Consider the following 57,671-nt stretch of genomic DNA (forward strand, 5'->3'; position numbering starts at 1 on the left):
ATGGACGCTCCATCAAAAAACATTACCAAAATTACGAGCGCAGCGACAGATTGATTTGTTGCATAGTTCGAAGCGTTTATGGAAAAATGATATGGAGCGCTTAAAATTAAAATCTGTGGAGGAAGAGAAACTTGGTTTTTCTCGTATAGGAGATATTCCAGGCCATCTTGCACCAATTATTTATTTAGATGCTGTGAAAAGTGGCATACCTGACGCTCTTATGAAGGTGCTGCTTCATAATGAGTGGGATTTACTGTCCCTCATCACACTTTATAGTCATTCAACGCAATTATTGTTTGAAGAGGAGCATGAGGAATCAGCAAAAACCTTCACCAATATTGGGAAATGGTATGGCGATTTAAAAGAAAGCACACAAAGCGTAAGGGTTTTAGAAAAGGTGACAATGCAATTTGATGCACTAGAAGCGGGGAATGCTCAATATTATTTAGCGTTACAGCATAAAAAGGGAAAACGTTATAATGAAGCTATTGACTCATTTGTAGCCTCTCTCCATTTTGTTGAACCAAGGACAAAGTTACATGCCCTTGAGCAGTTAGCCATACTTTATGAGCATCAAATGAAAGACTATGACCAGGCCCTTTATTATACGCAAGAAGGCATACGTCTTATTCAAAATCATGAGCAATGGAGAATAGAACAAAAACAAAAATGGGAAATTTCGTGGGAAAAGCGATTACACAGATTAGGAAATAAGAAATAATTTCCTGGGGAAGCGCAAGAAACGACAAGTTTAGCCTTACAATTGGTGTTTTCAGACGATATAATGTGATGAAGTATGCTATAATGTATTCGTGTATGTAGTGTGAGGAAGGGCGATGTGAATGGACATTAAATTAACGTCAAAAATGATCCTTGAAAAGGAATTTAAAAAGAACTTTAAAGGCTACAATGTAGAAGAAGTAGATTCTTTTCTTGATGAAATTATTCAAGATTATGAAACGTTTGAAAAAGCGGTGGCCCAACTACGTGAAGAAAATAGACAGTTAAAAGAAGAAATTGATAGTACCCCAAAGAGACAACCAGTTGCATCAGCAGCTGCTGGTACAACTAATTTTGATATTTTAAAACGTCTTTCTAATTTGGAAAAGCATGTATTTGGCAGCAAGCTATACGAATAATTTTTTATTAATTATATTGTATTTAACATAAAACTCTAGTATAATCTTTCGTATCATCATGAAATTCTGGTAATCGCTGCGGCGCTAGACGTCGTAGAGGAAAGTCCATGCTCACACGGTTCTGAGATGTCCGTAGTGTTCGTGCTTACTGAAAAAATAAGGTAAGGCAGCTGTTCAAGCTGACGGCGGAAGGAAAACCTAAGTCCTAGGATATGGTTGACACTTCCTGAAAGTGCCACAGTGACGAAGCTTGCTTGGAAACATGCAAGGTGGAACGAGGTAAACCCCACGAGTGAGAAACCCAAATTATGGTAGGGGCACTCTCTTGAAGGAATTGAACGGATAGAGGGACAGAGTATGCTCTGTAGATAGATGGTTACCACCTGATCGTACGAGGCGCAAGCTGTTTGAGTACTCAGGAACAAAACATGGCTTATGGAATTTTTTGATGCTTATCTACGAAATATCAAACGCTCTCCAATTCGGTGGAGAGCTTTTATTTTGAGTTCATGAGGAAAAAGTAACCTTGTTAATCAAGTCTTGGTATGCGCGATACGTTTGAAAATGGCGAATATATCGCTACCGCTTCTAAGTCATAACATCTGAAAACGGCTATCGCATCCACGTGATGTATTGCTCTTGATGGCATATTTTATCGGGTGTCTAAACACCCGTTGATCAAGATAAAGCCTCTGGCGAATGGCGCAGATTTTAGTAATTTGCAGAACATGTAAGTTCGAAAATATCTGGACACAATTAGCTGAGGCGGAATGGATTACATACCGGTTAACCTGACATAAATGCCCTTTGAGGGGGAGTATAGAGAGATAGGATGGAGCGGAAACATGAACGGAGTAAACAATTGGGAAAGTATGGATAAACTAAAGCTAATTTCTAAATATCCGACTACCTTAATACTTAAAATCTTCGAAAATGTATCTGAAGGTATCATGATTACAGATGAATTCAAAAAGATAGTAATGGTCAATCCTGCCTTTGAATTTGTTACAGGCTATACACGTGATGAGGTGGTTGGAAAAACGCCAGCCGTATTACAATCAGGTGTACATGAGTTGCCATTCTATTTAGAGATGTGGGAACAGATACGACAAGAAGGCATTTGGCAAGGTGAGATATGGAATCGTCGTAAAACTGGAGACGTATATCCTGAATGGTTAACAATTGTTTGTGTAACCAACGATGAGGGTGAGGTTACAAATTACTGTGGTATTTTCACAGATTTGTCTGAAAGAAAAATAGTAGAAAACGAATTAGAAAAGCGTTTGCTTACGGATTCATTAACAGATGTATCCAATCGTTTTGCCTATATTGAAAGAATGGATAATCTCTTAGAATCGACTTCTGCTATTTCTCATTCAGTGCAGCATGCGATCTATTTCTTAGATTTGGATCGATTTAAGCAAATTAATGATACATTAGGCCATGCTGTTGGAGATTTAATTTTGAAAGAAGTAGCAAATCGTCTAAAACAGCTACTAAAAAACAAAGACATTATTGCTAGATATGGTGGCGATGAATTCGTCATTACTTTAACCAATGTGAAAAATGTGAAAGAGGCTGCAAAATTTGCTGATCAAATTATTAGTTGTATCGAACAACCAATGATGATTAACGGTCAGGAAGTTTTTATGTCGACAAGTGTGGGTATTAGTGTTTATCCAGTAGATGGTAAAAATACAGAACAACTCATCAATTGTGCAGATCGAGCAATGACCTATTCCAAAAAGAATGAATTAAACGGCTATTCCTTTTATTTTGATGAACTACAAACAGACGCACAGCGCGTTTTATTGCTAGATTCAGAGCTAAGAAAAGCTATAGAAAACCGTGAATTTGAGCTGCATTTTCAGCCGAAGATTTCGATGGAAGATGAGCAAATTCAAGGCTTAGAGGCACTGGCTCGCTGGAATAGCGAGAGGTTAGGCTTTGTGTCACCTGCGGAGTTTATTTCCTATGCGGAGGATACGGGTTTAATCATTCCGTTAAGTGAGCTTATTATTGAAAAAGCATGTGAGGCAGTTATTCAAATGCAGCAACAGGGTTGGAAAATACCTGTTGCCATTAATATATCGAGTATACACTTTAAACAGCAGAATTTTTTAGAATCGATACAAGCCATATTAGAGCGCTATAATATGCCAGCTAATAATTTTGAAATAGAAGTGACGGAGCGAACGGTGATGAACAGTGCGAACGAGACGGTTAGTAAATTGGTTCGTTTGAAACAATTAGGCTTTAAAATCTCAATCGACGATTTTGGGACAGGCTATTCATCCCTAAGCTATTTAGTTCGCTTTCCATTAGATTGTTTAAAAATTGATCGAAGCTTTATTCAGCATATTGGCTCACTCGATGAAAAACAGGCAGTTGTAGATGCGATTATTCAAATGTCCCATCGCCTAAAAATGAAAGTTGTTGCTGAGGGTGTAGAACAGGCACAACAAGTGGATATACTACGTAAAATGAACTGTGATATTATCCAGGGCTATTATTACAGCAAACCATTACCATTAAACGATCTCATTGAGTTTATGGAGTTTTGGGAAATTGAGCATCAAGGAAGGAAATAAGTTATGGCAAACTATCAATTAGTAGCTACGTCAGCAATGGGCTTAGAGTCTATTGTGGCCCAAGAAGTAAAAGCTCTTGGCTATGAAACAACTGTTGAAAATGGCAAAGTATATTTTGAGGGCGATGAAACGGCTATCGCACGCACCAATTTATGGTTGCGTGTAGCGGATCGTGTCAAGATAGTCGTTGGACAATTCCCAGCAAAATCTTTTGAGCAATTATTCGAAAGTGTCAAAGCATTACCATGGGAAAAGTATTTACCTGTGGATGCGGCTTTTCCGGTTTCAGGGAAATCTGTAAAATCGAAATTATTTAGTGTACCAGATTGCCAAGCAATTACCAAAAAAGCAATCGTTGAACGAATGAAACAGCATTATAAACGACTTGGCTTTTTAGATGAATCGGGTGCGACTTACAAAATTGAGGTTTCGATTTTAAAAGATGTGGCGACACTGACTATTGATACATCTGGCGCAGGCTTACATAAGCGTGGCTATCGTCAGGCACAAGGGGAGGCACCGTTAAAGGAAACGTTAGCGGCGGCACTTGTGCAAATTTCGAAGTGGAATCCAAATCGTCCGTTCGTTGACCCATTCTGTGGCTCTGGTACTATTACACTTGAAGCGGCAATGTTTGGACAAAATATTGCACCAGGGTATAACCGTGAATTTATTTCTGAGGATTGGCCTTGGATGAAAGCGGCCATCTGGGATCAAGTCCGTGATGAAGCGGAAAGTTTAGCCAATTATGATCAGCCATTAGAAATTATTGGTTCTGATATTGACCATCGTATGGTCAGCATTGCACAAGAAAACGCAATAGAAGCGGGCTTTGGTGAGTTAATCACGTTTAAGCAAATGCAAGCACGCGATTTTACAACACAGTTAACGGATGGTGTCATGATTGGGAACCCACCATATGGAGAACGTATTGGTGATGTAGAAGTCGTGGAGCAGGTAATCCGTGATGTCGGGAAAGTCATGAAAAACTATCCATCTTGGTCTGTGTATATGCTATCCTCCATGAAAAATTTTGAAGAATTATATGGACGCCAAGCGACGAAGAAACGAAAATTATTTAATGGTTTTATTGAAACAAATTATTATCAGTTCTGGGGTCAAAAGTCTAAAAGAGATTAACGAATAGTAACGGAAGATAAGATCTTTTCTTATCTTCCGTTTCGTCGCGTATAATAGCATCAGATAGTTAGAGGGGGAACATCAATTGCGTAAATCTTTACCATTTGCATTATCAAAGGACCGTTCATTTTTTGAATCATTAGGTGATTGGATGGGCGATGTCCTTTATGATGAATTACCTGAAAAAGGCTTTGAATGCCGTGATGAGCAAATTTTTATGGCTTATCAAATAGAGCAAGCACTGAAAGAAAAAAATATCCTCTTTGCAGAGGCAGGCGTAGGAACTGGGAAAACAATCGCTTATTTATTACCAGCCATCTCTTATGCACGCTACACAGGGAAGCCTGCGCTAATTGCTTGTGCAGATGAAACATTAATCGACCAACTCGTGAAAGAGGGGGGCGATATTTATAAACTCCAAAAAACGTTAGGGCTCGATATAGATGTTCGTCTTGCAAAATCGAGAGACCAATATTTATGCTTAAAACGCTTTGAGGAAGCAGAAAAAGTGGAGACTGATGAATGGATTGATGATATTGCCTTTTCCATCCCTGATGGTGTCTATGCACAAGGCTCTATGATTGCTTTACAGCCATATGGAGAACGTAGTGACTATCCAACGGTTAGTGATGAGGATTGGCAAAAAGTGAATTACAATGCCATTATGCAATGTTCTGTTTGTGAGCTGCGTAATCGCTGTGGGCAAACGTTGCATCGCTCCCATTATCGTAAATCAACAGATCTTGTCATTTGTTCTCAGGATTTTTTAATGGAGCATTTGGCTACAAAGGAATCTCGTGAGCGTGAAGGTCAGCTTGCTTTACTGCCAGAGGTATCGATGATTGTGTTAGATGAAGGGCATTTATTGGAATATGCTGCGCAAAAGGCAATGACATATAAAGTTCAGGCAACTACCATCGTACAATTATTAGAGCGATTGATGGTAGATGGCGTACGCGAGCGTACACTGTATGCGATGGAAAAATTACAGGATGATCATGAGCTATTTTTTGATCAGCTTCGTGATGATATCGTTGCTTCAAATGAGGATCGTAAACGTATAAACAAATCGAAAGCATTACTTGATTATGGGAAGCAGCTAATAAATGATGTGGAAGTTTTGATGGAAGAATTCGTCTTTGAATCAGAAATGTATATGATTCCTGAATATGAGTTAAATATGGCGGAAGAATACTTAGAACAATATGAGGCTTCCTTACGTATTTTCATAGCACAGGGAGATGCGGTGGATTGGTTAGAGGAAACAGATGGCGAGGAAACGCTTGTCATTATGCCTCGTTTAATCACAGAAGTTTTAGCAGAAAAATTATTCTCTAAAAAGCTTCCAATCGTCTTTTCTTCTGCCACATTATCGGTCAATAAAGACTTTTCTTACATTGCCTACAGTTTAGGTATTCGCGATTACCAATCATTTTCTGTGCCTTCTCCATTCGACTATGAAGAAGTGATGAAAATTTATTTACATGAGCTTACACAACGTGACAAAACAGCGCGTGTTCAGCAATTGCTGCGTGATGGCGAGCAAACATTGATTTTATTTAAATCAAAGCAAGCCATGCTAAACTTTAAGGCAGAATTGCCGATTATGGAGCGTATGTATGTAGCATTTGAAGGAGATCGAGAGCTATCCGCCATTGTTCGAGATTTCCAGCAGGGGACTATTAAAACATTATGCTCCTATCATTTATGGGAAGGCTTAGATTTACCTGAGGAAGCCTTAACACGTGTGATTATTTATGATTTACCATTTCCTCCACAGGATCCATTATTTGATGCGAAACGTATGTTTGCTGAAAATCCATTTGAAGAAGTGGAACTACCTTTCATGCAACTACGCTTGCAGCAAGGGATGGGTCGCTTAATCCGTACATCTAATGACCATGGAGATATTCATATTTTATTAAATGAAGAAGAACAAAAACAACGTGCAGCCTTTGAAAATATAGTAGCGGTTGTACCAGAAATAAAATAGAAAGAAGCGAGTTTGCCATAAAGGTAAGCTCGCTTTTTTAATATATTAAAATAACATTATGGGTATGGATATAATGTGGTGGTTTAAAAAACTGTTGAATATTTCTCTTTTAAGCTATATAGTTCTTTGTAATGCAACGAAATTTGGTGAAAGAAAATATTTTTTGTATTGAAAATAATTTCACAAAAGGTTTATAATAATGACAAGAATTTTTAAGAATAGTCAAATTGCTTGCTGACTATTCCTTGATAGGGGGCTTAAACCTGTCGAACATTCAATCATTGTGTAGAAAATATACAAATCTATCGGCAACGGATATTGACAAGTTAATAGAAATTGAAGCTACGCTAACGTATTATGCTGAGTTGACTGATTGTTATATGTTCATAGATTGCCTGCTGGAAAATTTACCGCATGCAATTGTTGTGGCAGAGGCATTCCCGAAAAAGGAAATTGGTTTATATGAAAAATCAGTTATCGGAAAATTCGTATTTGAAAGTTTTGAACCAGCTGTATTTGCTGCATTCAAACATCAAGAAAAATCTTCTATTTCCAGAGCGATTACGCAGGAAGGGATTACGGTAGAGCAAAATGTGATGCCTATTTTTAATGAGCAACAGCAAGTGATTGCTGTGTTGATTCAGGAAAAAATGGTGAAGATGCAAACGACACCGAAAGATGATTTTCAAAATATGCCTTTTGCTTTAATTGAGCATATTGTAGAACCGAATCCGCAACCGATACCCGTAGTTTCTGATTTACTTGTAGAGTCCATAATTCTCACCAATCATGAAAATAAAGTGATTTATAGCAATCCTGCTGGCTATCATTTTATTTCTGAGCTATCGGGATTAGAGAACTTTGACAATGTTGCATTGGATAAAATTTTACCTTTTTTACAAGAAGTCTATGATAAAGGCGATGATGTCTTTTTCTTAGAAATTACAATTGATCGTAAATCCTTTATTGTAAAGAAAATTCCGATTCGCAGTCAAAACGAGAAGGTCACTCTACTCATTATTCATGATCTAACAGAGCTTAAGCTGAAAGAAAATGAGTTAATGATGAAAACCTTTGCGATACGAGAAATTCACCACCGCGTGAAAAATAATCTTCAGACAGTGACAAGCTTATTACGCCTGCAAATGCGCAATGATCGGTCTGCTGCGAATGCAAGTGCTTTTCAAGAGGCATTAAATCGAATATATAGTATTTCATCTGTTTATGAGCTTATTTTAGAAAATGAAGATAACGCTGAAGAAAAAGTAGATGTTATCGCGTTAGCTAAAAAAATTGGTCATAAAATGATTGATACGTCCAATACAGCAACTATTCAACTAGCCTTTCAACATGATAATTTGCAGCTATTCTGTCATTCAAAAAAAGCGGTATCTCTCGCACTCATTATTTGCGAGCTCCTGCAAAATGCATTAAAGTATGCTTTTATCGGTCGTGATGAAGGAACCATTGATATTCAATTCATTCAGGAAGAGTCTACTATTTCACTCCATATTTCTGACAACGGCGTTGGAATGCAAGAGGTGAAGGCATCTTTTGGGATGGAGATTATCACAAGGCTTGTAGAGTATGATTTAGCTGGCTCATTTTCAATTATCCCTAGTGAAGAAGGTACACATACTCAAATTCAGTTTCCTGTAAGTGAGGAGGTATTTATCGTAAATGACTAGGAAAGTTATGATTGTCGAAGATGAATCACTGATTGCGATTGATTTGAAGTTTATGTTAGAAGACAATGGCTACGAAGTAGTAGCACAGGCGAGTAATGGGGAAACAGCCATTGAATTAGCCTTTTTACATAAACCGCAATTAATCTTAATGGACATTAAAATGCCTAAACTTGATGGGTTGAAGGCAAGTAAAATTATTGAACAACAGCTTGGTATACCCGTTCTTTTCATCTCGGCATACAGTGAAAAAGAATTGTTGCTATACATGAAGCAAGACAATATATTAGGCTATGTCATGAAACCGTTTTCTGAGAAAAATGTGTTGCCTGTGTTAGAGGTTGCTTTTCATCAAATTGATAAATTTAACCGACTCAATGGCGAGATCTTACATAAGCAAACACAATTGGAAAAACGAAAAATCATTGAACGAGCAAAGGGTTTGCTCATGCAGGCTGAAAACATTAGTGAGGACGAGGCTTACCGTAAGATTCGCAATGAAAGCATGCAAACACAACAGGAAATGGTACACATTGCACAGCAAATTATAAACACCTTACAAGTCAATAGTTGAAGCAAAGGCGCTTTAAAGAGATTTTTTCTTTAAAGTGCCTTTTTTTATATAAATTTAATAATGAAAAAGGGGTGATGAGTAAGATGGCAATGATAGGAACGATTATCGTTTATATTATTATGATTTGTGCTGTTTTAGGGGCAATCGGGGCTATCCGAGATGCTGAGTATGGGATTGGGAAAGAATTTATGAATGGGATTCATACCGTTGGGCATATTTTTGTTCCAGCAGCAGGGATCATGGCAGCTATACCTTACTTAACATGGTTTATTAGTCATTTTATTAGTCCGATTTTTGAGTTAATTGGTGCAGATCCTGCGATTGCAGCGACGACGATTTTAGCCTCGGACATGGGTGGTTACCAATTAGCCAATGCGTTAAAGGAGTCTTATGAGGGATGGGTAATGGCTCTTGTTGTTGGCTTTATGTCAGGTGCTACCATTGTATTCTCAATTCCAATGGGTCTTGCGATGTTAGATAAGCGTGATCATAAATATATGGCGCTAGGTATTATGGCTGGCGTATTAACAATTCCGATTGGTGCATTTATTTCGTCGATCATGATCGTGCTATTTAACACAGAAGTGCGTGAAGTTATTAGTACAACAGAGGCACCTACATATGTATTTGCCATTTCTGTTTTACAAATATTAATTAATTTACTACCGTTATTCATTTTCGTTATTTTAATCGCACTAGGCTTAAAGCTTATTCCGAACGGTATGATTGCAGGCTTCATGATATTCGGACGCGTGATGGATGCGGGGATTAAATTAGTGTTAGTGTTCTCGATTGTAGAGATTTTCACAGGTATTTTTACAAAGATATTTGGTGCGTGGGGCTTCGATCCAATCATGGCTGATGAAATCGACCAATTCCGGGCATTAGAAACAGCTGGTTATATTGGAATTATGCTAGCGGGTGCGTTCCCAATGGTGTATTTAATTCGAAAATATGCTTCCAAACCACTTGAAGCGGCTGGTAAAAAATTAGGTTTATCATCTGTAGGAAGTGCGGGGATTTTAGCAACAATTGCTAATATTTTGGCGATGTTTACACTGATTCGCCATATGCCACCGAAGGATAAAGTAATTAACATCGCGTTTGGTGTATGTTCGGCCTTTTTATTAGGCGATCACTTATCATTCACAGCTAACTTCCAGCCAACCATTATTTTACCTGTAATCGCTGGGAAGTTTTTAGCCGGTGTTATTGCGATTATTTTTGCTTATAAGCTTTCTGTACCAACTGCATTAAGGCTGGAAATTGAGGATCGCAAGGCAGGCATTATTAAAGAAGGCGAATATTTAACAGATCAAAAATCTTAATTGATTAAAAAGTGAGGTGATGACGTGTGAGTGAAGAGAAAAAAAGATTTATTCAGGAGTTTGTGCCGGGTAAACAGCTAACATTGAGTCACCTTATAGCCAATCCTGATCCCGATATGTTTCAAAAGCTGGGTATCCAAGAATCGGGCGCACTGGGCATTATGACGTGTACCCCAAGTGAAACGGTGATTATCGCAGGAGATTTAGCGACAAAGGCTGCCAATGTCAGACTAGGATTTTTAGATCGTTTTACAGGTAGTCTCGTTATTGTTGGTAGTGTATCAGAGGTGGAAATGGCGATGTTAGAAATTAATCGTTTTTTATCTGAGGTATTAGGTTATACACCATCAAAAATAACAAAATCATAGGATGTGTCATATGAAAAATCGAGTAATGATAATAGGCGGTGTGCAGGCAGGAAAGTCAACATTGATGAATACGTTGTTGGGTAAAGAAAGCAGTGCCAATAAAACACAAGCACTCGTTTATGATGACTGGATTGTTGATACACCAGGTGAATATGTTGAAAATCCAATGTATTACAGGAATATTATGGCAACATCATTGGAAGTAACCCATGTCATTTACTTGCAGGATGCCACCTCTGCAAGAAGTGTGTTCCCTCCGCAATTTAGCTTAGGGATTCCTAAAATACAGATTGGTGTTATTACCAAGATAGATGCCCCTAATGCCAATATGGAAAGGGCTATAGCCTTATTAAAAAATGTGATGACACATGGGCCCATCGTGAAAACCTCTTCCTGGCAAAAGTTAGGCATCGAGTTGATTGAACCATTGATTCAACTTACGACACAGGAAGAAATTCGTCAATTCGTCAAGGATCGCGATAGTCCGTATCTCATGTATTGCTCACAGTAGCGAGAGGGAGGTATAGGGTGAAAACTGAAAAAATATTTAGTGCAGGCATTGATATTGGGACAAGTACTACCAAAATGGTGGTCAGTAGTTTTCTGTTAAAGAATGTTGCTGGTGTGACACATGTGCCAAGGATTGAAATTATTGAGAAAACGGTGTTACATCAAAGTCCAATCATTAAAACACCTTTTATCAATCGAGACATCATCGATATGAAAAAAATTGAAGAATTTATTTTTCAGCAATATCAATTAGCACAAATCGCACCAACTGACATTTCAACAGGTGCCATTATTATTACAGGCGAATCGGCCACGAAGGAAAATGCAAGCGAGGTTGTCCATACCATTGCCGATGGTGCAGGTCATTTTTTAGTTGCTACCGCTGGTCCTGATTTAGAGGCCATCATTGCTGCTAAAGGGGCTGGTACCCTACAGCAATCAAAGAATTCAGCTAAGGTGATTGCCAATATTGATATTGGCGGAGGAACTGCCAATATTGCTGTGATGCAGTTTGGAGAAGTTATTGGTACATGTACCTTACATGTTGGTGGTAGATTGATTGAATTTAAGGATGGGAGGGTTCAATCAATTTCTCCGCCACTCATGCGACTAATGGAACAATGGGCTAATCCGTTAGCTGTCGGTGATGCGGCCGATGATGCTCGTGTTTCACAATGTATTGACGAAATGGTTGGAACACTTGCCATGATTCTTAGTGGACAGTGTACCGATGGAGAGCATCCATTATTACTAGGGCATTTACCGAACTGGCATAAACCAGTGGATGCCATCGTCTTTTCTGGTGGTGTAGCTTCCTGTATTTATGAAAATGAATGTACTCAGCGCCAATATGATGATATAGGCGAAAAATTAGCGAAAATGCTTATACAACATGAGCAACTACAATCGTTTTTATGGCTACGACCAGAAGAAACAGCACGTGCAACAGTCACTGGAGCGGGTACACAAACAACTGAAATTAGCGGGGCAACCATTCAGGTAGATGCCGAGGTGTTACCACTAAAAAATGTACCTGTTTTCAACTGCCATATGGAGTCAGCGAAAGATTTTAATACTACGGTGAAGACAGCCGTAGAGCGAGCAGATGATTTATTTTCCATCCAGGATAATCGTTCGCCTTTCGCACTCTATTTTAGCGAATTGCCGTATTTAAGCTTTCAGGATGTACATGCATTGTGCCAGGCTATTTTGCAACATTTGGCGACAAGATGCTCCAAGGACATACCAATTATCATAGTCATTCAATCAGATTACGCAAAGATTATTGGACAGACCATACAAGCCATTCATGCGACAGTACCAATTATTTGCATCGATCAAATTAAAGTGGAGACGGGCGATTATATCGACATTGGAGAGGCTCTGCCATCTGGCGTTGTTCCTGTTGTGGTGAAGACCCTTGCCTTCCACTCAAAGTAAGGAGGATGAATGTGAATCTATCGGTGATATTTGGTGGAGAAAAATATAATTTTAAATCATTAAAAGATGTAATGGCTAAGGCCAATGAAGAAAAATCAGGCGATCGGCTAGCTGGTATTGCAGCTGAGACGGTTCAACAACGAATCGCAGCTAAAGCTGTATTAAGTGAGCTTTTAGTCAAAGATATCCGAGAAAATCCATTAGTGCCGCAGGAAAATGATGAGGTTTCACGCATTATTGAGGGCGATATTAATGAGCAAATCTATGGAGAAATCAAAAACTGGAGCATCGAGCAGCTGCGTGAATATATTTTATCGAATGACACAGGGGATCGTGAATTAAAGCGATTAAGTAAAGGGATGAATTCAGAAATTATTGCTGCTGTCACAAAGCTCATGTCAAATCTAGATCTTGTTCATGCAGCCAATAAAGTAGAAATACTGTCAACGTGTAATATTACCATTGGGCAAAAAGGGACACTGTCCTCTCGCCTACAGCCAAACCATCCAACAGACAATATTGATGGCATCATCGCCTCACTAAAAGAAGGACTGTCTTATGGTATTGGAGATGCTGTTATCGGTATTAATCCTGTAGATGATTCAGTTGAAAGTGTCAAAAAGGTACTTACGGCTACAAAAGAATTTATCAATGATTGGTCCATCCCTACACAAAACTGTGTCCTAGCTCATATCACAACACAGATGAAAGCAATTAAGCAAGGCGCACCAGCAGATATGATTTTCCAAAGTATCGCTGGGACGGAAATTGCCAACCGTTCGTTCGGTATTTCTGCGGATTTAATAAGAGAAGCAGAGGAGCTCATTAAAAAGCAAGGAACGGGTACTGGCCCAAATTTATTCTACTTTGAAACGGGCCAAGGCTCAGAGCTATCGGCAGAGGCTCATATGGACATTGACCAAGTAACACTCGAATCTCGCAATTATGGATTTGCAAGACATTTTAATCCTTACATTGTGAACACAGTAGTGGGCTTTATCGGTCCAGAGTATTTATACAATAATAAACAGGTTATTCGAGCAGGTCTAGAAGATCATTTCATGGGCAAAATGCACGGTATTCCAATGGGTGTAGATATTTGTTATACCAACCATATTAAGGCGGACCAAAATGATGTTGAAGATTTAAGTGTGCTACTAACAGCAGCTGGCGTTAACTTTATTATTGCTGCGCCGATGGGTGATGATGTTATGCTCAACTATCAATCAATGAGCTTCCATGATGTGGCTACATTACTCCAAACATTTGGTAAAAAACCAGCACCAGAATATTTAGCATGGTTAGAGAAAATGGGCATTTATGAAAATGGTCGACTTTCAGCAAGAGCTGGCGATTTATCCATTTTTGAAAGGTAGGTGAGTCCAGTGAATGATCAATTAGTCTCTATGATTACACAGCTTGTTATGGAAAAGATGGAGAAAAGCACCGAGAGCCAAGTGCCTGAAACGGTAGCTACTCCAACAGAACAACCTCTTATTACGTTTTATGATACAGCAGCACATCAGGCAACAGAAACAACAACATCAAGAGCAACATCGCAGGAGCCATTAATTCAGCTGTATCAGCATGGAGCTCCACAGCAGGCGACGGTAGCTCCTACTGTTACTTTCGAACAACCCATCAATGTAGCTGTGCCGATTAAGCCTTTTCAGTTTGAGGCAGATACGTTAACGGATAGTGTACAAGCCGCTAAAAAACATACACCTGCTCGAATTGGCGTTGGAAGAGCGGGGACAAGACCAAAAACAAAAACTTGGTTAAAATTCCGACTCGATCATGCTGCTGCAGTGGATGCCGTGTATGGTGAAGTGTCCGAGGGTCTTTTACAAAAGCTTGATGTCTTTCAGGTCACAACGAAAGTCACGGATAAAGAGGAATACATTACAAGACCTGACTTAGGTCGTCGTCTATCAGACGAATCAAAAGCGTTAATTCAGCAAAAATGTAAGCCGCAACCAAAAGTACAGATTATTATTTCGAATGGCTTAAGTGCTAGTGCGATTGAGGAAAATGTGCAAGATGTGTACTTAGCCCTTCAGCAAAGTCTTAGCAATTTAAATATTGATATCGGCACAACTTTCTATATTGATAAAGGGCGTGTTGCTTTAATGGATGAAATTGGTGAGCTGCTACAGGCAGAAGTGATTGTTTATCTCATTGGTGAACGTCCAGGACTTGTATCTGCTGAATCGATGAGTGCGTATCTATGCTACAAGCCAAAAATCGGTACAGTGGAAGCGGAGCGTATGGTGATATCAAATATCCATAAAGGTGGTATCCCACCATTAGAAGCAGGTGCTTATCTAGGAACCATTGTAGAAAAAATCTTGCATTATCAGGCAAGTGGTGTAGAGCTTGTCGCAAAAGAAGGTTAGGGGGCTGAACCATGAATCCTCAAAAAATTATGGCGCAAATTTTAGCGATGCAAACCATTCCAAGAGTGAACAGTGAACTAGCAGAGCAGTTAGATTTGAAGCCATATCAACACAGCATTGGACTTGTCACACTGACAATCGACGATGTGGGTTATGTTGCCTTAGACGAGGCAACAAAAAAGGCAGATGTCGATGTTGTCTATGCGAAAAGTTTTTATGCGGGAGCGGCTCATGCATCTGGCCCATTGTCAGGTGAAGTAATTGGCATCATTGCGGGAAGCTCACCTGATGAAATTCGTAGTGGACTTGATGCCATTCAACAAAAAATTGAATTTGATACGTACTTTGAAGCTATTAATCATAATGACAATCACGCCCTGTTTGCCCATACCGTGGCAAGCTGTGGTACGTATCTTGCCGAGCTTGCAGATGTAAAGGTTGGCACACCACTTGCTTATTTAATCGCACCGCCATTAGAGGCAATGATTGGATTAGATGCAGCATTAAAAGCGGCAGATGTGGAGTTAAAGGTTTTCTTTGGTCCTCCGTCTGAAACCAATTTTGGTGGCGGCTTATTAAGTGGTAGTCAATCGTCATGTGAGGCTGCGGCGAATGCTTTCAGAGAAGCTATTGAAAATGTAGCTAGAAATCCAGTGATCTAGAAAGGAGGCGGCTTTATGGCCACATTAGACAAAGACTTATTAGCGATTCAGGAAATGAGAGATGCTGTAAAACATGCTAATACAGCACAGGCTGCCTACATGCAATTTTCACAGCAACAAGTAGACAACATTGTGAAGGCTGTTGCGGATGCTGCCTTTAAGGAAGCAGACCGTTTAGCAAAAATGGCGGTGCAAGAAACAGGGATGGGTATTCCCAACCATAAAAAGATGAAAAATGAAGTGGCTTCAAGAGATGTCTATGAGGATATCAAAGACTTAAAAACGGTTGGCATTGTGGGTTATGACCGCATGAAAAAAGTAGCCGAAATCGCTAGTCCTTTTGGCGTCATCGCAGGTATAGTGCCAACGACGAATCCAACCTCTACAGCCATCTTTAAAACACTTATTTCTTTAAAAACAAGAAATGGCTTAGTACTTAGTCCACATCCATATGCCGTGAAATGTACGAAAGAGGCTTTAGATATTTGTCGAGTAGCTGCTGAAAAAGCAGGTGCACCAGAAGGTTTACTACAATGTTTAACGATGTCTTCTATGGAGGCAACACAGCAGCTAATGAAGCATCCTGACATTCATTTAATTTTAGCGACTGGTGGCGGTGCATTGGTGAAGGCAGCGTATAGCTCTGGCAAACCTGCTTATGGTGTAGGGCCAGGGAATGTACCAGCTTACATCGAAAAATCGGCTAATCTTCAAAAATCTGTACGTCAATTAGTGCAAAGCAAATCGTTCGATAATGGCACAATCTGTGCAACAGAGCAAGCCATTATTGTGGATAAGGCAATTGCAGAGCAAGTGCAGACAGAATTAAAGAAAAATGGTGCTTATTTATTAAATGCTGAAGAAAAGGCCAAAATGGAGAAATTGATTTCGCCTGTTCCTGGAAAAGTAAATCCACAGATTGTTGGCAAATCAGCTACTTGCTTAGCAGATTCTGTTGGCATTACGGTACCAGACGATACAAAAGTACTCGTTGGATTGGAAACGATGATCGGTAAAAATATTCCGTTTTCTCTTGAAAAATTGTCACCAATCTTTGCCCTTTATGTAGTAGAAAACAGTACAGAAGCAAAGCAAGTCATGATTGACCTGTTAAATATTGGTGGACGCGGACACACATGCTCTATTCACACAGAAAATGCAGCATTAGCTGAGCAATTCTCCGTTGAATTGCCAGTATCACGCATTGTGGTCAATACATTATCATCTATCGGTGCAGTAGGTGGCACAACGGGGCTAGCCCCATCCTTTACATTAGGCTGCGGTACATTTGGCGGCAATATTACATCAGATAATATAACAGCAAGACATCTATTAAATATTAAACGTATGGCGTACGGTATTAAAGATGTTGAAGTGCCAAAACCAGAATTTGAAGTACTGTCCGTTGTCGAGTCGGTTGTAGCACAAGAACCTTCTTTAGATATGACAATGGTTCAGCAAATTGTCGATCAAGTATTAAAACAAATCACATTACAAAATAAATAATTTGGAGGAATGACAAATGAGTACAGCATTAGGAATGGTAGAAACAAAAGGTTTAGTAGGAGCAATTGAAGCAGCGGACGCAATGGTAAAGGCAGCAAGTGTTAATTTAGTAGGCAAAGTACATGTTGGTGGCGGTATCGTGACAGTTCTTGTACGCGGAGATGTGGGTGCGGTGAAAGCAGCAACAGATGCAGGTGCAGCAGCAGCACAACGTGTAGGAGAACTATTATCTGTGCATGTAATCCCACGTCCACACCATGAATTAGAAATGATTTTACCAAAAGCAGAAGCATAATTTACCTTCTTTCAGTAGGAGACGCTTATTGCTATAGATGGTGTGAGATAAATGCCAATATAGCTTCCATTTACAAAACACGTACTGGATAAGAAGCCATTATGCCAAGACGGAATGGATCAGCATGAGAGCTGACCTAACCGTAGGAAAGCTCTTATCTTGTCCAAGTCAAAACAATTTATGAAATATAGAGGTGGCTAACGTGACAACAGCGACAAAAACATTTCCAGTGGCCATTTCGGCTCGTCATATCCATCTTAGTGAAGCGGATTTACAAGCACTTTTTGGTCCAAACGCAACGTTAACAAAGGATTTTGACTTATCACAGCCAGGGCAATTTGCTGCCAAGGAGCGTGTCTCAATCGAAGGGCCAAAGGGCATTATTCATAATGTCCGTGTCCTTGGACCAGTAAGACCAGCAACCCAAGTGGAAGTCAGCCGCACAGATGCCATGAAGCTTGGGGTTACCCCTCCTTTAAGGCAATCAGGAAATATTGAAAACTCGGCAGGCATTAAAATACTTTATCAAGACAAAGTGTTGGAGATACAGCAGGGGGTCATTATTGCACAGGCACACATCCATATGACAGAACAAGATGCCAAAGAATTGGAAGTACACAATAATGAATTGGTTTCAGTGGAAGTCATCAGTGATCGACCTGTCACTTTCCGTGGTGTCGTTGTACGTGTTTCAAATGACTTTAGTTTAGAGATGCACATTGATACAGATGAAGCAAATGCAGGCTTTATCGAACAACAAGCACAAGGTAGATTAGTAAAAGTATCATCGTAAGGAGGAGGCAAGATGCAAGAAGATTTAGTGCAAAAAATTGTGGAAGAAGTTCTGCAACAAGTTTTAAAAAATCAATCTTCCTCTCCACATGACGGTAAAATTCCCGTTGGCGTATCCGCTCGCCATGTCCATCTTGCACAAGCAGAGGTGGAGCAACTTTTTGGTGAGAATTATGAGCTTACACCAAAGTTTGAGCTTTCACAGCCAGGACAATTTGCTGCGGAGGAAACCGTTGTCATCGCTGGTCCCAAAGGATCGATTGAGCGAGTTCGTATTCTGGGCCCAGCTCGCTCCTTGTCTCAAGTGGAAGTAAGCTGGACAGATGCAATGAAAATAGGATTGAAGCCCCCGTTAAGAGTATCGGGTGATATTCAAGGCTCTAGCCCTGTTACATTGATTGGTCCAAAGGGGAGTGTTGTGTTAAATGAAGGACTCATTGTAGCACAGGCACATATCCATATGTCCCCTGCAGATAGTGCGAGATTCAATGTAGTAGATGGACAGTCTGTACAAATCAAGGTAGGGGGTATTCGCCCCATTATTTTATCGAATGTGATCGTCCGCGTATCAGAGCGTTATCGATTAGAAATGCATATTGATACAGATGAAGCAAATGCAGGGTTCATTCAACAAGGAACGTTTGCTGAAATGGTCCATCATCAAGTAAGCGAGCCAGCCATACCTGAGAAAGAACAGTCACCAGCTATACAGAAAGTAGCGCAACCATCTGTCTATCATTATGACAAAAAGCTACTTTCACAAATAGAAGTGCTAGATATCGATGCACAAGAAATTGTGGTCCCGAAGAAAACGATTGTGACAGCACTGGCTTATGATAAATTACGAGAGTTAAATAAAACATTAACAATTCGTTCAGAGTAATAAGAAAATCTGTGTCGCATAAAGAGGGTGAAGTTCATGCAAATGGGAAGAGTGATAGGCAGTGTATGGGCAACACGCAAGGAGGAAGGGCTGAATGGTTTAAAGCTACTCATCATTCAACCAATTGACTCCAATCAACAGCCGATTCGCACAGAAATGGTGGCAGCTGATCGTATTGGTGCGGGTATTGGTGATGATGTACTCATTACAAGCGGTGGGTCATCACGCTATATTATGAAAGAAAATCCGTTACCAATCGATGCAGTGGTCATTGGTATTATTGATTCTACTGAAGTGATGAGAGGTGAGGACAATGAGTAGTGCAATTGGTATGATTGAGACCAAAGGATTAGTTGGTTCATATGAAGCGGCTGATGCGATGATTAAAGCGTCAGATGTGACAATCGTTAAACAAGAATTCGTCGATGGTGGTATTGTGACGATAGTCGTGAAGGGCGACGTAGGTTCTGTACAAGCAGCAGTGGAAGCTGGTAAGGCTGCTGCCATGCGTGTTGGTGAATTATTAGGTGCTCACGTCATTCCGAGACCTGATGAAGAAGTATTCCAAATGATTAAAGGACCAGAGGCATCAAAGAAAAAGCCTGCCACTACAACAGCATCAACACGTGCTAAAAAAACAGCAGACACAACATCACCGACAGATAATAGAGGTGACGCATAATGGCATTTCGTAAAAATAAAATTGCTGTGATTGGTGCAGGTCATACAGGTGCTACATTAAGTTTATTTTTAGCACAGAAAGAATTAGGTGATGTGGTGCTAGTAGATATTCCAGAAGCGGAGAACCCGACAAAAGGGAAAGCATTGGATTTACTACAAACAGGCCCTATCGAAAAATTCAATGTGTCGATTAAAGGGACAAGTCATTACGAAGATATTGCTGGTGCTGATATTGTGGTCATTACAGCAGGTATCCCTCGTAAACCAGGGATGAGCCGCGATGATTTAGTCACAACAAATGCGAAAATCATTCAACAAGTGTCAAGACAGATTAAACACTATGCACCCAACAGTATTGTCCTTGTGTTAAGTAATCCGGTTGATGCCATGACCTATGTGTGTCATAAGGAAACAGGCTTTGCCAAAAATCGGATTATCGGTCAGTCTGGTGTATTAGATACAGCCCGTTTCAATACATTTGTTGCACAAGAGCTACAAATTGCTCCAGAGGATGTATCAGGCTTTGTGTTAGGTGGACATGGTGATGAAATGGTGCCATTAATTCGCTATTCCTATGCAGGAGGCATTCCATTAGAAAAGCTAATTCCCCAGGCTCGACTACAACAAATCGTTGAACGTACACGTAAGGGCGGCGGTGAGATTGTCGGATTGCTAGGCAATGGTAGTGCCTACTATGCACCAGCAGCAGCGTGTGCACAAATGGTAGAAATTATTATGAGAGATCAACGAAAAATTATCCCCTCTATTGCCCTATTAGAAGGAGAGTATGGCTACAACGATCTGTTTTTAGGTGTACCAACTATTTTAGGTGGCAATGGGATTGAATCTGTGATTGAATTGCACCTAACAACTGAAGAACAAGCAGCTCTCCAGCATTCAGCTGAGGCTGTGAAGCAAGTGATTGCTATTTGCCAAAACATTGAATAGGGTAAACAGACTCTGTTCTTTGATAGAAAGAAAGTATCCCCAACTTTCTTTCTTATTGCTCTTAATTAATGTTTGATTGGAAACCGAACATGACTTGAAAGCTAGTTAAAATCCCCCTAATAATATATAAAGCTCTTATTTGTAAGAGGATAAACTGTAGCAAGCTCAAAAGTTTGCTACAGTTTTTTTATTGTGTGCTTTGAAAACCCCCTGCTATGCAGGGGGTTCCGGAAAGCTTTTAGCTATGGACAATAAAAAAACTCCAAACGTACAATAAAGTCAGGTCTAGTCAACCGACTTCGTACGAAAGGAGCCACCATAAATGGATAATAAAAGTTTAGCACATACAACGTGGAATTGTAAGTATCATATCGTCTTTGCGCCAAAGTATAGAAGGCAGATTATTTATGGTCAAATTAAAGCAGATGTTGGAAGAATATTGCGCCAATTATGTGAAAGAAAAGATGTAGAAATCATAGAGGCAACAGCCTGTCCTGACCACATTCATATGTTGGTAAGTATTCCACCGAAATTGAGTGTATCTGCGTTCATGGGTTATTTAAAAGGGAAGAGTAGTCTAATGATTTTCGACCGACATGCGAATTTAAAGTATAAATACGGTAATCGTCAATTCTGGTGTCGAGGATACTATGTGGACACAGTCGGCCGAAATAAGAAAAAGATACAAGAGTATATAAAAAATCAATTACAAGAAGATATCCTGCAAGATCAAATGACGATGAAAGAATTCATTGACCCATTCACAGGAGAAGAAATCAAGAGAAAGAAAAAATAAGTAAGCCGCTTTAGCGGTTTGTGTGAAAACGGAGTGCGGTTGGCAGACCATTCAGAATGTCTTTAGACATGGGCCAGTACCCCAGCGTTTCACGCGCAGAGCAAACCACCAGTTATACTGGTGGTTCTGATTGCACATTCACAACTTATATCATAAAAACAATGATGCCTTCTACTATAATCAAAGTAGGAGGGATGTGGATGAACAACATCGTACAGGAGATGATTGATTGCATTGAAGGTCATCTCTTAGAAGGGTTTTCGTTAGAGCAATTAGGGAGGGAGATGGGCTATTCTCCTTATTATTGTTCTTTCAAATTTCATCAGATGACGGGGATGACGATTAAAAAATATATGTCATTACGAAAAATCTATCTTGCATCCTTGGTATTAAAAGAGACAGAGGAGAAAATTATTGATATTGCTTTCTGCTATGGTTTTTCATCTCAGGAATCCTTTTCAAGAGCATTTAAAAGGGTCTTTGGCATAAGCCCGTATGATTATAGGAGGTCTCCTCAGCCTATGCAAACATTTGTGAAGTTAAATTTAAATGATGAAAGAGGCTGGTTTATAATGGACATTTCTCAAAAATTGAAAATTAGGGAATTGCAGGAAAGTATTTTTGAGCAATTTGATCAAGAGACTTTGAATGTATTAAATGGTCAGATGATGTATGAAGAATTTGAAAAACATCAATTAATGGGAAATAGTGATTATGTACCTTTCAATGAAGCCATGTGTACGAATCCGACTGCTAGCCCGATTTTCAGCGAGGAATTCAATCAAATCCGAGCGGCTGGGCATCAAGTGTCATTACAGGCATACGAGCAAATGACATTGAATCCTTTGAAGCCTCTATGGACAAAAGACTATCAATGCATTGTGTTATGGTTTGGGGATGATATGTTTTGTCAGATGAATTTATTGACCATGCTTGCTTTTCTCGAACAACAAGGATATCAAGGCAAGGTCTATTTCCATATGGTCAAGGAAACGACCTATGATGTAGAGGAAACAGAGCTGGAGCTAGGGGGCTATCTAGAGGTCTATCAAGAAGTTTTCATGTACCATCGTTTTCCGAAGGCTACACTTTTACCCGTCATGTATCAGGGCATTCAATTATATTTTAATTATTTACAGGAAGAAAATGATATTACGACGTATATAAAAAAGCATCTTGAGCAGCCGCTAGGGGATTTAATGAAGCAATTATTTTCTCTCTTCCCTCACTATGGGTTAGGAGATAGTCAATATTTAAAAATAATAGAGAAAGTAAAAGACGAATATTCTGAATAAAAATACTAAAAAGTCCACAATATACAAAATTTTTGAAAATATGATAAACTTATAATGTAAAAGGAGGATGAATGCATGACAGTTCAACAATTTACAGACTATGTGAAGAAAATGCAGCATTATGAGGAAGCACTCAATGTCGTTTATTGGGATATGCGTACGGGTGCACCGAAAAAAGGTTTAGCACAACGTTCAGAGGTAATCGGTACATTATCTGCTTCTTTATTTGATATGCAAACAAGTGAAGAATTGGGGGAGCTTTTAGTAGCTTTAGAGTCACAAAAAGCTAATCTTGACTATGTAACATTACGTTTAGTGGAAGAAGTAAGAAAGAATTATGATCAAAACAAAAAAATTCCAGCTGACGAGTATAAAAAATACGTCATTCTTCAATCGAAGTCTGAAACTGCTTGGGAAGAAGCGAAGGCAAGTAATAATTTTGCATTATTCCTTCCATATTTAGAGGAAATCATTCAATGGCAGAAAAAATTCATTCACTATTGGGGAATTAAAAATGGATCTCCTTACAATACATTACTCGATTTATATGAACCAGATATGACGACTGATGTTTTAGATCAAGTATTTGGTGACCTACGTACATCCATTGTGGAACTTGTCCAAAAAATTGCCAATTCATCGAATAAACCAGATACAAGCATGTTATTTAAGCATTTCCCACGTGAAGCACAGCGTGAATTATCGTTAGAATTGCTTGCTCAGCTTGGTTATGATTTTGATGCAGGGCGCTTGGATGAAAGTGTGCATCCATTCATGATTGGCTTAAACTATGGAGATGCTCGTATTACCACTAAATATGATGAAAATGACTTCCGTTCAGCCATTTTTGGTACAATTCATGAGTGTGGTCATGCGATGTATGAGCAAAACATTGATGAAAAGCTTGCAGGTCTGCCATTGGCTACTGGTACTTCAATGGGTATTCATGAATCTCAATCATTATTTTATGAAAACTTTGTCGGCAGAAATGAAAAGTTCTGGGAGCATAACTACGAGCGTCTTCAGCATTTCTCACCAGCACAATTTGGCGATGTTGCATTAGGCGATTTTTTACGTGCCATCAATATGGTCGAACCATCTTTTATTCGTATTGAAGCGGACGAATTAACGTATCCACTACATATCATGATTCGCTATGAAATTGAACGTGATCTGTTCAATGGTGATTTACAGGCGAAGGATCTACCACAAGTTTGGAATGATAAATATGAGGAATATTTAGGCATTCGTCCTGAGTCTGATGCACAGGGAGTGCTACAAGATATGCATTGGTCAGGTGGCATGTTCGGTTATTTCCCATCCTATGCATTAGGAATGATTTATGCAGCACAATGGAAGCATGCGATGGATAAGGATATTCCTCATTTTGATGAGCTATTAGAAAAGGGAGAGCTACTACCAATTCGAGAGTGGCTAACTGAGAAAGTTCATCAATATGGAGCATTGAAAAAGCCATTCGAATTACTTAAAGAAGCGACAGGGGAAGGCTTAAATGCTAAATACTTAGCAGACTATTTACAAGATAAATATAGGAAGCTCTATCAACTATAAAAAAACAAGCGATTTCTCATTGTAGAGAAATCGCTTCAGACTGTAGACAAAAGCCCATCGAGAAGTTCACTCTCGATGGGCTTTTGTCTACAGTCTGAACATACTAATATGTTAGTATGTTTACTGTTTATATTCATTTTAATTATATATTTTTATAAAAAATTAGAGTTGCCAAGCTTATCTTCTTTTAATGAACTTTGAAAATGTATAACAAAGTTCGATAATTTTAAATGAAAATTGATTAAAATCATCTCTCCCGCCTTTAGTTTTTAGTTGAGAGATGTTCTTTATTGGATATTTATGTTAATATCAATGTGAAGTTTGTGAAGAAATGTACTCAAACTAACAGTGTAGGTTCGTTATACAGGGTTTGGGTATATTGGTAAAATTAATACAAGAAGTTGAAATGTAATGGATGATAAAGTGGAAAAATAGTTTTTATTTTTTGACCAATCAAAAATTTAGGGGTGATTAGTGGTGACACTTAAATGGTTGTGGATATTGGTTATTGCATTTTGCGTACTAGAATGGATTTCAATCCCATTCTTAAGTGCATTTACAGGAAAACTATATCAAGTAGTTGATGGTGTATTAATAATTACTTTTATTATTTATCCATTATTTTTCTTGACTACTCTTTTATTATTACAAAAGGGGAATAAAAAAATTGGTGCAGTAATTTTGCTTATTCCACTAATTGTGTATACCCCCGTGTTAATAAGTCTTCAAACGTTGGTTAAATAATGTATTACTAATTGGGTTAACGGGGTGTTTTAGTACAACAAGAGTTCAAAAATTATCGAACTTTAAAAAATTTAATCTATCACATTAAATAAGAGCATGTTTTGAACAATCATTTTTTCAAAACTTGCTCTTTAGTTTTGTTCTCATATCAAGGTTGATATCGTTAATTTAATCAAACTTTATTACAAATCTACATCAACAAGAAGCATTTGGGTATTTATGTTAGAATTCGATTAAGTTTGTGAAGAAATGTACTTAAACTCATGGGGTAGTTTAATACAAAAATTTTCATGATATTATAAGAAATATATCTGCAAATTGAGACTAGGGATGATTAAATTTGCTGAAGGATTATTAGGTTAAGACTTAGTGAAAACATGGGTGAATATCTGTGCTATGAAATTGAACGTGATCTGTTCAATGGTGATTTACAGGCGAAAGATCTGCCACAAGTTTGGAATGATAAATATGAGGAATATTTAGGCATTCGTCCTGAGTTCGATGCACAAGGTGTGCTCCAAGATATGCATTGGTCAGGTGGCATGTTTGGCTATTTCCCATCCTATGCATTAGGAATGATTTATGCAGCGCAATGGAAGCATGCGATGGATAAGGATATTCTAAACTTTGATGAATTACTAGAAAAGGGAGAGCTACTGCCAATTCGAGAGTGGCTAACTGAGAAAGTTCATCAATATGGAGCATTGAAAAAGCCATTTGAATTGCTAAAAGAAGCGACAGGGGAAGGCTTAAATGCTAAATACTTAGCAGACTATTTACAAGATAAATATAGGAAGCTCTATCAACTATAATATAAAAAAAGCGATTTCTCGTTTCTGAGAAATCGCTTTTTATGTCTAAATGCTTACCACAATTGATAGCCTTTGGAGCCAGCCGGTGAGTTCGAAATAATATCGATAATTGGCACTGTGTAAGCGAATAAAATTAACGCTACTAAAATAACAAGCCATACTTTGAAGTTTTCTAAAATAGCTGGTGTTGGGCCGCTAAGCTCATGTACATCACCAATAGGGAATTCTTCTTCACCTTTAGGTGCAAACCAAGCTAATTTCACGACGATATACATAATGACTAGAATCGCGATAAAGAGAATCGTTCCGCCTACAGCTTGTGCGATTTGATAAGGAATCCAATCATAGGCCTGTGAAGCACCACCATATTCTGAGTAATCTGAGCGACGAGGTGCACCGATAAGACCAGCAATATGCATCGCAGAAGACATAATCGTCATACCAGTAGCCCATAAGATACCAGCGAAATTACTAAGATTATTTAATGATTTCGTCAATGTACGACCTGTTAAATGTGGAATTAACCAGAAGGCCGCACCGAAGTAAGTTAAAACAACAGCTGTAGCAATTGTTAAATGGAAATGCCCTGTAACCCAAATGGTATTATGGATTAATTGGTTCATTTGATAGGAGGCATTGACAATACCACCTGCACCACCAGGAATAAATGCCACCATACCGATAAATGGAACGAAGAAACGAGCATCTTTCCATGGTAATTTTTTAAACCATCCGAACAGCCCTTTACCACCTAATTCACGACCACGTAACTCGAACATGGCAAACATCGAGAAGGCTGTCATAAGAGATGGGACAATTACAGCGAACGTTAATACAACTTGAATGAACTTCCATGTACCATCAATACCAGGCTCTGTTAACTGATGGTGAATCCCAACAGGAATAGAGAAGAGTAAGAACAGCATGAACGAAAGTCTTGCTAAAGAATCGGAGAAAATTTTTCCGCCAATTACTTTTGGAATAATCACGTACCAAACCATGTAGGCAGGTAATAGCCAGAAGTATACAAGTGCATGCCCGAAATACCAGAAGAGGGTACGGGATAATGCAACATCGACACGTTCAATTAAACCTAATGACCATGGTAACAGTTGAATTAATACAGAAGCTGCTACACCAAGTGTTGCCACGAACCACATTAAATTATTGACAACTACCATAAACGATAATAATGGACTGCGTTGTCCGCTACCTTTATTTTCTTTGCGCCACTGTACATAACGTAAAATTTGACCTGCGCCGCCAACCCAAGAACCAACCACGACTAATGTAAGGCCTAAATAGAAAATCCAGTGTGCCTTTAGGGGTGCATAGAATGTATAAAGTACAGTTGCTTTATTCAATAAAACCATGGTTGCTGAAGCAGCTGTACCAATTGTCATTAACCAAAAACCGATCCAGCCAAGTCTACGTTGACTATCAGTGAATGTACCAGATGTACGACTTACACTAGCAATTTGGAAGCCGTAAATAAAGAATGTAGTTAAAATAAGACCAAGTAATACACCGTGTACTGTTAAAACTTGATAATAGCCAATGCCTGCTGGTAATGTAAATTGACCAGAACGCACAAATACTTGTAATAAACCTGCAAGACCACCTAATAGCAATGAGATGAATGCCACATAAATATGTGCCATTGCTAGCTTTGCATCGCGACGATCTACTTTTGTCATCGAATTAGTGTGACTCATTTGAATCCACCACCTTTAGCATAGAGTGCATCATCGTATGTCCTGTACCACAATACTCATTACATACGATTAAAAACTCGCCTACTTTGTTAACTTCTGTTACGTATTCCGAAATATAACCAGGCTCAAGCATCATGTTGATATTCGTACCTGCCACCTCAAAACCGTGCATAACATCTTCGCTTGTTGCGATGAATTTCACCTTTGCACCAAGTGGTACCTCAATTTGTGGAGGATTATAATTGAATGCAGAAGCTACTACTACCACTTCATAATCCCAATCTTTTCCCTCGACCTTATGAACTCCTGGATTATCAAAAGGTGCTGTCTCTTTCACTTTCTCGTAATCTAGTGTTTTTTTACCATTGTTCGGATGGGAGCCTTGATGAAATGCCCCGATACCGAGAATGATCAGGAATGCAACTAAAGTAGCAACTCCGAACACAAGCCAATACTTCTCATACTTATGTATGTGCATATGTTTCTGTCCCTTCTTTATATATTAAAATCTTCCAATGAACAAATCGAAGCAGTACACCCAAAGTAAAATGATGATAATACCAACTCCAAAAACTGCATAGAGTGAACCTTTTAAATTTTCATCTGACTTCTTTTTGTTGTTTGCCATTTTTGCCCCTCCTACGCTTTTTATTGTTGTGTTTCTTACTGTCATCATATAAAAATCCATATCATTTTGATGTGAAAAAAATCACACTTCTACATGTATTATGTGAAGAAAGTGTGAAGAATTAAAAAAAGAAAAAAACAAGCCATCTCAAAAGTCATTGAGAGAGCTTGTTATCTTATTATATTTTGCTTAATTTTAATAAAAACAATAGATGGAGAAAGACTTGCACATTCCTTCCCGTTTTTTCTACCTATACATGAAGGCTGTAGGCTTTTGCATACAATGATCCATTCTAGTTTTTTATCCTTCTTCCTCGATGGTTAATAGAACTGTTAATGCACCAATGCTTGGAACCGAAACTGGGAGAACAAATGCTTTTTCAAAGCCGTATAACTTTGTATTGCCCACCATCACGGTTGGAGGAGTGATATCAATTTCTAAGCTTTCTTGCCCAACAGTTGTACATAAATTTCCTGCAATCATGTTACCAAATTCTCCAGTAAAGGATTCTAGCATTTCTCCCTCCAGTGGCATACCGAACATGGTACTCCCAATCCCGCTAAACACATCGGGGGATGAATCAATGATAACGCGACCCTTTACATCTCCAATTAAACCAATTAATACGCCCATTTGCTGCTGTTGAAAGGGTTCAGAAATAATACTAGGCGACTTTACTTCTATATCCATAGGAAGAATGGATTTTAAAGCGTGAATAGTCCCGTTTAAAATAGTTTGAAAGTACTTCGAATTACTCATCATTACCGCATCCTTTTTCCGACTTTTCTACATCTTACCATGTAAAAAGGGTAAGATGAAAGTATGTCTTGACGAATTAACGTGAAATTTATAATATAATAATGAGAATGATTTTCAAATTCAATGAGATGGTCTGAAAGCCTAATAAAAAAATACATAATTTATATGAAAAGGAGCGGTTAGCAATGACATTCGTATTGATTGGAGCAGCTGTAGTGATCTATATTGGTGTTGGGAAATACGTCATGAAACAGGCGACTGCACATTTGAAATAATTACAGCCAAAAGAGTATGGAGCATCAGCGCTTCATACTCTTTTTACTTGCCCAAATGAAGAGAAATATTTATTTTTTCAGAAAATTGTTGTAAAATAAAGCCAATCCTTTAGGGTTATACATAAAGAAATCAGGTGACTAACATGACAAAACTATTAGTAACGGGGTTTGAGCCATTCCTTCATTATAAAATAAATCCAACGATGCAAATTGTCGAAAATTTAGATGGAGAAACAATAGGAGACTATCGCATTGTTGGACGAATTCTTTCTGTAGATTTTCAGCAATCGGCGGAACAATTAAAGCAGTATATAGAGGAAGTAAAGCCACAAATTATTATTTCTTTAGGATTAGCAGGAGGGCGTTTTAAAATAACGCCAGAGCGCATTGCCATTAATGTGAAAGATGGTGAGCCTGATAATAATGGCTACACGCCGGTCGATGAAAGCATTGATAAGGATGGAGCGGATGCTTATTTAACGAATTTACCGATTCGCAATATGGTGAATCGCATACAGGCAGCGGGGTATCCAGCAGAAATTTCAAATACTGCAGGTACGTACTTATGCAATAATATTATGTATGAAGGACTTGTTTATGCACAGCAACACGAAGGGGTTCGTGCTGGCTTTATTCATATTCCGGCATCATTTGACCTGGCCATCCAACATGGCAAAATTCCTGGCTGGCATATCCGAGATTTAATAGCTGCGGTAAAGCTTTGTATTGAGGAGAGCATACGTGCAACCAATCATTGAATTTCCTCATGCGATGTGGATTAGCCAACATACTATTCGCTTTGCATTCAAGGAGGAAATCTCCCACGCCAACTTTCAGGCAGTCCAAGCATTTAATCGGTTTCTGAAACAGCAGCTACAGCATAATCTCGTCGAAAGTGTTGCAAGCTATCATACTGTTACAGCCTATGTCAAACAGCCTCTAGATATCGGTTCATTGAGAGGGGATTGGCTAGAGATGCAAACTCTCACAGCAATGGCAGAAGGAACGAAGAAAATTTTAAGAATACCCATTTGCTATGATGAGGAATTTGCCTTAGATAAGCAGCGAGTCATGAACTATACAGGTTTATCATTTGAAGACTTTAAAACATTACACTTATCGAAAAGCTATTATGTTTATGTTATGGGCTTTTTACCAGGTTTTCCTTATTTAGGTGAATTAGATACTAAGTTGTGTGTACCACGCTTAAAGAAGCCACGAGCTACTGTTTCAGCTAGTTCTGTTGGTATAGGCGGTAGGCAAACAGGCATCTACCCTGTTGAGTCACCAGGTGGCTGGAATATTATCGGGAAAACTCCTCTAGATTTATTTAATGTTGATCGCCAAGAGCCATTTTTATTGGCTCTTGGCGATGAAGTTCAATTTTATGAAATAACTAAACAACAGTTTTGGGAAATGAAAAGCAAAGGAGTGTAGCGATTGAAGCCACTTCTGCTCGTCACTAAACAAGGTGTCTATGGTAGCCTACAGGACCAAGGTAGATTTGGCTATCGGGCATTTGGTATTCCGTTATCTGGACCGATGGACAAAGTATCGTTTCAAGCAGCACAGCTAATCTTAGAAAATTCTCATGACCAAACATCCTTTGAAATGTTTGTGGGTGGCTTTGAATTTGAGGCATTGGCAGATGGAGTCTATGTATTAACAGGTGGACATTGTACATGCTTGGTCAATAATACACCGATAGAGATGTGGAAAACATTCCACTTAATGAATGGCGATCAGTTGGTGATTAAACATGTGAATCAAGGCGCGATTGTTTATTTGACACCTCTTGGCGGGTTTACTTCACAAGTTAAGCTTGGTAGTCGCTCAAACCTGTCACTTGGTCAACTAGGAATAAACATCACAAAAGGTAGCATTTTGTATGGGCAAGACTCAGCGCCATTCCGTTATAATCGAGGTCTTTATGCGCCATATCGTCCAACTTTTGATCGTGCTATTTCAGTTAGAGTACTGAAAGGCCCTCATTTTCATTTATTTACGGAAGAGAGTCAACACCATTTTTTACAAAATGCTTTTCAATTTATTGGTGGTAATCGCATGGGCTATTACGTAAAGGGAACTGTTTTACAGCTGCAAGAAATGCAAGATATTTTGTCAGAGGCGACCCAGTTCGGCACCATTCAAGTGCCGCCAAGCGGTCATCCTATCATTTTAATGGCCGATGCCCAAACGGTAGGGGGTTATCCTATTATTGCGACGGTACATGAAGACGATTTACATAAAGTAGCTCAAATGCGTATGTTTAACACGATACGATTTGCACTGGAGGTAAGAGGATGCCAATAGATATTAACTGTGATTTAGCTGAATATGATGATGCTTTTCTAACAGGAAAAGAGGAAGAAATATTGGACTATGTCACATCCATTAATATAGCATGCGGCTATCATGCAGGGCATCATACGTTGATGCATCAAACTGTTCGCAGTGCCATTCGTAAAAATGTTCATATTGGTGCACATCCAGGCTATCCTGATCGAGAGGGCTTTGGTCGTCGAAACATGGCATTTAGCGCAGCAGAAATTTATGATATGATGGTCTATCAGATTGGCGCATTACAAGCCTTCGTTCAAATTGAAAAAGGCATGCTCCATCATATTAAGCCACATGGCGCACTCTATAATCAATGCGTAAATGATCGGGAAAAAGCGTCAGCTGTCGTCGATGCAGTCTATGATCTTAATCCACAGCTTATTTTATATTGTTTATCTGGTAGCCAAATCGTAGAGATTGCAAGAGGCAAGGGGCTTCAAGTATATGAGGAAGTTTTTTCGGATCGACGTTATAACGATGATGGCACTTTAGTGGATAGACAGGAGCCTAATGCCTTAATACAAACAGAGCAAGAAATGCTGATACATGTAAAAGGTATTTTAACGGCCAATGAAGTCTTGTCTGTGCAATCTAAAAAAATAAAAGTCGCTGCTCAAACTCTATGTATTCATGGAGATGGCCCCCGTGCGCTAGACTATGCAAAAAAAATTGCCGCGCTCAGACAGCAACTATAATAGTAAAATAGATGCCCTAAGGAGAGTTTAGTGCATCTATTTTGTTTAGATAGTTGTGACTAATGCTACAGCTTCAAACACAATAATTGCAGCGAGTTTTTTCCGCAATGATGGTTGGAGCATATAAAAGTTCGCATCTATTACGAACTTTTTAAATCTAAAGACCTCTTACTTTGCATATATTTTCTTGCGTAGCAAGGTAGATTCCAAAAGACGACCTAATAACATAACTATGTAAGTTACCCCTAATCCAATACATGCACCTGCTAACACATCTAGAAAGTAGTGCACACCGATAAAAATTCTTGAAATGGCCATTAAGCAGGCCAGCAGGATGAGTACAGTGCCCATTTTTCTTCGTTTCCAAAACAAAGCGAATGCCAGGGCAAATGAACCAGCAGCATGATTACTTGGAAATGAAGGATCCAGATTTGATTTTTCGAGTAATAATGTTACGCTATGATTGACAAATGGACGAGGTCGAAAATACGCCATTTCTATAATTTTATCTATACCAAGTGTAAGAATAACAATCGTTAATGCATATAATACTATTTTTCTATTTTCCTGCTGATTTTGGGATTTTGAAAACCATAGCCATATAAATACCAGTCCAAATAGAATGGGTCCATACTTTGAAAACAAGAGGACAAGTTGATCTAAAATCGGATATTTTCCTGCAAACTGGTTTAGTAGTTTGAAAAGTTGATAATCTATATTCATATTCTCTCTAAGATGAAACTCCTTCTAATTTAGTCACTTGTACATTGTCCTCTGATGATAAAAACTCTTCCAATGCACTTTTGTTCTTTTCCAAATCAATATCTAGCACTGCACCTACATTTACATGTTTGTTGTCAAAAGAACTGGCGACAGGAATTCGTAAAGTATCCACACCATTAGATTTCCCATCCATTAAACCTTTCCCAATTGCAAGAATGGTTTTATTGTCAATATTAGTATCGATATATGCCTCTGCAACACCAAGTATTTTGGGTAAATTTATTAAACTTTGAAAGCTAATTTGTTCTTTGACCTTTGTCATAACTTCCTGTTGGCGTTCAACTCGCCCGAAATCACTTAAACGATCGTGGCGGAATCGTACATAAGCTAATAACTGGTCACCGTGTAAAGTTTGTTCTCCAGGAAATAATGTCATACCAATTCCATATGACATTTCATAAGGGATATCAACTTCAATCCCATTTGGTGCTAGAAGATCCACAATTTTGGGGAATCCTTCAAAATCAACGATAGCGTAGTAATTGACATCAATATCAAAATTCTGCTTAATTGATTTCCTTACAAGTTCTGGGCCTCCAAAAGCAAATGCAGCGTTTATTTTATTCATCCCGTAATCTGGGATGTCAACATACGTATCTCTCATAATCGAAACGATTTTTACATTATTCGTAGTTTGATTATAGTGTGCAATCATTAAAGCATCAGATCTACCTTCGTCTCCTCTAGAGTCACTGCCTATCAATAGCACATTAATCTCACCAAATTGCGGGTCTACACCTTTGAAAGGCTCAAAAGTCTCTTCATCTTCTTTATTGATATCGTCTTCTGCCATAGCCAATCCACTATTGTACTGATATATCCAATAAACAATCCCTATTGAGATGATTAATGCAAATGCTAAAAACGAATTTCTTAGCCATCTACGGCTCGTTTTACTATGTTTCATAAATTAATTAATCCACCTATCAGTTATTTTTTAACAAACCTTTTGCAGTAAGTTGTACAGCTATCGCATCGTCCAAATAACCAATAGGAAATAGATAATCCGGAATGACATCCACTGGAATAATAAAATACAATAATGTACTTCCAATTATTGTTAATTCAAATAGTGTACCCTTATTTGTTGTAAATTTTTCATATAACTCTTTCAACTTGCTAATAAATGGTCCAACGCTACCTACACTCTGAATCTTTTCGTTAAAACTTTTATGAATTGTATTTTTTCCTTCTTCTGTTTGAGCAAATAATCCATAATCGTCTAATTTTTTTTCAACATCTTGCACTGAAAATTGATTGTCATAAACATTAGAAGCCTTAAGAAAAGTCTGTATTGCATCAACAGAAGTATGAATATCTGATTGAGACTCTTCATGTCTCTGTTCGATAGGATACCCTGCAGCTTCAACAAGATTAATGAAAGGAATACCAAGACATTCAGCGAATTTTTCTAAATGTTGAGGTGTTGCCTTTCGTTTATTATTGATAATCCGTGAAATCGTAGCTGTATCGACCCCTGTAAGTTCACTAAACTTCCGCATGGATAATGAGCGTTCTTTTAGTAATTCTTTCAACAATAAACCTAGAGTAGTACTTTCTCTATTTTCTGCCATATTCGATTCTCCCTTCTGTTAGTTCCTTAATGATTGTCTAATGGAAAATTACCGTTGTACAGAAGTGTAATATTATGTTGACAAAATGTCAACATAATATTAATAAAATGCTGCAAAAGCAAGCAGTAACATCAACAAACCACTAATTACTGTGCCAAATTGCCCTATAGTAAATGAACTAACCTGAACATCAGCGACCTTACTTCCTAATTTGACTCCTGCCCAAACAGTAATAAAGCTCCCGATTGCAGCTGTTAACGAAATGACAACAGGTGAAAGTCCGAGTAGGCCAGCGCCCACACCATTTGTAAGTGCATTTGCTGATAATGCAATACCAAGAAGTATAGATTCTCCCCAGCCGATTTCATCAGACTTATTAAAATCAGCTTCCTCAGGGTTTTTAAAAATACTTTGCCCATTTTTGGGCTGTAACGCCTCTTTTGAAGGTTCATTTTTACGTGGTTTAGCTAAAAGAATGATGCGAATTCCAATGATAAATAACAATAAGGCTCCAAAGATTACAGGAAGCATACCTGGAAGAATAGTCGAGAGCCAAACCCCAAACGTAATGCCTCCCATACTCATAACAAAGCATATAATTGCTATTAATAAATTTTTCCCAAAACTAACATGTATCTTTCGAATCCCGTAAGAGAGCCCTACGCCTAAATTATCTATACTTGATGAAAGCGTAAAAGCTAAAATGATTAACCAAGTCACAGCTTACACCCCTTATTTTTTTATATCATATTATTTATGTTGACAATTGGTGCCTGTTTTCCTAAAATTGTTGACAAAAAAGCAACGGTTATGCCACTTAAAAAAACTCGTCCATTATTGAGTACCATTGTTTTGTTTCATGTACTTACAATGTATTAATTAAGTGTCCTTTGATTTTGGAATAAAAAAAAGACCCAATCTAAGCCTAATAGACAAAGAATCGGAGTTTTCGGTTTTCATTATTTTTTTACTTATTTTAACAGGGGAATCCAAACTACCACCTTGTACAATTTTCCGAACAGTTTTCATTTTTGTTAGAAGTATTGGTTCGAAGTCTATTGCCTGTAAATTTTTTCTTCAAGTGACTTAGATTTCTGTGAATCAATGGACAGAGCAGAAGTACCTGTTACATTAACATGACTATTGATAATGGAAAGTACCACCGATTTACGCCCTTTAGGGTCTTTATTTCATGGTGAAGCCTGTCTGTGCAATCTAAAAAATAAAAGTGGCTGCTTAAACCCTATGTATTCATGGAGATGGGCGTCATGCGCTAGACTATTGTAAGCGCTCAGAGAGCTACTACAATTGTAAAATAGATGCCCTAAGAGAGTTTAGGGCATCTATTTTAGTTAGGTAGTTGTGACTAATTCAACTGCTTCAAGCACAATTGGTGTACCAGCAGAAAGTGATGCTGTAACAGTGTTGAATGTAACTTCAGTTGCAGAAACTGTATAAGCATCACCCTCCTGTAGAACGCCATTGATATATAAATTATAGTAGCCGTTTGTAACTACTGGAAATGCAGTTGCCGCTGTACCGCTATCATCTAAAAACGTTGTAGCAGCGACTGTAGTACCATCTGTAATGGCAAGAGGTGCAGCTAAAACGTTAAAAAATCGTGTAGATGTACCTGTGACATTGACATGAATATTAATAATGGAAAGTGCCATATGATTCACCTCCTTTCTTGGATATTAATTTGTCATAAAGCCAAGCGATTCAATGATAATGGGTGTTCCTCGATACAAAGTGGCATTGTAGGGTACGATTGTTAAGGCGGCTGGTGTTATGGTGTAAATGCCACCTTCTTGCATCACCGCATTAATATAAAGATTGACGTAACCGTTTGGCGAGAAGAGGGTAAACTCTGTAATATTGTCAGCATTATCATTCCAGAAGAGAGTCGCTGGCAGCGTGACCCCATTTGTTAGATCAAGATCGGCTGTGACGATATAAAAATAGCGGTGGATAATCGGCAAAATAGTGCCATCTGGAACGATAGGAGGAGGGACGATGGGCGTGCCGTTTGTTGCTTTGATACGGGGCCAGAAAAATCGATCCTCACAGTGACACGGACAACTTTTTTCTATGATTCGATGAGACTTAGGATTCAGCATGTGCGATCACACTCCATTCTTAAAAAATAACCTTTGCCCCGAATACATTTACTATAAAATATGAAGAAAATAGCAAGAGAACTAGTTGACCATCTATCATTTGAGGAAGATTATTTCGGATCATCAAGATTTTATGATGGGACTTATTAGGATAGAAACGTTGGCATACATGCTTTTTACCGTAAATTAGTGTTATACTTTGCTAGTTGAATAAGGTAGAATACTAATTATGAATAATTAACGAAAAAGGGGTAACTGGTTTCATGAAAGATTTTGAACAACAATTGGAGGAGCTATTAAAGCAAGCTTCTTTGCAATACATAATCTATCAGCATAATGGTGATACAGAACGCATGGATAAAACCTCTCTTTTTGCTCGAAAAATTCAGCAAAAAGAGTATGTGATTGGCTTTGCGGGTCATTTCTCTGCTGGGAAGTCGAGTATGATTAATGCGCTGTCTGGTGAAAACTTACTGGCATCTAGTCCAATTCCAACAAGTGCGAATATCGTAAAAGTGCATAAATCAGAGGAAGATTTTGCAATTGTCTATATGCACAATGAGAAGCCTGTGAAATTTGAGGCAGGCTATGATTTTAAAACAGTAAAAGAGCTTAGTAAGAATGGGGATTTAGTGTCACAAATCGAAATTGGGCACAGTGCCTCTACACTACCACTAGGTGTTACTGTCATGGATACGCCAGGAGTAGACTCCACAGATGATGCACACCGCATGTCAACGGAATCGGCGCTCCATATTGCAGATATCGTATTTTATACAATGGATTATAACCATGTGCAGTCGGAACTGAATTTCCAATTTACAAAGCAATTAATGAAATACAATCCAAACGTTTATTTAATTGTCAATATGATTGATAAGCATAAAGATAATGAATTGAGCTTTGAAGACTTTAAAGCAACGGTTCATCAATCCTTTGCCGCATGGGGCGTTGTGCCGAAGGGTGTATTTTTCACATCATTGAGAGAGCCTGAACATCCACATAATGATTTTGAGGTCGTAAAGAACATCGTGATGGACAGTATGAATGATTGGCAGGAGCAGCTTGTACAAACGGCAACGAATACATTGCGTTTACTGCAAAGTGAGCATGACCATTATTTAATGGAAGAAAGACAGGATCGTTTAACTATTGATGAAGAAATTTTAAGTGCGGACGACTGGGCACACCATCAAGATATTTTGGAGCAATACAATAAATTAAATCGTCAAGTTGAATTATTCTCAGTAGAGGCATGGAATGAAACATTTGAGGAGCAACGGAAGGAACTACTAGCCAATGCAGCCATCATGCCAGCTGATGTACGTGATCGCCTCCGCCTTTATTTAGAAAGTGTGCAGGAGGGCTTTAAAGTAGGGGGACTCTTTACTGCGAAGAAAAAAACAGAGGAAGAGCGTAACCGTCGTAAAGAGGATGCATATAGTGCCTATCAGAACGTCGTTCATGCACAAATTACTGGGCATTTAAAAGGACTTATGAAAAAAGCATTAAAAGATGTAGGTGCATTAAATGAAGAGCGTGCTTCCGCCATTGATGCCTATGTATTTGACTTACCTTTTTCATTGATTGAGCAGCAAGTTCAAACTGGTGCCCTGTTAACAGGTGATGCTGTGTTAAACTTCGCCAACCGTGTCGCGGAGGCAACGAAGCGCTACTTTATTCAGGAAACAGATAGCTGGAAAAATGCGCAAGCAACAACGCTTGAAGCTGTGGCAACAGAAACGGCTGCACCATCAAAATTAAAAATGGCGGGTATGCAAGACAAAGTGGATGCAATTAAGGCAGTGCTTGAAATCGAAGGCTATCAGCAATATAGTGCAAGCATTATGCATCAAGCGAGCAATGAAATCCGTAAAGTTGCGAATCAGCAGCTAGCCAATTGGGCACAGTCATTTAAGCAAGATTTAGCCGATATACGTTTGTTTGATGAGTCCATGCTGAAGCCAAAAGAGCAGGTCATCGAACAAGAGGAAACGCAGCAAGCCATCAGTGCAACGACTCTTCCAATCGATGGTGTGATTAATCGCGCACTGCATACAGCCAATGCAGTCAAAGAGGTTCAAGGCTTTGCAGAAGTTGCCCATTACCTTGAAAATAAAGTGGAACGTTTACAGAAAAAAGATTTTACGATTGCTTTGTTTGGCGCATTTAGTGCAGGGAAATCATCCTTCTCCAATGCATTAATGGGTGCAAAGGTGTTACCTGTATCACCGAACCCAACAACAGCAGCCATCAATAAAATTCGTCCAGTAACACCAGAGCATCCACATGAAACGGCCGATGTACAGCTTAAAACAGCCGAGCAAATGCTAGAGGATATTCAAGGCTCGTATGCGGCAATTGGCTTGTCTGTAGCTTCGTTGGAGGAAGCCTATAATCGTGCTGATGAAGGGCTTGCCGTTCAGTTAACGGATGAACGTTTAAATGTTCATAAGTCATTTATTCGTGCCTATAAGGAAGGCTATCCAACATTTAAATCTGAGCTTGGTACGATCATTCGTGTAGGCCGTGAAGAATTTGAAAAATTTGTGGCGCAAGAAAACAAATCATGCTTTGTTGATAATATTGATTTCTATTACGATAGCCCATTGACACGCATGGGTGTGACACTTGTTGACACACCAGGAGCGGACTCGATTAATGCTCGTCATACAGGTGTAGCCTTTGAATATATTCGCAATGCTGATGCCATCCTATTTATTACGTACTATAACCATGCCTTTGCTAAAGCTGACCGTGAGTTTTTAATTCAGCTTGGTCGTGTCAAGGATGCATTTGAACTTGATAAAATGTTCTTTATTGTAAATGCCATTGATTTAGCAACAACAGAAGAAGAACAGGAAGACGTAAAAGGCTATGTTCGCTCAGAGTTACAACGTTTTGGCATTCGTTTCCCACGACTGTATGGGGTATCCAGTCTTTTAGCATTAAAAGAAAAAGTAGAAGGTGCTGATTTAACATCTGGCATGCCACCATTCGAAAGCGACTTCCATACATTTTTAAATGATGAATTAAGTGCCTTAGCAGTACAGGCTCTTGCAGAAGAAGTCGATAAAACAGAGCAACGTTTAGCCGATTTAATCGCACAAACGGAGGAAAACTTAAAACGTAAAGATGAGCGTTTAGAGGAATTAGCAACACTTGAACAACATATCCAATCGAAGTTCAGCGTGCTCAATACAAGCATGCTAGAGAGTGAAACAAAGCAAGAGCTTGATGAGCTCCTGTATTATGTTCTCCAACGTGTCTATTATCGTTATCCTGAGTTCTTTAAGGAAGGTTATAATCCTTCGACATTTGCTGCGATGCCAGCACAGCAAGCATTGGAGCATGCACTGAAGGAAGTGATGCAAAGCTTGCGTTTTGATTTTACACAAGAAATGCGTGTTACAAACTTCCGTTTATCACAGTTCATAAGCAAGAAAATGCAGCAACGCTTCAAAGATGAGGTGCGTGAGCTGAAAGAGTTGAATAGAAGCTTCTCGTTCCTAACCTTTGAATCTTCAGAGCCAAATTTACTGGATTTTGAAGGGCCATTCACAGATATTTCAAAATATACTAGCGTAAAATCTCACTTCCGCAATCAAAAAGCTTTCTTTGAGAAGAATGAAAAAATAAAGTTGAGCGAGGCGTTGGAAGCTGTAACAAAACCAGATGCACAAGATTATTTAGATGCACAGAAAGTTTTTCTTATGACATGGGCCATTACGTTTATTGCAGAGGAAGCCGAAAAATTACGTTTATATATTTATCATCAAGCGCTTGAACAAATTGAGACAGAAAGACTTGCCTTACAAGAAGAGAGCCGTTTAGCTTCTTGGAAAGCAATTTACGCACAATTACAATACGCATGAGGTGATTTATATGGGAAAAGTATTCAAATCAGTGGATGAAATACAGTTTGATGGCGTCCGTTTTATCGATGCTCGCTTCGATCTTCAGGACAGAGAAGCTGGAAAAAAAGCATTTGAAGAAGGACATGCAACTGGTGCTATTTATATTGATTTAGAACAACAGTTATCCGATATGGACAGTAAGGACGGCCGTCACCCGATGCCGAGCAAAGAAAAGTTGACTTCCGTATTTCAAGAATTAGGTTTACGCTATGAAGATCAAATTGTTGTCTACGACCAGGGAGCAGCCCCGTTCGCTCCGCGCGCCTGGTGGATGCTGACATACGCTGGTTTCCCAAATGTAGTGATTGTCAATGGCGGTGCCCCTGCGCTAGAGGCAAAAATTCCGTTCACCAAGGATATTATAAAATATCCCCCAACGATCATAGAATTTGATTGGAAGGATGAACTATATGCGCCACGCCAAGCGGTAAAGGCAATAGTAGACGGCGAAGTACAAGCAACCTTGCTCGATGCACGTGCAGCTGAACGTTATCGTGGCGAAATGGAACCACTGGATAAGGTAGCAGGCCATATTCCAACCGCAAAAAACTTTGACTGGGAGCAATTAAAGACAGACGGTCAATTAAAAGCGAACGACGCATTACGCCAAAAAGTTACGCCTGATGAGCAGATTGTCGTCTACTGTGGTAGCGGCGTGACAGCCTCACCGTTATATGCAGTGCTAGCAGATGAAGGCTATGAAAACATCCAATTATATGTAGGCAGCTTCAGTGATTGGATTACCGTGTATGATGTGGAAAAAGGCACAAATGAATAATTAAATTGAAACGCTCACTTCGGTGGGCGTTTTTTGGTTTGGAGAGCGCTTAGAGTGGTGGATAGAGCGTAGAAAGTGAAGGATAGAACAGAAAAAGAGGTGGATAGAAAGCTCAAAGTGAAGGATAGGCTCCATCGAAGTGGATAGAAAGCATAAATTGATGGATAGAACAGAAAAAGTAGTGGATAGAATGTACAAAGTGATGGATAGAACAAAAAAAGTAGTGGATAGACTGCTCGAAGTATCAGATAGCACGATTAAAATAGAAAAACGTACCTAGAGAATCGAAAAATAAACACTGTTTACTTTTTAAATTTAAGATGCTAAAATATTCTTAAAATTTAGAAAAGGAGTGTGTATATTGGTGCATGTTGGAGAAAAAACATATAGTTTTCGAGAATTTATTGACAAAAGAGATGCTATGAATGATTTAGATAATCCTTTTTTATTACAAGTTTTGCAACAGTTTTGTCATGAAACATGGGATGAGATGCTGCCGAGACTAGAGCCTTTTGTGGAAAAAGGATCATCGGACTGGCGTGCAATGGCTGCTGAAAGTGCACGTCCGGAAAATCAGCCTAAAATAAGACATTACAATGCATATAATGAGCGCATTGATCGCATTATTCGTTCAAACCAGATGCAACAAATGGAGAAAGACATATTTGGACAGGGTCTATTTTCTAAGGAACAGTTGAAAAATGAAGGGATCATTAAGCGCTTTTTTTTACATGGTAATGGAGAAGCTGGTATTACTTGTCCACTAGCATGTACAGACGGACTGGTTGCTTTAATCGATCATTTCAAGGAGGAGGTTCCTGATGAAGTAAAGCGTATATATGAGCATGTGACAGAAGGCTATGAGGGACATTTTGGCATCGGTGCACAGTATATGTCAGAGATTCAAGGGGGATCAAACATTCCAGCGAATGTACTAATGGCTAAGCCTGAGGGCGATCATTATCGGTTATTTGGCAATAAATTTTTCTGCTCAGCAGTGCATGCCGATTATGCTGTAGTGACTGCGCGCATCGAGCACACTGATGATATTGCGGTGTTTATTGTACCTACTTGGCTTCAAGGGGATAAGGAAAAAGAGAAAAGAAATCATCACGTGATCAATCGTTTGAAATGGAAAATTGGTACTGCAGAGTTACCATCAGCAGAAATCGATTATCAAGGAGCTATTGCTTATCGCGTAGGCCCACAAAATAGAGGTGTTGCTCTTGCTGTTAGTATTGTTTTAACCCGCTCAAGGTTGGATATCGGATTTGCTAGTGGTGCTTTTTTAATGAGAGCAGCACAAGAAGCTAAGCTATACGCAAGCTTTAGATCAGTATTTGATCGGCGCATTGATGAATTTCCAATGGCTGCAGCACAGCTTGAGGATTTAGAATATGCTGCTAAACGTATTGTAGGCTCAGCCTTTTATATTTACCAAGCGTTTCTTCAAACACAACAAGAACCTAATACTCTTGAAGCGTTCGTTGTGCGTGAATTAATTTTATTGCAAAAAATTTATGCTTCTAAAGAAGCTGTAGATAAGCTAAGGTTGGCTATTTCTATTTTTGGTGGACATGGGGCGATTGAAGATTTTTCAGTCATTCCAAGATTGTTTAGAGATAGTCTAGTGAATGAATTATGGGAGGGGCCAAGAAATGTTTTATTATCTCAGATATATAGAGATCTTGTGAAGATGAGACCGCAAATTTCTATTTATGATTTAATTGCTAGTATTCTTGTAGATAGCTCGGCGAAGGAAGTAAAGCGGTTTGCAGAGCAAATCGAACAATTAATGCAGGTGAATTTAACCGCGTTACCAAACTTTGAAAATCGACAAGCAGCAAGGAAATGGGAACAAATCTGGGAAGAGATATTTACCTTATTCCAGGAGCAAACGATAAAGGATATAAAGGATTTACCAATTGCACTAGATTAATATGTGGACAAAAATTGTTTAGGGGTGACAATTATGAACATTAATATTGGTAAGTTATTACGGGATCGTGCAGTTTTAATGGGGGAGAAGGAGGCTTTTATTCACAAAGACAAGCGGTGGACATTTCAACAAATGAATGCGAGGGCCAATGGCTTTGCTCATTTTTTAAAGAAGCAAGGTTTTGCTAAAGGGGATCGTCTAGCGATTTTATCCAAAAACAATGAGGATTTCATTGCAGTGTTAATGGGAGCAGCGAAAATTGGTGTCATCACCGTTGTTTTAAATTGGCGTCTACAAGTGCCGGAGCTTCAATATATTGTGGAGAATAGTAAAGTAAAACTCATTGTTTATGATGTTGATTTTGCGTCAATGATGCAAGCATTACAAGTACAAGGTGTCAATACTGACATTCTATCACATGCAACTGTCCCTTCCTTGCAAGCTATTTTTGAAGAGAACAGTCAAGAACCTGTTTATGATGCAAGTAATGATGACGTAGCGCTTATTATGTATACATCGGGTACAACAGGTAAGCCAAAGGGAGCGATGATTTCCCATAATAATTTATTGGCTGCTGGGATGGGGTTATCGCAAACCATCGATTGGTGGGAGGATGATCGTTTTTTAATGGTGGCACCATTTTTTCACATAGGTGGCATCGCTCCGCTCATCACAAATATTCTGTGTGGTTGTACAATGGTACTCATGGAAGCGTTTGAGCCTATGGCAGCTTGGAAAATTGTCGAACAAGAAAAGATTACGACCATGATGACAGTACCAACAATGTTAGCATACTTATTAAAAACGTATGAGGTTGCTAACGCTGACTCATCTTCTATTCGTAACATTACCTGTGGTGCTTCATCTGTGCCTGTGCCACTTATTTTAGGATTTCGTCAACTAGGTATTCCGATTCAGCAGGTATATGGTATTACGGAATACACAGGGGCAGTGACAATGTGGAAGGAGCAAATGAATAAAGATAAGTATGATTCTATGGGAAAATCGATGATGCATGGTGAAATAGCCGTAGTTGATGTGAAATCAGGCGAAGTGTTACCTGCAGGTGAGGTAGGAGAAATCCGCTTACGTGGCCCACAAGTGTTTGTTGGCTATTTCGAAAATAGGGAAGCGACAAAGCAAGTATTAAAGAATGGTTGGTACCATACTGGAGATGTTGGTTATATAGATCGTGATGGCTACTTATATGTTGTTGATCGAATAAAAGATATGATTATTAGTGGCGGAGAAAATATTTATTCTGCAGAATTAGAATTAACTCTTGCCAACCATCCAGCTGTTGCTGATGTAGCGGTGATTGGCATGCCGGATGAAAAGTGGGGCGAGATTCCAAAAGCTTATATAGTGGTAAAACCAAACATATCGATAACAGAAGCGGACATAATGGCGTTTTGTAAAGAAAATTTAGCTTCTTATAAAGCAGTGAAAGAAGTAGAGTTTGTTGAACAGCTTCCTCGCAATGCTGTTGGAAAATTACTCAAGCATCAGTTAAAGCAGGTAGTCAAACAACCATAAAAAAATAAAAGGCAGGTATTATTTTTCCTGCCTTTTTATTGTATGGACCAAAAGATTTGTTAGTTGCTTAATATGTTGCAAATTGGAGTCTGATGAACGACCAGGTAAATTTTTATAGGTAATTAATAGGCCATTTAACGATGCGAAAAAAAGTTGAACAGTATGTTTAAGATGGTCATTAGGGAGATGTTGTCTTAAAGCTTCTCTGAAAAGTGAAAATAACTCATCGATTATGTCATGTAGCTCTTGTGAGACATTGCCATGTTGTTCGTTTTCTAGCATGAAATAGGTCATCATATGATATAAATTATCGTGCATATACATGTATTCTATATATTTTGTTGCCAGTAATTCGAGTTGATGATCTTGTCCCTCGACGGTTTGGTGCAATACGTTTAAAAGGCTGGAGCTTTCAATTTTAAATGCCGTCATAAATAAATGTTGTTGATCATCAAAATATTGATAGATTAGACCTGGAGAAACGTTTGCATGTTTAGCGATAGCCCGCATGCTCACCTCAGCAAATGACTTTGAACTAAATAATTCGATAGCGGCATTAATAATATTTTCTCTATTGATCGTTTTCTTCTGTTGTCGCTTGGATACATGCTGAACCTCTTTTGTCTCCATAAGTATTGCTCCTTTACACTTTATATAAATAAGATTCTATAAAAAACATCAGATATTGACAATCAAATTACGTGATACTCAGTGTAATAAAATTGTATTTTTTAAGATAAATGGATTTTTTTGTGTTAACTGGGAGGTAAGCAAGTCCAGTTAACACGCAACTGTAAGAGTGTTAAAAACTTTTCATCATTGTTAGTTAGAAATTTTTACAAATGACTGGCAGGTAGTCATACATTGCTTTTGCTGACTGTCAATATATGTTTATTTCTTTATGTGTTAGCATTTCGGAAAACGTGTAAAGAAAAATTCCGTTGTTGTTACCTATTCGCAAAAATGACTCGCCATTCATTATATGCTACACTTTTTTGTACAAGGGGCAAAGGGGGAAGAGGATGTTTACACGTGAGAAAAGTCTAGAGATTGAACAGCATCATGATGTACGATGTGCACATGGTAAAGTAGCAGTTCAGGGGATTGGCATGAGTGTGTACAGTTTTTTTGTGGATGGGTTACTGATTGATACAGGCTCCTATTCGCTGTCGCAGGAATTCCAATCCTTTTTTAATGAAATACCAATAGAGCAATTGGCCTTAACGCATTCTCATGAGGATCATGTAGGCAATGCTGCATGGATTCAACACCATCATAAAAATGTACCTATCTATATACACCGAGATTCAGTCAGCATTTGTGCAGTGGATGGAGATTATCCGCTTTATCGTCAGGCACTTTGGGGGGAACGACCGGCGTTTGTTGCCCAAGCAATTGGCGATACTATTCAAACGAAATCAGCTACATGGGATGTCATTGAAACACCTGGGCATACAACAGATCATTTGTCGTTTTACAATCGGGAAACAGGTGCTATGTTTACAGGAGATTTGTTTATTCAGCCAAAGACGAAGGTTGTGCTTGATGAAGAAAACATCGTACATACCTTGGCGTCTTTGAGGAAAATAGTCAACTACGATTTCGATGTCGTCTATTGCTGTCATGCGGGCTTTATAGCAGATGGGCGAACAAAAATACAGGAAAAAATTGCTTATTTAGAAGACATGGAGGGAAAAGTAAAGCAATTGTTTATGCAAGGTTATACAATTGAAGAAATGACCAAAACAATTTTTCCTCGTGATTATCCGATTACGAAAGTATCTGGGGAACAATGGTCTTCCAAGCATATTATCACGGCTTTTATCCATCACTTTACGCAGGAGTCCTTAACATAAGGGCTCTTTTTTTGTTGGTTAGCTGTGACTTACATAAATACTTTGAGATACATAATAAAAAACTTTGTGAAAAAATGTGAATAAATTGTGACAAACTCAATTAAGACAATGGATGCGCTTACATAAGTTTGTGAAAAAATTCTCATTTACATAAGAAAAATACTATGTGAAAAGATGAACAGGTGAAAAGGCTACAGTTGTACATTTTATGCGACGTAATATAGAACATTAATTATCTTAAAATAATTGATTGTGAAGTGTTTAATTTGACAGAAAAATATATTCAAAGGCATTAAATACTGTATTTTTGAAGGGTAAAATAAATTGACAGAAAATTTGTTGACTATGTTTTCACAAAGTATTATGATTCTGAAATATAATGAAAAACAAAGGGAAAAGGATGGGATGGAATGGACGTAATGAAAAAAGCATTAGAAATGCATGCACACTATAGCGGAAAATTAGAGGTTATTTCGAAGGTGCCAGTACAGGATTCTTATGATCTTAGTTTGGCTTATTCACCTGGAGTAGCAGCTCCATGTGTGGAAATTGAGAAAAACCCATCACTTGTCTATGACTATACGATGAAAGGCAATATGGTAGCTGTTGTTTCGGATGGCACGGCAGTTTTAGGCTTAGGGGATATTGGACCTAAAGCGGCATTACCAGTAATGGAAGGGAAGGCGATTTTACTAAAGCGTTTTGCCAATGTTGATGCTTTTCCAATCTGTTTAGATACGAAAAATACGGATGAAATCGTCAGTATTGTGAAGGCGCTTGCCCCGACATTTGGTGCTGTGAACTTAGAGGATATTTCAGCGCCTAGATGCTTTGAAATTGAAGATCGCCTACGTCAGGAATGTGATATTCCAGTATTTCATGACGATCAGCATGGAACAGCAATTGTTGTAGGAGCAGCCATGATTAATGCCAACCGTATTGTGAAGAAGGATGTTGCAACGATGAAGGTTGTGATAAATGGTGCTGGTGCTGCGGGGATTGCGATTTTACGAATTCTTGTACAAATGGGCTACAAAAATATTTATATGTGCGATACAAAAGGCATTATTTATGAGGGACGTACAGAAGGGATGAATCCGATTAAAGAAGCAGTGGCTCATTTAACTAATCCAGAAAAACTGCATGGCACACTGGAAGATGCGCTAACAGGTGCGGATGTCTTTATCGGGGTTTCTGTCGCAAATTTATTAACAGAGGCACACATTGCATCCATGAATGAAAATCCAGTCGTCTTTGCCCTAGCCAATCCAAACCCTGAAATTACCTATGAAAATGCTAAAGCTTGGGGTGTGCGTATTATGGGCACGGGTCGTTCAGATTATCCAAATCAAATTAATAATGTTCTAGCATTCCCTGGTATTTTCCGGGGGGCTTTAGATGTGCGAGCAACGGATATTAATGAAACGATGAAATTAGCGGCAGTTGAAGCCATTGCTTCTCTTGTAAGTGACGCCGAATTAACAGAGGAATATATTGTACCGAAATCTTTAGATGAGCGTGTTGTGGCAATCGTTTCACGAGCTGTAAGTGGCGCTGCTGTTGAATCGGGCGTATCGGAATTATTCCAACAAAGTACGGCTCTATCTGTCTAGTGAATAACCGCTTTCTAAAAATAGATAAAGAAAAGTGATAAACTTTTCTTTATCTATTTTTTTGTGATTTAATGGCGAATATGCTCGAAAAATGTTGTTGTTTGATTTTTTATGTAATAAAATGAATATGAATAATGTAATAATTTACATTTTCTGTTTTAGAGGAATAACTGCTTAATTTTTCAATTTTATTGTGAAAATTAGGTCTAAAGTACATATAAAATGAAAGAGGTGTTGGCCATATGAAATCATTATTTCAATTTCGATCCATTAAGGCGAAGCTGATTGCTTTCTCTTTGCTGCTTTTATTGATTCCCCTTATTATTCTTGGCTTTTCAAGCTATCAACAAAGTAAAGCAAATTTAGAGACAGTAGGAAAAGAGAATTTACGAAACAGTGTAGAAATGACCATTGCCATGATTGAGCAATTCAATCAACAGGTAGAGGCAGGCAATCTATCCTTAGAGGAAGCGCAAGAAAAAGTAAAGATTGCGATTTTAGGTGAGAAGGATAGCGAAGGAAAACGACCGATTAATAAAGAGATTAAGCTAGGCGATAACGGCTATATATTCGTCGTAGACCAAAAAGGGAACTCCATCGCACACCCTAACATAGAGGGCTCCAATGTCTGGGATGAGCAGGATGATAGTGGCTTTAAATATATGCAAGAAATCATTGCCGTTGGGAATGATGGTGGTGGCTTTGTAAGCTATGAATGGGCATTACCAAATACAGATCAATTGGAAGAAAAGGGTGTTTATACAGAAACAGACCCTTATTGGGGATGGGTCATTGGTGCGAGTACTTATTTAATGGATTTCAATAAACCAGCAGAAAGTATTTTAAAATTAACAATCATTGTGATTGCTATTGCGGTTATTGTGGGCATATTTGTGATTTGGCAATATGCAAGTAGTATGGCAAAACCGATTAACCGAGTGGCTCAAGCTATGGAACAGTTTGCGCAGGGTGATTTATCTCAAGACAGCATATCTATTCGATCAAAGGATGAAATAGGCAAGCTGGCAAATGCAATGAATCAAATGCAACAGAAATTGAAGGGTATGATTCATAATATCGCGCAAGCTTCTGATTTGATTAATACTTCTAGTAAAGAACTGACACAATCAGCAAATGAAGTGAATATGGGAGCGGAGCAAGTGGCGATTACGATGCATGAATTAGCATCAGGTGCAGAAGGACAAGCTCATCATTCGAATGAATTAACATCCTTGATGGAACGCTTCACGGCGGATTTACAGGAAACGAATCAGCATGGTGCTCATATTCATCAATCCTCTGTGGAAGTATTAGCATTAACAAATGAAGGAAGTCAGCTAATGACATCCTCCAATTCTCAAATGGTGAAGATTGATAGCATTGTGCAAAATGCGGTAGAGAAAGTGAAAAATTTAGATGCCCAAGCTCAGGAAATTTCAAAGCTGGTCGTTGTTATTAAAGATATAGCAGATCAAACGAACCTGCTGGCTTTGAATGCTGCCATTGAAGCGGCTAGAGCTGGTGAGCAGGGCAAAGGATTTGCAGTGGTGGCAGATGAAGTACGCAAGCTGGCAGAACAAGTAGCGTTTTCAGTTAACGACATTACATCAATTGTCACGAACATTCAGCAGGATTTTGATGTTGTCACAACCTCTTTAGAGGATGGTTATCAAGAGGTTAAAGAAGGAACGAATCAAATAAAAGCTACTAGCGAAACGTTTAATACAATTAGTTATTCCATCAATGATGTAGTAGAAAGTGTTAAACTAATTTCAACGAATTTATCGAAGGTTACAGAAGACGGCCGTAAAATGAACAACTCGATTCAGGAGATTGCTGCGGTAGCAGAGGAATCTGCTGCAGGTGTTGAGCAGACAACGGCTACAACGGAAGAGACAAGTAGCTCTATGGATGATATGGCAGGAAAATCTGCCCAATTATCAGAGTTAGCCTTACAATTGAAAGCGTTGATTGCCCAATTCAAACTATAGCCAAAAATCTCCCGCTCTCTTCAGAGAGGGGAGATTTTTTTAAATCATACCAACACCGATAATGCCGATGAGAATGATAAAGAAAAGAACAAACAATACAACGAAAAGAATAATTCCTGGAATAAAAATAGTGAAGAAGGCCATCCAGTTAGAGATTTGATGTGCTTCGGCAACAACACCTACTGAAATAACAAAAGACCAGATACTAACAACGATGGTTACTAAAATAGTTGGCCAAAAAATCCACGGCAATGAACCGATAAAGTTTGGGTCTAATAAAGAATCTGGGGAAGTTATTAACCAAATTAAATAAAGTGGGATTAGTACAATAAATGGAATGGCTGTAAGGCTCAATCCTTTAAATAAGTCCGAATAAGTACCAGTTCCTTTGAATAATTTACCAAATAGCCATGAAATGAGGGCGGAAAAAGCCGTACCAATAATCCCAGCGATTGGCGCAAAAATAACACATAATAAGGCTAAAATCCATGGTGAGAGATTAGGGAATAATTCCGAATCAATCAGCCCTGACATAAGAGAGCCGATATAACCAATAGACAAAACCAAAATGGCAAAGCCAATCGATTTTTCATTAATCATATAACGAGCTGCTTGTTTTGGATGCATCCAAACTGCTAAAAACGGATTTAGTTTAGGCCTCTCTTCTTTCGGTGTCTCCGTATAGTTTTCCATTAAACTACCTCCAAAATTATAGAATAATTGCTTATTACAATAGTTAATATACGAGTGGTGGAAGGAAAAGTTTCGTCAAAAATAAAAAAAGAGCCGCAGCCGACTCTTTTTCATAATTGCTTCTATTATTCAGCTAACATCATTTTTTCAAGCTCTAACGGTTCAATATATTCTTCGCCTTTGTAAGCACGCATATTACCGCCAGAAATTTCATCAATTAATAAAATATCATTTGTTTTAGCATCACGACCGAATTCTAATTTAATGTCATACAGTGTTAAGCCTTTTTTAGCAAGCTCTGCCGCCACAAATTTTGAAATTTCAATTGTACGTTGTTTTAAAATGGCGTATTCTTCGTGAGTTAACAGGTTTAACATCGCTAAAGCATCTTCAGAAATAGGGGGGTCTAAACGATCATCATCTTTAATCGTTACTTCCACAAAAGAGTCCAGCTCCTGTCCTTCCTTTACATAAGCACCATAACGGCGTAGGAATGAACCGACTGCCTTGAAGCGGCAAATGACCTCTAAACCTTTCCCAAAAACAGTTGCTGGTTTCACGGTCATAGTGGCATCCTCAAAGTTTGCGTCAACATAGTGCGTAGGTACACCTTGTTGATTTAATTTCGAATAGAAATAAGAAGTTAAGCGCAAACCAGCTAAGCCCGCACCGTCAATCGTTAAACCAACAGTATTAGCACCTGGGTCAAACACACCATTTTCTCCTGTAACATCATCTTTAAATTTTAATAAATAATGGCCGTCTTCTAATTTGAACACATTTTTTGTTTTACCTGTATACAATAATTCCACAAAAAAACCTCCAATATTTCATAGTACTCCAAAATTATAACACGAATATTTCAAATGTTTAATAACAAAACGTTCGTTTAAAACGTTTATTTATATGTTTTATAACGAAATTTCTAATAAAAAATAAGATGATAACGAATGTTCGTTACCATCTTGCATGAAATTAAGAATATTCCCAATTCAAATGTTAGGAAACTGTTAAAAAAAAATGTTATTAATAGATACCTTCAGTAAGCATGCCATCTGCTACTTTGATAAAGCCAGCGATGTTTGCACCAACTACTAAGTTCCCTGGGAAGCCATATTTTTCAGCTGCTGCTTTACTATCTGTATAAATATTTTTCATAATTTGGTGAAGTTTCGCATCTACTTCTTCAAATGACCAAAATACGCGACTTGAATCTTGTGCCATTTCAAGAGCAGATACAGCAACTCCACCAGCATTCGCCGCTTTTGCAGGACCAAATAAAACCCCTGCATTTAGGAATTCATTGATGGCTTCAAGGTCTGATGGCATATTTGCACCTTCACCAATTGCTTTAACACCATTTGAAATTAATGTACGAGCTGACTCTCCGTTAATTTCATTTTGCGTAGCACATGGTAGGGCAATGTCACAAGGAATTGTCCAAATACCTGTACAACCTTCTGTAAAAGTAGCATTTGATCGGTAATTAACGTAAGTTGAAATACGGTCACCTTTAACTTCTTTGATTTCTTTAATAGCTTCTAGATCTAAGCCCTCTGGGTCAAAGATATAGCCTGAAGAATCCGAACAAGCAACCACTTTTGCACCATATTGTTGTGCTTTTTCAATCGCATAAGTAGAAACGTTACCAGAACCAGAAACAACTACTGTTTTTCCTTGGAATGAATCGTTCGCATCTTTTAGCATTTCATTAACAAAATAAACCGTGCCGTAACCTGTTGCTTCTTTACGTGCTAAAGAGCCACCATAGCCAGGCGTTTTACCCGTTAATACACCAGATTCATTTGCTTTTGTTAAACGTTTATATTGGCCCCATAAATAACCTACTTCACGAGCACCAACACCAATATCACCAGCAGGAACATCGACATCTGGACCAATATGACGGTATAATTCAGTCATGAATGCTTGGCAGAAACGCATAATTTCTGAGTCTGATTTGCCTTTCGGATCGAAGTTTGAACCGCCTTTACCACCACCGATTGGTTGCCCTGTTAAAGCATTTTTAAAGATTTGCTCAAAGCCTAGGAACTTAATGATGGATTCATTCACGGAAGGGTGGAAACGAAGACCGCCTTTGTAAGGTCCCATTACATTGCTGTATTGAACGCGATAACCACGATTTACCTGTACTTGGTTGTGATCATCTTGCCATGCTACACGGAAAGAAATAATGCGATCTGGCTCCACGATACGAGATAAAATATTGGCCTTGATATATTCAGGATGCTGTGTGAATACAGGTACTAATGAGATGAAAATTTCTTCAGCTGCTTGTAAAAATTCCGCTTGATGACTGTTCTGTTGTTTAAGTTGCTCAAATACGCCATCTACGTATTCTTTTGCTAATTGCTCGTTGCTAACAGTTGTCATTGTCATAGTTAAAACCCCCATTTAGTTGATAGGTGTATCGTATATCTATTTTTCAAACTATTCAATAAAATACTTTTTAAGTTTGTGAAAAATTGAGCAAGAGAGGTTACGAAAATAATATATTAAAATAATTTTATTTAAAGTGATTTATCTAATTATGAGAAAGGAATGATGCTTTATTGTGAAGGTTCTAATTGACGCAGATGCTTGTCCAGTCGTGGATTTGGCGCTATCTATATCATCTGAATTTGAGATTGAAACTATCTTGTTTTGCGATACATCCCATCGGGTGGAACGTGATAATGTAATAACAATTATTGTACCCAAAGGTCCAGATTCAGTTGATTTTACGCTAGTGAACGCGCTTTCAAAACACGATATTGTTATAACACAGGATTACGGATTAGCTGCAATGGTTTTAGCAAGAGGAGGCTATCCAATTGATCAAAATGGACGAGAAATGTCTGATGAAAATATCGAACGTTTGCTCGATATGCGTCATGTTGGTCAAAAAATTAGACGGGCAGGAGGAAGAACAAAGGGACCTAAAAAAAGGACACAAGAAAACAATAATTCGTTTGAAATGAAATTTCGACAAATTTGTGAACGAGCAATTTTAGCTCATAAAATGGAGGAATCTACAGGTGAAAAATGAACGTAAACGCGAACTATTTCAGCAATATCCACAGCTAAAGGAAATAGCAAATAAGGGCACTGTATTGTGGGAAAATACAAATTGGATGGAAAAACCAGAAACAAGACTCTTTACTATGGCCGAAGTCGAGGATGCGGAAAACACACTACAACGATTTTCTTCTTATTTAAAAGTGGCATTTCCTGAGCTCGTAGAAAGTGATGGCCTAATTGAATCCACGATTCAGGAGATTCCAGCGATGAAAAAGGCACTTGAACAAAAATACGGTGTGTCTATACCAGGTCACCTGCTATTAAAATGCGATCATGCGCTACCCATCTCAGGCTCAATCAAAGCACGAGGTGGGATTTATGAAGTATTAAAACATGCAGAAAGGCTAGCGGTGGCAAGTGGAAGGCTCAAAGTAGAGGATGATTATGCACTTTTAGCAACAGAGGCATTCCAGTCGTTTTTTCAGCAATACACGATTGCAGTAGGCTCCACAGGAAATTTAGGTTTAAGTATCGGCATTATGGGCAAGAAGCTCGGCTTTAATGTCGTTGTACATATGTCGAGTGATGCCAAGGAATGGAAAAAAGCCTTGCTCCGAGAGAAGGGAGCTACTGTAATTGAATATGAGGCTGATTACAGTGTAGCCGTAGAACAGGGTCGACAAGAAGCTGAGCAAGATCCAATGTGTCATTTTATTGATGATGAAAATTCAAAGGATTTATTTGCAGGCTATGCAGTAGCCGCAAAACGATTAAAAGACCAGTTAGAAAAGAAGAATATTACAGTCAATGAAGAGCAGCCATTGTTCGTCTATTTACCATGTGGTGTCGGTGGAGGACCAGGGGGGGTGGCCTATGGATTACGGGAAATATTCGGCGAGCATGTGCATATTTTCTTTGCTGAGCCAGTCGCCTCTCCTTGTATGACGATTGGTCTAATGACTGGTTTACATGATGCCATTAGTGTGGAGGATATTGGCCTTGACAATAAAACAGAAGCAGATGGTCTAGCTGTTGGTCGTGCATCCAAGTTTGTTGGCAAAGTGATGGAAACCTATATAAGTGGCTGCTATACAGTGTCAGATCAAGAATTATTTACATCATTAGGGTTAGCTATGGACAGCGAAGCATTGTTTTTAGAACCATCGGCAAATGCCGGAATGTTTGGCGCTATCCGCTTACTCCAAAAAGATTCGTCCTATTTCGAAAAGCACAACCTCGTCAGCCACCTATCGCAAGCCACACATCTTGTGTGGGCAACAGGTGGCAGTATGGTCCCTGCCACAATGCGTGCCGCTTATTTGGCGAAGAGCAGGGAGTTGGATTAAAGGCAGTGCTTTGTTTTGATTGGGGGGATGATGGTAGTAGATTCGCTCCATTTTGATGGAGGAAGTGGGAATGCCTGTAAAATGTACTGGACCCGCTCAAGAGGAGAGTCAAGTGCTCAAGAAGTATACTGAACCGCTCAAAAAGAAGGTCACAATGCTCGCCAAGATGTTACCTCACTCAAAAAAGGAAAAGCCCTCACCAAGTATAACTAGAACACCGCTCACTGCAATTTCAAAATTAACCAAAAAAACAGGTGGAGAAATTTTTCTCCACCTGTTGGTTGTTTTAACGTTGCAATGCTTTGCGTTGTGCTGCTAGAAATACTTCGTGTGCAGCAAGGACGCCTGCCCCTAGCTCAAAATCGTAGGAGAAGTCTTGGAGGGCAGCTTCCATTAGGGAAACGGCTTGTAAAATGTCACTTGGGAAGCAGTAGCCCATATGACCGAATCTGAAAATTTTCCCTTGTAGATGACCAAGCCCGCCAGCAAAATCTAGATGATAGTGCTGTTTCAGATGGGCTAAAAATTCGCCAAGATCGATTCCTTGAGGGGCCTTGATTGCTGTAATGGTTGGTGACGCGTATTGATCCTCTGTTAATAGCTCAATGTGTAAGGCTTTCATGGCGCTACGTACCATATTTTTCATAAGTTCATGACGAGCTACAGTTTGCGCAAAGCCGCCTTCCTGCTCAATCAGTTGACATACCTCGTGCAATCCATAGATTAGTGTGATGGCTGGGGTATTTGGCGTCATGCTCTTTTCGGCCCAGCTTCGATAGCTTAATAAGTTTAAATAGTAAGCGGGTGTTTGATTGTCCTCGATGACTTTCCAAGCTCTTTCGCTGACGCTGATAAGGGAAAGTCCTGGAGGTAGCATCATAGCCTTTTGAGAGCCTGTCACCAAAATGTCGATGCCCCAAGCATCCATTTCAGCAGGGGCACCACCAATACAGCTTACGCCATCTACAATAACAAGGGCATCTGTTTCGTCGCGGATTACCTGCGCTAAGTCAGCAACGGGGTTTATAATGCCTGTAGATGTTTCATTGTACGTAACAAAAACGGCTTTAACGTTGTGCAATGGCTGTAAAAATGCTCGTAGTTCCTCGGCTGTGCAAGCTTGTCCCCATTCTTTTTCAAGCTTATGTACATGGAAGCCATATTGCTCACAAATGGACACGAAATAGTCACCAAATGCTCCAACGGTAATGACCACAACTTCATCACCCGCAGTGACGGTATTGACTGCCGCAGCCTCCAAGGCAGCTGTTCCACCTGATGGCAAAAGTAAGATGTCCTGTGTCGTACCAAAAACAGGTTTTACTAATTCAATTGTTTCTCGGTATAACGTTACAAATTCTTGACTCCGATGACTAAAAATATCCCGATTCATCGCCAACTGAACCCTTTTTGGTATCGGCGTTGGCCCTGGGTGTCTTAAAATATTTTCATACACATTCATCAATCCCTTTCGTTGTGAATTCTAAATTTTCTAACTATAATAATACCATATTTATGATGATAGCTAGCTGCTATTTTAAAAAATGTTGGAAGAGATTAACATTAAGATGCAATAAAAAAGGGGACTGTACAGATGGAAACAATCATGCATTATCCATATATTTATTTTTTGTACAAACCAAATCAGGTATTGGTATATAAAATTCAAACATTTGAATATATCAAGCTAGCGGATGTGATGGAAAAGGGTGAATGGACGAGCTATGCACTGCAGCCATCTGAATCATTTACAGCTTTTCACCATGAACAACGTCAGCTGCAGGAGGGTTGGACCTTTTGGATGGAGTAGGAACAGCTTTATTTTTTGGTAGAAATGATTAATGACTATATTCAGCAGGTCATGATCACGACTACTGCACAAGCGGTACATATTGTTTGCTCTGAAGCTGTAGCTGGCTCTTTACGAGGGGCCCTTGCTCCA

The 57,671-nt window shown here is 38.8% G+C and carries 55 protein-coding genes, 1 other RNA gene and 1 pseudogene (2 of these 57 only partly in view); 42 read left to right on the plus strand and 15 right to left on the minus strand.

What is annotated here, in order from left to right; genetic code table 11:
* From MKY46_RS07930 to MKY46_RS08060, 27 genes and pseudogenes are all read left to right on the plus strand, one after another.
* Nucleotides 1-721, plus strand: partial view of a ribonuclease H-like domain-containing protein gene (locus MKY46_RS07930; protein ID WP_089933173.1) — the 3' portion only. 530 nt of this gene lie to the left of the window's left edge; 721 of the gene's 1,251 nt are visible here — the last part of the coding sequence; its start codon lies off the left edge, out of view; the stop codon is at nt 719-721.
* A 121-nt stretch (nt 722-842) separates the two neighbouring features.
* Nucleotides 843-1,139, plus strand: coding sequence for a cell division regulator GpsB (gpsB, locus tag MKY46_RS07935; protein ID WP_036118417.1), 297 nt, complete (start codon nt 843-845; stop codon nt 1,137-1,139).
* A 61-nt stretch (nt 1,140-1,200) separates the two neighbouring features.
* An RNA gene (rnpB, locus tag MKY46_RS07940) (RNase P RNA component class B) lies at nt 1,201-1,580 on the plus strand.
* A 404-nt stretch (nt 1,581-1,984) separates the two neighbouring features.
* Complete coding sequence (locus tag MKY46_RS07945) at nt 1,985-3,730, plus strand: putative bifunctional diguanylate cyclase/phosphodiesterase (RefSeq protein WP_036118414.1); 1,746 nt, start codon at nt 1,985-1,987, stop codon at nt 3,728-3,730.
* 3 nt (nt 3,731-3,733) lie between these two features.
* Complete coding sequence (locus MKY46_RS07950) at nt 3,734-4,870, plus strand: THUMP domain-containing class I SAM-dependent RNA methyltransferase (RefSeq protein ID WP_036118413.1); 1,137 nt, start codon at nt 3,734-3,736, stop codon at nt 4,868-4,870.
* Between the two features lie 85 nt (nt 4,871-4,955).
* Nucleotides 4,956-6,863: an ATP-dependent DNA helicase gene (locus MKY46_RS07955; protein WP_036118410.1), complete on the plus strand. Its 1,908-nt coding sequence runs from the start codon at nt 4,956-4,958 to the stop codon at nt 6,861-6,863.
* Nucleotides 6,864-7,090: 227 nt separating this feature from the next.
* A complete protein-coding gene (locus MKY46_RS07960) occupies nt 7,091-8,551 on the plus strand; it encodes a sensor histidine kinase (protein ID WP_051891581.1) in 1,461 nt (486 codons plus the stop codon).
* A complete protein-coding gene (locus tag MKY46_RS07965) occupies nt 8,544-9,122 on the plus strand; it encodes an ANTAR domain-containing response regulator (RefSeq protein WP_036118407.1) in 579 nt (192 codons plus the stop codon). The genes MKY46_RS07960 and MKY46_RS07965 overlap by 8 nt, the downstream gene beginning before the upstream one ends.
* Nucleotides 9,123-9,205: 83 nt before the next feature.
* Nucleotides 9,206-10,450 (plus strand): ethanolamine utilization protein EutH, encoded by a 1,245-nt coding sequence (eutH, locus tag MKY46_RS07970; RefSeq protein WP_036118404.1) that lies wholly within the window; start codon nt 9,206-9,208, stop codon nt 10,448-10,450.
* A 26-nt stretch (nt 10,451-10,476) separates the two neighbouring features.
* Nucleotides 10,477-10,818, plus strand: coding sequence for an ethanolamine utilization microcompartment protein EutS (gene eutS, locus MKY46_RS07975; RefSeq protein WP_036118401.1), 342 nt, complete (start codon nt 10,477-10,479; stop codon nt 10,816-10,818).
* A 10-nt stretch (nt 10,819-10,828) separates the two neighbouring features.
* Nucleotides 10,829-11,329, plus strand: coding sequence for a EutP/PduV family microcompartment system protein (locus MKY46_RS07980; protein WP_036118397.1), 501 nt, complete (start codon nt 10,829-10,831; stop codon nt 11,327-11,329).
* A 17-nt stretch (nt 11,330-11,346) separates the two neighbouring features.
* On the plus strand, nt 11,347-12,768 hold the full coding sequence (locus MKY46_RS07985; RefSeq protein ID WP_036118394.1) for an ethanolamine ammonia-lyase reactivating factor EutA: 1,422 nt from the start codon (nt 11,347-11,349) through the stop codon (nt 12,766-12,768).
* Between the two features lie 5 nt (nt 12,769-12,773).
* Nucleotides 12,774-14,144, plus strand: coding sequence for an ethanolamine ammonia-lyase subunit EutB (locus tag MKY46_RS07990; protein ID WP_051891580.1), 1,371 nt, complete (start codon nt 12,774-12,776; stop codon nt 14,142-14,144).
* A 9-nt stretch (nt 14,145-14,153) separates the two neighbouring features.
* Nucleotides 14,154-15,164, plus strand: coding sequence for an ethanolamine ammonia-lyase subunit EutC (gene eutC / locus MKY46_RS07995; RefSeq protein WP_089933167.1), 1,011 nt, complete (start codon nt 14,154-14,156; stop codon nt 15,162-15,164).
* Nucleotides 15,165-15,175: 11 nt separating this feature from the next.
* A complete protein-coding gene (gene eutL / locus MKY46_RS08000) occupies nt 15,176-15,826 on the plus strand; it encodes an ethanolamine utilization microcompartment protein EutL (protein ID WP_036118375.1) in 651 nt (216 codons plus the stop codon).
* 15 nt (nt 15,827-15,841) lie between these two features.
* Complete coding sequence (locus MKY46_RS08005; RefSeq protein ID WP_340833913.1) at nt 15,842-17,332, plus strand: aldehyde dehydrogenase family protein; 1,491 nt, start codon at nt 15,842-15,844, stop codon at nt 17,330-17,332.
* Nucleotides 17,333-17,348: 16 nt separating this feature from the next.
* Nucleotides 17,349-17,627, plus strand: a complete 279-nt coding sequence (locus MKY46_RS08010; protein ID WP_004269321.1) for a BMC domain-containing protein — start codon at nt 17,349-17,351, stop codon at nt 17,625-17,627.
* Nucleotides 17,628-17,829: 202 nt separating this feature from the next.
* Nucleotides 17,830-18,420, plus strand: a complete 591-nt coding sequence (locus MKY46_RS08015) for a phosphate propanoyltransferase (protein WP_338653536.1) — start codon at nt 17,830-17,832, stop codon at nt 18,418-18,420.
* A gap of 12 nt (nt 18,421-18,432) precedes the next feature.
* Nucleotides 18,433-19,302: a phosphate propanoyltransferase gene (locus MKY46_RS08020; protein ID WP_340833915.1), complete on the plus strand. Its 870-nt coding sequence runs from the start codon at nt 18,433-18,435 to the stop codon at nt 19,300-19,302.
* A 36-nt stretch (nt 19,303-19,338) separates the two neighbouring features.
* Complete coding sequence (locus MKY46_RS08025) at nt 19,339-19,623, plus strand: EutN/CcmL family microcompartment protein (protein WP_036118365.1); 285 nt, start codon at nt 19,339-19,341, stop codon at nt 19,621-19,623.
* Nucleotides 19,616-19,984 carry a BMC domain-containing protein gene (locus MKY46_RS08030; RefSeq protein WP_036118362.1) on the plus strand — a complete coding sequence of 123 codons (369 nt, stop codon included), beginning with the start codon at nt 19,616-19,618 and terminating at the stop codon, nt 19,982-19,984. Before MKY46_RS08025 ends, MKY46_RS08030 begins: the two co-directional genes overlap by 8 nt.
* Entirely contained in the window at nt 19,984-20,931 is a 948-nt protein-coding gene (mdh, locus tag MKY46_RS08035; protein WP_036118359.1) for a malate dehydrogenase, read from the plus strand. Before MKY46_RS08030 ends, mdh begins: the two co-directional genes overlap by 1 nt.
* Before the next feature lie 322 nt (nt 20,932-21,253).
* Nucleotides 21,254-21,727 carry an IS200/IS605 family transposase gene (tnpA, locus tag MKY46_RS08040; protein ID WP_036129052.1) on the plus strand — a complete coding sequence of 158 codons (474 nt, stop codon included), beginning with the start codon at nt 21,254-21,256 and terminating at the stop codon, nt 21,725-21,727.
* Nucleotides 21,728-21,927: 200 nt separating this feature from the next.
* Entirely contained in the window at nt 21,928-23,022 is a 1,095-nt protein-coding gene (locus tag MKY46_RS08045; protein WP_036118350.1) for a helix-turn-helix transcriptional regulator, read from the plus strand.
* 75 nt (nt 23,023-23,097) lie between these two features.
* Nucleotides 23,098-24,594 carry a carboxypeptidase M32 gene (locus MKY46_RS08050; RefSeq protein WP_340833918.1) on the plus strand — a complete coding sequence of 499 codons (1,497 nt, stop codon included), beginning with the start codon at nt 23,098-23,100 and terminating at the stop codon, nt 24,592-24,594.
* A 477-nt stretch (nt 24,595-25,071) separates the two neighbouring features.
* A complete protein-coding gene (locus MKY46_RS08055; RefSeq protein WP_036128895.1) occupies nt 25,072-25,338 on the plus strand; it encodes a hypothetical protein in 267 nt (88 codons plus the stop codon).
* A 395-nt stretch (nt 25,339-25,733) separates the two neighbouring features.
* Nucleotides 25,734-26,150, plus strand: a pseudogene (locus MKY46_RS08060) (carboxypeptidase M32); the annotation flags it as partial.
* A gap of 53 nt (nt 26,151-26,203) precedes the next feature.
* Here MKY46_RS08060 and MKY46_RS08065 read toward each other — a convergent pair.
* From MKY46_RS08065 to MKY46_RS08080, 4 genes are all read right to left on the minus strand, one after another.
* Nucleotides 26,204-27,865 carry a b(o/a)3-type cytochrome-c oxidase subunit 1 gene (locus MKY46_RS08065; RefSeq protein WP_036118328.1) on the minus strand — a complete coding sequence of 554 codons (1,662 nt, stop codon included), beginning with the start codon at nt 27,863-27,865 and terminating at the stop codon, nt 26,204-26,206.
* Nucleotides 27,852-28,343 (minus strand): cytochrome b5, encoded by a 492-nt coding sequence (locus tag MKY46_RS08070; RefSeq protein WP_036118325.1) that lies wholly within the window; start codon nt 28,341-28,343, stop codon nt 27,852-27,854. The genes MKY46_RS08065 and MKY46_RS08070 overlap by 14 nt, the downstream gene beginning before the upstream one ends.
* Before the next feature lie 24 nt (nt 28,344-28,367).
* Nucleotides 28,368-28,493, minus strand: coding sequence for a hypothetical protein (locus tag MKY46_RS08075; RefSeq protein WP_255358839.1), 126 nt, complete (start codon nt 28,491-28,493; stop codon nt 28,368-28,370).
* A gap of 300 nt (nt 28,494-28,793) precedes the next feature.
* Nucleotides 28,794-29,252 (minus strand): chemotaxis protein CheX, encoded by a 459-nt coding sequence (locus tag MKY46_RS08080; RefSeq protein ID WP_036118321.1) that lies wholly within the window; start codon nt 29,250-29,252, stop codon nt 28,794-28,796.
* A gap of 418 nt (nt 29,253-29,670) precedes the next feature.
* Here MKY46_RS08080 and pcp point away from each other — a divergent pair, with 418 nt between their 5' ends.
* The 4 genes from pcp to MKY46_RS08100 are packed head-to-tail and all read left to right on the plus strand — an operon-like array spanning nt 29,671 to nt 32,562.
* The gene (gene pcp, locus MKY46_RS08085) at nt 29,671-30,285 is read left to right on the plus strand and encodes a pyroglutamyl-peptidase I (RefSeq protein WP_271912870.1); all 615 of its coding nucleotides are present in this window, start codon (nt 29,671-29,673) and stop codon (nt 30,283-30,285) included.
* Complete coding sequence (gene pxpB, locus MKY46_RS08090; protein WP_340833919.1) at nt 30,269-30,964, plus strand: 5-oxoprolinase subunit PxpB; 696 nt, start codon at nt 30,269-30,271, stop codon at nt 30,962-30,964. Before pcp ends, pxpB begins: the two co-directional genes overlap by 17 nt.
* A gap of 3 nt (nt 30,965-30,967) precedes the next feature.
* Nucleotides 30,968-31,840: a 5-oxoprolinase subunit C family protein gene (locus MKY46_RS08095; RefSeq protein ID WP_340833920.1), complete on the plus strand. Its 873-nt coding sequence runs from the start codon at nt 30,968-30,970 to the stop codon at nt 31,838-31,840.
* Nucleotides 31,831-32,562, plus strand: a complete 732-nt coding sequence (locus MKY46_RS08100; protein ID WP_036118299.1) for a 5-oxoprolinase subunit PxpA — start codon at nt 31,831-31,833, stop codon at nt 32,560-32,562. Before MKY46_RS08095 ends, MKY46_RS08100 begins: the two co-directional genes overlap by 10 nt.
* A gap of 168 nt (nt 32,563-32,730) precedes the next feature.
* Here the strand turns inward: MKY46_RS08100 and MKY46_RS08105 are convergent, their stop codons facing one another.
* The 6 genes from MKY46_RS08105 to MKY46_RS08130 form a co-directional block, all read right to left on the minus strand.
* Entirely contained in the window at nt 32,731-33,285 is a 555-nt protein-coding gene (locus MKY46_RS08105) for a phosphatase PAP2 family protein (protein ID WP_340833922.1), read from the minus strand.
* A gap of 7 nt (nt 33,286-33,292) precedes the next feature.
* A complete protein-coding gene (locus tag MKY46_RS08110; protein ID WP_338653553.1) occupies nt 33,293-34,252 on the minus strand; it encodes an LCP family protein in 960 nt (319 codons plus the stop codon).
* Between the two features lie 19 nt (nt 34,253-34,271).
* The gene (locus MKY46_RS08115) at nt 34,272-34,919 is read right to left on the minus strand and encodes a helix-turn-helix domain-containing protein (RefSeq protein ID WP_036118291.1); all 648 of its coding nucleotides are present in this window, start codon (nt 34,917-34,919) and stop codon (nt 34,272-34,274) included.
* 99 nt (nt 34,920-35,018) lie between these two features.
* Nucleotides 35,019-35,639, minus strand: a complete 621-nt coding sequence (gene ytaF / locus MKY46_RS08120; RefSeq protein ID WP_036118287.1) for a sporulation membrane protein YtaF — start codon at nt 35,637-35,639, stop codon at nt 35,019-35,021.
* Nucleotides 35,640-36,271: 632 nt separating this feature from the next.
* A complete protein-coding gene (locus MKY46_RS08125; protein WP_036118284.1) occupies nt 36,272-36,592 on the minus strand; it encodes a DUF4183 domain-containing protein in 321 nt (106 codons plus the stop codon).
* Between the two features lie 24 nt (nt 36,593-36,616).
* Complete coding sequence (locus tag MKY46_RS08130) at nt 36,617-36,901, minus strand: DUF4183 domain-containing protein (RefSeq protein WP_230593753.1); 285 nt, start codon at nt 36,899-36,901, stop codon at nt 36,617-36,619.
* Nucleotides 36,902-37,302: 401 nt separating this feature from the next.
* On the opposite strand from MKY46_RS08130, the gene MKY46_RS08135 reads away from it, so the two are divergent.
* The 4 genes from MKY46_RS08135 to menE all read left to right on the plus strand — a co-directional run bounded on the left by MKY46_RS08135 (nt 37,303) and on the right by menE (nt 45,209).
* Nucleotides 37,303-40,914 (plus strand): dynamin family protein, encoded by a 3,612-nt coding sequence (locus MKY46_RS08135; RefSeq protein WP_340833924.1) that lies wholly within the window; start codon nt 37,303-37,305, stop codon nt 40,912-40,914.
* Between the two features lie 10 nt (nt 40,915-40,924).
* Nucleotides 40,925-41,734, plus strand: coding sequence for a sulfurtransferase (locus MKY46_RS08140; protein WP_340833926.1), 810 nt, complete (start codon nt 40,925-40,927; stop codon nt 41,732-41,734).
* 364 nt (nt 41,735-42,098) lie between these two features.
* Nucleotides 42,099-43,673: an acyl-CoA dehydrogenase family protein gene (locus tag MKY46_RS08145; protein ID WP_340835644.1), complete on the plus strand. Its 1,575-nt coding sequence runs from the start codon at nt 42,099-42,101 to the stop codon at nt 43,671-43,673.
* A 33-nt stretch (nt 43,674-43,706) separates the two neighbouring features.
* Nucleotides 43,707-45,209, plus strand: coding sequence for an o-succinylbenzoate--CoA ligase (gene menE / locus MKY46_RS08150; RefSeq protein WP_340833928.1), 1,503 nt, complete (start codon nt 43,707-43,709; stop codon nt 45,207-45,209).
* An 18-nt stretch (nt 45,210-45,227) separates the two neighbouring features.
* On the opposite strand, the gene MKY46_RS08155 is transcribed toward menE, so the two are convergent.
* Nucleotides 45,228-45,839 carry a TetR/AcrR family transcriptional regulator gene (locus MKY46_RS08155; protein ID WP_340808755.1) on the minus strand — a complete coding sequence of 204 codons (612 nt, stop codon included), beginning with the start codon at nt 45,837-45,839 and terminating at the stop codon, nt 45,228-45,230.
* Between the two features lie 392 nt (nt 45,840-46,231).
* Here MKY46_RS08155 and MKY46_RS08160 point away from each other — a divergent pair, with 392 nt between their 5' ends.
* The 3 genes from MKY46_RS08160 to MKY46_RS08170 all read left to right on the plus strand — a co-directional run bounded on the left by MKY46_RS08160 (nt 46,232) and on the right by MKY46_RS08170 (nt 50,669).
* Entirely contained in the window at nt 46,232-47,065 is an 834-nt protein-coding gene (locus MKY46_RS08160) for an MBL fold metallo-hydrolase (protein WP_340833929.1), read from the plus strand.
* Between the two features lie 410 nt (nt 47,066-47,475).
* Nucleotides 47,476-48,678, plus strand: coding sequence for an NAD(P)-dependent malic enzyme (locus MKY46_RS08165; protein ID WP_036118266.1), 1,203 nt, complete (start codon nt 47,476-47,478; stop codon nt 48,676-48,678).
* Nucleotides 48,679-48,920: 242 nt separating this feature from the next.
* The gene (locus tag MKY46_RS08170) at nt 48,921-50,669 is read left to right on the plus strand and encodes a methyl-accepting chemotaxis protein (protein WP_058844660.1); all 1,749 of its coding nucleotides are present in this window, start codon (nt 48,921-48,923) and stop codon (nt 50,667-50,669) included.
* 39 nt (nt 50,670-50,708) lie between these two features.
* On the opposite strand, the gene MKY46_RS08175 is transcribed toward MKY46_RS08170, so the two are convergent.
* The 3 genes from MKY46_RS08175 to gdhA form a co-directional block, all read right to left on the minus strand.
* Nucleotides 50,709-51,362 (minus strand): Yip1 family protein, encoded by a 654-nt coding sequence (locus MKY46_RS08175; RefSeq protein ID WP_036118261.1) that lies wholly within the window; start codon nt 51,360-51,362, stop codon nt 50,709-50,711.
* Nucleotides 51,363-51,487: 125 nt separating this feature from the next.
* A complete protein-coding gene (locus MKY46_RS08180; RefSeq protein WP_058844661.1) occupies nt 51,488-52,174 on the minus strand; it encodes a phosphoribosylaminoimidazolesuccinocarboxamide synthase in 687 nt (228 codons plus the stop codon).
* A gap of 214 nt (nt 52,175-52,388) precedes the next feature.
* Nucleotides 52,389-53,762 (minus strand): NADP-specific glutamate dehydrogenase, encoded by a 1,374-nt coding sequence (gene gdhA, locus MKY46_RS08185; RefSeq protein ID WP_058844662.1) that lies wholly within the window; start codon nt 53,760-53,762, stop codon nt 52,389-52,391.
* A 175-nt stretch (nt 53,763-53,937) separates the two neighbouring features.
* Here gdhA and MKY46_RS08190 point away from each other — a divergent pair, with 175 nt between their 5' ends.
* Entirely contained in the window at nt 53,938-54,411 is a 474-nt protein-coding gene (locus tag MKY46_RS08190) for a YaiI/YqxD family protein (RefSeq protein ID WP_036118254.1), read from the plus strand.
* Nucleotides 54,401-55,729: a D-serine ammonia-lyase gene (locus MKY46_RS08195; protein ID WP_340833930.1), complete on the plus strand. Its 1,329-nt coding sequence runs from the start codon at nt 54,401-54,403 to the stop codon at nt 55,727-55,729. Before MKY46_RS08190 ends, MKY46_RS08195 begins: the two co-directional genes overlap by 11 nt.
* A gap of 286 nt (nt 55,730-56,015) precedes the next feature.
* Here MKY46_RS08195 and MKY46_RS08200 read toward each other — a convergent pair whose 3' ends face one another.
* Entirely contained in the window at nt 56,016-57,185 is a 1,170-nt protein-coding gene (locus MKY46_RS08200; protein ID WP_340833931.1) for a pyridoxal-phosphate-dependent aminotransferase family protein, read from the minus strand.
* A 138-nt stretch (nt 57,186-57,323) separates the two neighbouring features.
* On the opposite strand from MKY46_RS08200, the gene MKY46_RS08205 reads away from it, so the two are divergent.
* Together MKY46_RS08205 and MKY46_RS08210 are read left to right on the plus strand one after the other, a co-directional pair.
* Complete coding sequence (locus MKY46_RS08205) at nt 57,324-57,539, plus strand: hypothetical protein (RefSeq protein ID WP_340833932.1); 216 nt, start codon at nt 57,324-57,326, stop codon at nt 57,537-57,539.
* Nucleotides 57,540-57,563: 24 nt separating this feature from the next.
* Nucleotides 57,564-57,671: the 5' portion of a DUF1835 domain-containing protein gene (locus MKY46_RS08210; RefSeq protein WP_340835646.1), read on the plus strand. It continues 708 nt past the right edge of the window; only the first 108 of its 816 coding nucleotides appear in the window; the start codon lies at nt 57,564-57,566; its stop codon lies beyond the right edge, outside the window.

Origin of the sequence: Lysinibacillus sp. FSL M8-0355, from assembly GCF_038008985.1 — a bacterium.
Classification (GTDB): Bacteria; Bacillota; Bacilli; order Bacillales_A; family Planococcaceae; genus Lysinibacillus; species Lysinibacillus fusiformis_D.

Bases quoted from the DNA above. Each gene is read 5' to 3' on its own strand.
- gpsB (WP_036118417.1), top strand. From the start codon at position 843: ATGGACATTAAATTAACGTCAAAAATGATCCTTGAAAAGGAATTTAAA.
- MKY46_RS07945 (WP_036118414.1), top strand. From the start codon at position 1,985: ATGAACGGAGTAAACAATTGGGAAAGTATGGATAAACTAAAGCTAATT.
- MKY46_RS07950 (WP_036118413.1), top strand. From the start codon at position 3,734: ATGGCAAACTATCAATTAGTAGCTACGTCAGCAATGGGCTTAGAGTCT.
- MKY46_RS07965 (WP_036118407.1), top strand. From the start codon at position 8,544: ATGACTAGGAAAGTTATGATTGTCGAAGATGAATCACTGATTGCGATT.
- eutH (WP_036118404.1), top strand. From the start codon at position 9,206: ATGGCAATGATAGGAACGATTATCGTTTATATTATTATGATTTGTGCT.
- MKY46_RS07980 (WP_036118397.1), top strand. From the start codon at position 10,829: ATGAAAAATCGAGTAATGATAATAGGCGGTGTGCAGGCAGGAAAGTCA.
- MKY46_RS07990 (WP_051891580.1), top strand. From the start codon at position 12,774: ATGAATGTGAATCTATCGGTGATATTTGGTGGAGAAAAATATAATTTT.
- eutL (WP_036118375.1), top strand. From the start codon at position 15,176: ATGAATCCTCAAAAAATTATGGCGCAAATTTTAGCGATGCAAACCATT.
- MKY46_RS08005 (WP_340833913.1), top strand. From the start codon at position 15,842: ATGGCCACATTAGACAAAGACTTATTAGCGATTCAGGAAATGAGAGAT.
- MKY46_RS08010 (WP_004269321.1), top strand. From the start codon at position 17,349: ATGAGTACAGCATTAGGAATGGTAGAAACAAAAGGTTTAGTAGGAGCA.
- MKY46_RS08020 (WP_340833915.1), top strand. From the start codon at position 18,433: ATGCAAGAAGATTTAGTGCAAAAAATTGTGGAAGAAGTTCTGCAACAA.
- MKY46_RS08025 (WP_036118365.1), top strand. From the start codon at position 19,339: ATGCAAATGGGAAGAGTGATAGGCAGTGTATGGGCAACACGCAAGGAG.
- MKY46_RS08030 (WP_036118362.1), top strand. From the start codon at position 19,616: ATGAGTAGTGCAATTGGTATGATTGAGACCAAAGGATTAGTTGGTTCA.
- mdh (WP_036118359.1), top strand. From the start codon at position 19,984: ATGGCATTTCGTAAAAATAAAATTGCTGTGATTGGTGCAGGTCATACA.
- tnpA (WP_036129052.1), top strand. From the start codon at position 21,254: ATGGATAATAAAAGTTTAGCACATACAACGTGGAATTGTAAGTATCAT.
- MKY46_RS08045 (WP_036118350.1), top strand. From the start codon at position 21,928: ATGAACAACATCGTACAGGAGATGATTGATTGCATTGAAGGTCATCTC.
- MKY46_RS08050 (WP_340833918.1), top strand. From the start codon at position 23,098: ATGACAGTTCAACAATTTACAGACTATGTGAAGAAAATGCAGCATTAT.
- MKY46_RS08065 (WP_036118328.1), bottom strand. From the start codon at position 27,865: ATGAGTCACACTAATTCGATGACAAAAGTAGATCGTCGCGATGCAAAG.
- MKY46_RS08070 (WP_036118325.1), bottom strand. From the start codon at position 28,343: ATGCACATACATAAGTATGAGAAGTATTGGCTTGTGTTCGGAGTTGCT.
- MKY46_RS08075 (WP_255358839.1), bottom strand. From the start codon at position 28,493: ATGGCAAACAACAAAAAGAAGTCAGATGAAAATTTAAAAGGTTCACTC.
- MKY46_RS08080 (WP_036118321.1), bottom strand. From the start codon at position 29,252: ATGAGTAATTCGAAGTACTTTCAAACTATTTTAAACGGGACTATTCAC.
- pcp (WP_271912870.1), top strand. From the start codon at position 29,671: ATGACAAAACTATTAGTAACGGGGTTTGAGCCATTCCTTCATTATAAA.
- MKY46_RS08100 (WP_036118299.1), top strand. From the start codon at position 31,831: ATGCCAATAGATATTAACTGTGATTTAGCTGAATATGATGATGCTTTT.
- MKY46_RS08105 (WP_340833922.1), bottom strand. From the start codon at position 33,285: ATGAATATAGATTATCAACTTTTCAAACTACTAAACCAGTTTGCAGGA.
- MKY46_RS08110 (WP_338653553.1), bottom strand. From the start codon at position 34,252: ATGAAACATAGTAAAACGAGCCGTAGATGGCTAAGAAATTCGTTTTTA.
- MKY46_RS08115 (WP_036118291.1), bottom strand. From the start codon at position 34,919: ATGGCAGAAAATAGAGAAAGTACTACTCTAGGTTTATTGTTGAAAGAA.
- MKY46_RS08125 (WP_036118284.1), bottom strand. From the start codon at position 36,592: ATGGCACTTTCCATTATTAATATTCATGTCAATGTCACAGGTACATCT.
- MKY46_RS08135 (WP_340833924.1), top strand. From the start codon at position 37,303: ATGAAAGATTTTGAACAACAATTGGAGGAGCTATTAAAGCAAGCTTCT.
- MKY46_RS08140 (WP_340833926.1), top strand. From the start codon at position 40,925: ATGGGAAAAGTATTCAAATCAGTGGATGAAATACAGTTTGATGGCGTC.
- menE (WP_340833928.1), top strand. From the start codon at position 43,707: ATGAACATTAATATTGGTAAGTTATTACGGGATCGTGCAGTTTTAATG.
- MKY46_RS08155 (WP_340808755.1), bottom strand. From the start codon at position 45,839: ATGGAGACAAAAGAGGTTCAGCATGTATCCAAGCGACAACAGAAGAAA.
- MKY46_RS08160 (WP_340833929.1), top strand. From the start codon at position 46,232: ATGTTTACACGTGAGAAAAGTCTAGAGATTGAACAGCATCATGATGTA.
- MKY46_RS08165 (WP_036118266.1), top strand. From the start codon at position 47,476: ATGGACGTAATGAAAAAAGCATTAGAAATGCATGCACACTATAGCGGA.
- MKY46_RS08170 (WP_058844660.1), top strand. From the start codon at position 48,921: ATGAAATCATTATTTCAATTTCGATCCATTAAGGCGAAGCTGATTGCT.
- MKY46_RS08175 (WP_036118261.1), bottom strand. From the start codon at position 51,362: ATGGAAAACTATACGGAGACACCGAAAGAAGAGAGGCCTAAACTAAAT.
- gdhA (WP_058844662.1), bottom strand. From the start codon at position 53,762: ATGACAATGACAACTGTTAGCAACGAGCAATTAGCAAAAGAATACGTA.
- MKY46_RS08205 (WP_340833932.1), top strand. From the start codon at position 57,324: ATGGAAACAATCATGCATTATCCATATATTTATTTTTTGTACAAACCA.